Source organism: Shinella sp. S4-D37, from assembly GCF_040812195.1.
Classification (GTDB): domain Bacteria; phylum Pseudomonadota; class Alphaproteobacteria; order Rhizobiales; family Rhizobiaceae; genus Shinella.
Map to the genome: position 1 here is coordinate 221,994 of NZ_JBFNXL010000001.1, position 57,671 is coordinate 279,664.

Annotated in this window: 32 protein-coding genes (2 of these 32 cut by a window edge); 18 read left to right on the plus strand and 14 right to left on the minus strand. The window is 66.5% G+C overall.

The features are described from left to right. The 5 genes in view from AB3G45_RS01145 to AB3G45_RS01165 are tightly spaced (at most 27 nt apart) and all read left to right on the plus strand, a layout consistent with a single transcriptional unit that may run on beyond the window. Positions 1–136, plus strand: the final stretch of a protein-coding gene (locus AB3G45_RS01145) for a tagatose 1,6-diphosphate aldolase (RefSeq protein ID WP_367828818.1). The gene continues 911 nt to the left of window position 1, outside the view; only the last 136 of its 1,047 coding nucleotides appear in the window; its start codon lies off the left edge, out of view; the stop codon is at positions 134–136. 27 nt (positions 137–163) lie between these two features. Next, positions 164–1,642, plus strand: coding sequence for an NAD-dependent succinate-semialdehyde dehydrogenase (locus AB3G45_RS01150; RefSeq protein ID WP_367828819.1), 1,479 nt, complete (start codon positions 164–166; stop codon positions 1,640–1,642). Positions 1,643–1,650: 8 nt separating this feature from the next. After that, positions 1,651–2,385 carry an SDR family NAD(P)-dependent oxidoreductase gene (locus AB3G45_RS01155; protein ID WP_367828961.1) on the plus strand — a complete coding sequence of 245 codons (735 nt, stop codon included), beginning with the start codon at positions 1,651–1,653 and terminating at the stop codon, positions 2,383–2,385. A gap of 7 nt (positions 2,386–2,392) precedes the next feature. After that, positions 2,393–3,562: a mandelate racemase/muconate lactonizing enzyme family protein gene (locus tag AB3G45_RS01160; protein WP_367828820.1), complete on the plus strand. Its 1,170-nt coding sequence runs from the start codon at positions 2,393–2,395 to the stop codon at positions 3,560–3,562. After that, complete coding sequence (locus AB3G45_RS01165; protein WP_367828821.1) at positions 3,559–4,326, plus strand: TSUP family transporter; 768 nt, start codon at positions 3,559–3,561, stop codon at positions 4,324–4,326. The genes AB3G45_RS01160 and AB3G45_RS01165 overlap by 4 nt, the downstream gene beginning before the upstream one ends. A 311-nt stretch (positions 4,327–4,637) precedes the next feature. Here AB3G45_RS01165 and AB3G45_RS01170 read toward each other — a convergent pair whose 3' ends face one another. The 7 genes from AB3G45_RS01170 to AB3G45_RS01200 are packed head-to-tail and all read right to left on the minus strand — an operon-like array spanning position 4,638 to position 23,115. Next, the gene (locus AB3G45_RS01170) at positions 4,638–8,183 is read right to left on the minus strand and encodes an amino acid adenylation domain-containing protein (protein WP_367828822.1); all 3,546 of its coding nucleotides are present in this window, start codon (positions 8,181–8,183) and stop codon (positions 4,638–4,640) included. A 3-nt stretch (positions 8,184–8,186) separates the two neighbouring features. Continuing rightward, positions 8,187–8,534: an isochorismate lyase gene (locus AB3G45_RS01175; protein ID WP_367828823.1), complete on the minus strand. Its 348-nt coding sequence runs from the start codon at positions 8,532–8,534 to the stop codon at positions 8,187–8,189. Positions 8,535–8,537: 3 nt separating this feature from the next. Then, entirely contained in the window at positions 8,538–10,190 is a 1,653-nt protein-coding gene (locus AB3G45_RS01180) for a (2,3-dihydroxybenzoyl)adenylate synthase (RefSeq protein WP_367828824.1), read from the minus strand. A 3-nt stretch (positions 10,191–10,193) separates the two neighbouring features. Continuing rightward, a complete protein-coding gene (locus tag AB3G45_RS01185) occupies positions 10,194–11,405 on the minus strand; it encodes an isochorismate synthase MenF (RefSeq protein WP_367828825.1) in 1,212 nt (403 codons plus the stop codon). Then, positions 11,405–14,704, minus strand: coding sequence for an amino acid adenylation domain-containing protein (locus tag AB3G45_RS01190; protein WP_367828826.1), 3,300 nt, complete (start codon positions 14,702–14,704; stop codon positions 11,405–11,407). Before AB3G45_RS01190 ends, AB3G45_RS01185 begins: the two co-directional genes overlap by 1 nt. Further along, positions 14,701–18,720: an amino acid adenylation domain-containing protein gene (locus AB3G45_RS01195; protein ID WP_367828827.1), complete on the minus strand. Its 4,020-nt coding sequence runs from the start codon at positions 18,718–18,720 to the stop codon at positions 14,701–14,703. Before AB3G45_RS01195 ends, AB3G45_RS01190 begins: the two co-directional genes overlap by 4 nt. An 18-nt stretch (positions 18,721–18,738) precedes the next feature. Next, entirely contained in the window at positions 18,739–23,115 is a 4,377-nt protein-coding gene (locus tag AB3G45_RS01200; protein WP_367828828.1) for an SDR family NAD(P)-dependent oxidoreductase, read from the minus strand. Positions 23,116–23,335: 220 nt separating this feature from the next. Between AB3G45_RS01200 and AB3G45_RS01205 the strand changes: the two genes are divergently transcribed. Further along, positions 23,336–24,073 carry a 4'-phosphopantetheinyl transferase superfamily protein gene (locus AB3G45_RS01205; RefSeq protein ID WP_367828829.1) on the plus strand — a complete coding sequence of 246 codons (738 nt, stop codon included), beginning with the start codon at positions 23,336–23,338 and terminating at the stop codon, positions 24,071–24,073. On the opposite strand, the gene AB3G45_RS01210 is transcribed toward AB3G45_RS01205, so the two are convergent. The 6 genes from AB3G45_RS01210 to AB3G45_RS01235 are packed head-to-tail and all read right to left on the minus strand — an operon-like array spanning position 24,036 to position 40,872. Continuing rightward, positions 24,036–25,082 carry an OsmC family protein gene (locus AB3G45_RS01210; protein ID WP_367828830.1) on the minus strand — a complete coding sequence of 349 codons (1,047 nt, stop codon included), beginning with the start codon at positions 25,080–25,082 and terminating at the stop codon, positions 24,036–24,038. The two genes, AB3G45_RS01205 and AB3G45_RS01210, sit on opposite strands and share 38 nt — an antisense overlap. Next, positions 25,079–26,410, minus strand: a complete 1,332-nt coding sequence (locus AB3G45_RS01215) for a PLP-dependent aspartate aminotransferase family protein (protein ID WP_367828831.1) — start codon at positions 26,408–26,410, stop codon at positions 25,079–25,081. The genes AB3G45_RS01210 and AB3G45_RS01215 overlap by 4 nt, the downstream gene beginning before the upstream one ends. Beyond that, positions 26,391–27,656, minus strand: coding sequence for a hypothetical protein (locus tag AB3G45_RS01220; protein WP_367828832.1), 1,266 nt, complete (start codon positions 27,654–27,656; stop codon positions 26,391–26,393). The genes AB3G45_RS01215 and AB3G45_RS01220 overlap by 20 nt, the downstream gene beginning before the upstream one ends. A gap of 15 nt (positions 27,657–27,671) precedes the next feature. Continuing rightward, on the minus strand, positions 27,672–28,442 hold the full coding sequence (locus tag AB3G45_RS01225; RefSeq protein ID WP_367828833.1) for a thioesterase II family protein: 771 nt from the start codon (positions 28,440–28,442) through the stop codon (positions 27,672–27,674). Beyond that, the gene (locus AB3G45_RS01230) at positions 28,439–31,786 is read right to left on the minus strand and encodes an amino acid adenylation domain-containing protein (protein WP_367828834.1); all 3,348 of its coding nucleotides are present in this window, start codon (positions 31,784–31,786) and stop codon (positions 28,439–28,441) included. Before AB3G45_RS01230 ends, AB3G45_RS01225 begins: the two co-directional genes overlap by 4 nt. Beyond that, positions 31,786–40,872: an amino acid adenylation domain-containing protein gene (locus tag AB3G45_RS01235; protein ID WP_367828835.1), complete on the minus strand. Its 9,087-nt coding sequence runs from the start codon at positions 40,870–40,872 to the stop codon at positions 31,786–31,788. The genes AB3G45_RS01230 and AB3G45_RS01235 overlap by 1 nt, the downstream gene beginning before the upstream one ends. Before the next feature lie 361 nt (positions 40,873–41,233). On the opposite strand from AB3G45_RS01235, the gene AB3G45_RS01240 reads away from it, so the two are divergent. From AB3G45_RS01240 to AB3G45_RS01275, 8 genes are all read left to right on the plus strand, one after another. Further along, complete coding sequence (locus tag AB3G45_RS01240) at positions 41,234–43,003, plus strand: ABC transporter ATP-binding protein (protein ID WP_367828836.1); 1,770 nt, start codon at positions 41,234–41,236, stop codon at positions 43,001–43,003. After that, positions 43,000–44,805 carry an ABC transporter ATP-binding protein gene (locus AB3G45_RS01245; RefSeq protein WP_367828837.1) on the plus strand — a complete coding sequence of 602 codons (1,806 nt, stop codon included), beginning with the start codon at positions 43,000–43,002 and terminating at the stop codon, positions 44,803–44,805. Before AB3G45_RS01240 ends, AB3G45_RS01245 begins: the two co-directional genes overlap by 4 nt. Next, positions 44,802–45,518 carry a TetR/AcrR family transcriptional regulator gene (locus AB3G45_RS01250; RefSeq protein WP_367828838.1) on the plus strand — a complete coding sequence of 239 codons (717 nt, stop codon included), beginning with the start codon at positions 44,802–44,804 and terminating at the stop codon, positions 45,516–45,518. The genes AB3G45_RS01245 and AB3G45_RS01250 overlap by 4 nt, the downstream gene beginning before the upstream one ends. A gap of 201 nt (positions 45,519–45,719) precedes the next feature. Further along, positions 45,720–46,718 carry a helix-turn-helix transcriptional regulator gene (locus tag AB3G45_RS01255; RefSeq protein ID WP_367828839.1) on the plus strand — a complete coding sequence of 333 codons (999 nt, stop codon included), beginning with the start codon at positions 45,720–45,722 and terminating at the stop codon, positions 46,716–46,718. 147 nt (positions 46,719–46,865) lie between these two features. After that, on the plus strand, positions 46,866–49,154 hold the full coding sequence (locus AB3G45_RS01260; protein WP_367828840.1) for a TonB-dependent receptor: 2,289 nt from the start codon (positions 46,866–46,868) through the stop codon (positions 49,152–49,154). A 69-nt stretch (positions 49,155–49,223) separates the two neighbouring features. Then, entirely contained in the window at positions 49,224–50,456 is a 1,233-nt protein-coding gene (locus AB3G45_RS01265; RefSeq protein ID WP_367828841.1) for an MFS transporter, read from the plus strand. A gap of 80 nt (positions 50,457–50,536) precedes the next feature. Beyond that, positions 50,537–51,499 carry a helix-turn-helix transcriptional regulator gene (locus AB3G45_RS01270; protein ID WP_367828842.1) on the plus strand — a complete coding sequence of 321 codons (963 nt, stop codon included), beginning with the start codon at positions 50,537–50,539 and terminating at the stop codon, positions 51,497–51,499. Positions 51,500–51,528: 29 nt separating this feature from the next. After that, positions 51,529–51,951 carry an Rrf2 family transcriptional regulator gene (locus AB3G45_RS01275; protein WP_367828843.1) on the plus strand — a complete coding sequence of 141 codons (423 nt, stop codon included), beginning with the start codon at positions 51,529–51,531 and terminating at the stop codon, positions 51,949–51,951. 261 nt (positions 51,952–52,212) lie between these two features. Here the strand turns inward: AB3G45_RS01275 and AB3G45_RS01280 are convergent, their stop codons facing one another. Then, entirely contained in the window at positions 52,213–53,070 is an 858-nt protein-coding gene (locus AB3G45_RS01280; protein ID WP_367828844.1) for a helix-turn-helix domain-containing protein, read from the minus strand. A 102-nt stretch (positions 53,071–53,172) separates the two neighbouring features. On the opposite strand from AB3G45_RS01280, the gene AB3G45_RS01285 reads away from it, so the two are divergent. The 4 genes from AB3G45_RS01285 to AB3G45_RS01300 form a co-directional block, all read left to right on the plus strand. After that, on the plus strand, positions 53,173–54,489 hold the full coding sequence (locus tag AB3G45_RS01285) for an alpha-glucosidase/alpha-galactosidase (RefSeq protein ID WP_367828962.1): 1,317 nt from the start codon (positions 53,173–53,175) through the stop codon (positions 54,487–54,489). Positions 54,490–54,651: 162 nt separating this feature from the next. Continuing rightward, a complete protein-coding gene (locus AB3G45_RS01290) occupies positions 54,652–55,446 on the plus strand; it encodes a DeoR/GlpR family DNA-binding transcription regulator (RefSeq protein WP_367828845.1) in 795 nt (264 codons plus the stop codon). After that, positions 55,443–56,408 (plus strand): N-acetylglucosamine kinase, encoded by a 966-nt coding sequence (locus AB3G45_RS01295; protein ID WP_367828846.1) that lies wholly within the window; start codon positions 55,443–55,445, stop codon positions 56,406–56,408. The genes AB3G45_RS01290 and AB3G45_RS01295 overlap by 4 nt, the downstream gene beginning before the upstream one ends. A gap of 29 nt (positions 56,409–56,437) precedes the next feature. Continuing rightward, positions 56,438–57,671: the 5' portion of a sugar ABC transporter substrate-binding protein gene (locus AB3G45_RS01300; RefSeq protein WP_367828847.1), read on the plus strand. 23 nt of this gene lie beyond the right edge of the window; only the first 1,234 of its 1,257 coding nucleotides appear in the window; its start codon is at positions 56,438–56,440; its stop codon lies off the right edge, out of view.

Here is a 57,671-nt window from a genome sequence, read left to right on the forward strand (position 1 = left end):
GAAGGAAGGCGTGGCCGTGGTGGAACGCCTGAGCGCGCTCACCGCCGCCAAGGCCCCGCGCTGGACCCCGCCGGCGCCCGCCTTCCAGGAAATCCACACTGAAGGCGACTTCGCCAAGAGCTATGCCGCTGCCTGACACGGGCCATTGACGGAAGGAACGACCATGGACGATCGATCGACGCAGCCGGTGCCGGCCCTGAAGGACCGGTCCCTCCTGACCGACAAGGCCTATGTGGCCGGCCGCTGGCTGGGCGCGGCGGACGGCAGGACCATCACGGTCACGGATCCGTTCGACGGATCGGTCATCGCCCGTGTTCCGGATCTCGGCGTGGAGGTGGTTCGCCAGGCGATCGACGCGGCGGCCCTCGCGCAGGTCGAATGGGCACGGCGGTCCGCCAAGGAGCGGGCCGCCGTCCTGCGGCGCTGGTACGAGCTCATCGTCGAGAATGCGGACGACCTCGCCCAGATCCTCACCGCCGAGCAGGGCAAGCCTCTCGGCGAGGCGAGAGGCGAGATCATCTCCAATGCCGCCTATCTCGAATGGTTCGGGGAAGAGGCCAAGCGCATCGACGGCGACATCATTCCAGGCCCGAACCGCAACCAGCGCGTCATGGTGCTCAAGCAGCCCGTGGGCGTCTGCGCGGCCATCACGCCCTGGAACTTCCCGAACGGGATGATCACGCGCAAGGCAGGGCCCGCCCTTGCCGCCGGATGCTCCATGATCCTGAAGCCAGCCGCCCAGACGCCGCTCTCGGCCTTTGCGCTCGCCGTTCTGGCGGAGCGTGCCGGCGTGCCGGCGGGTGTCTTTTCCGTCGTCACCGGCGAAGCGCGGCCGATCGGCATGGAGTTCTGCCACAATCCGAAGGTCGCGAAGATCACCTTCACGGGCTCGACCGGCGTCGGGCGCTGGCTGATGAAGGAGGCGGCGGACGGTATCAAGCGCCTGTCGCTCGAACTTGGCGGCAATGCGCCCTTCATCGTGTTCGACGACGCCGATCTCGACGCGGCGGTCGAGGGGGCGATGATCTCCAAGTTCCGCAATGCCGGGCAGACCTGCGTGTGCGCCAACCGCATCTATGTCCAGGAGACCGTCGCGGAGGCGTTCACCGCCAGGCTCCTGGAAAAGGTCTCGGCGATCACGCTCGGCCGCGGCACGGAGGCCGGTGTCGGCCAGGGGCCGCTGATCGACGACAGGGCCGTCGCCAAGATGGAGGAGCATGTCAGCGACGCGCTCGCCAAGGGCGGCAGGATTCTCGCCGGCGGCAAACGCAGCGCGCTCGGCGGCACCTTCTTCGAGCCGACCGTCATGAGCGGCATCACGCAGGACATGAAAGTGGCGAAGGAGGAGACCTTCGCGCCGCTCGCCCCCATCATCACCTTCCGTGACGAGGACGAGGTCATCGCCATGGCGAACGACAGCGAATTCGGTCTCGCCTCCTATTTCTACGCGCGTGATCTCGGCCGCGTCTGGCGGGTCGCCGAAGCGCTGGAGGCGGGCATGGTCGGCGTCAACACCGGCATGCTGGCCAACGAGATGGCACCGTTCGGCGGCGTCAAGCAGTCGGGCCTGGGGCGAGAGGGCTCCTCCTACGGCATCGAGGGTTTCCTCGAACTGAAATATGTCGCCGTGGCAGGCATCTGATGGGCGAGATGATGGATCCTTTCGCCTTTCCGCCCGGCTTCCAGGTCGTCGTTGTCGGCGGCGCGGGGGATATCGGCTCGGCGATTGCCGCGCTGTTTCACGCCCGTGGCGCAAGGGTCGTGGCCACCGGTCACGACCGCGCCGCGCTCGAACGCTCCTCCCTGTCGAGCCTTCCGGCCGTCGATCTCGACGTTCTGGACGTCACCTCCGACGAGGCCGTGGCGACGTTCGCCGCCCGCTTCGAGCGGGTCGACGCGCTCGTCAATTGCGCGGGCATCCTCGCCCGTGACGAGGAGTTCCGTATAGAGACCTTCCAGCGCGTGCTCGACGTCAACCTGACCGGCACCTTCCGGACCTCCACGGCCTTTCGCCCGCATCTTGCCGCAAGCCGCGGCTCGATCGTCAACATCGCCTCCATGAACGCCTTCGCCGCCTTGCCCCGCCTTCCGGCCTATTGCGCCAGCAAGGGCGGTGTCGTCATGCTGACCAAGGCGCTCGCGCTCGCCTGGGCGGAGGAGGGGATCCGGGTCAACGCCGTCGCGCCCGGCTATATCGAGACGTCGATCAACAGCGAAGGGCGCAAGGACATCGCGCATCGCGACCGGATCGCCGCGCGCACGGCGCTGAAACGCTGGGGTCAGCCGGAGGAAGTGGCGGGCGCCGTGGTCTTTCTCACCATGCCGGCTGCACGCTATGCCACCGGTACGGTCTATGCCGTCGACGGCGGTTTCCTTGCGGGGTGAGGATGCCATGAGCAAGGCAGGTTCAACCCGTTTCCCTGTGATCAGGTCCGTCGAGGCGCATGTCTTCCGCGTGCCGCTCGAAAAGCCTGTCTCGACGTCCTTCGGCACGATGAGGGACCGGCCGGCCGTGCTGGTGCGGCTGGAGGATGATGCGGGCCTGGTCGGCTGGGGGGAGATCTGGTGCAACTGGCCGGCCTGCGGCGCGGAGCACCGCGCCCGCCTGCTCGTCTCGGATATCGCGCCGCGTATCCTCGACAGGCCGCTGCCCGACCCGGCGGATCTTTGGAAAGAATTGACCGCGGCAACGCACATACTCGTGCTGCAGACCGGGGAGGCCGGCCCCTATGCGCAGGTGATCGCCGGTTTCGACATGGCCTATTGGGACCTTGCCGCCCGCCGCCGCGGCGTGCCGCTGGCCGTGGCGCTGTCGCCCGATGCGGCGGGCGCGGTGCGCGCCTATGCCAGCGGCATTCATATCCGCGATGCCGAAACGGTCGTGGCGCAATCCCGCGCGGCCGGCTACCGCGACTTCAAGGTCAAGGTCGGTTTCGACGTCGATCGCGACCTGGCGCTGATCCGCGCGCTCGCCGGGAGCCTGCAGCCCGGGGAAACGCTGCATGCGGACGCCAACCAGGCGTTTTCCCCGGAAGCGGCGCGGGACTTCCTGTTGGCGACGGCCGATCTCGGGCTCGGCTGGGTGGAGGAGCCGGTGCGGGTCGACGCCGGCCCGGCCGTTTGGGGCGAGCTTGCGCGGCTGACCGCAACGCCGCTGGCCGGAGGGGAGAACCTTGCCGGCCTGCGGGCCTTCCGGTCGGCGATCGGCGCCGGCCACCTCTCCGTCATCCAGCCCGATGCGGCAAAATGGGGCGGACCGACAGGATGCCGCGCGGTGGCCCGGGCCGCAATGGCCGCCGGCCGGCGCTACTGCCCGCATTTCCTCGGCGCCGGCATCGGCCTTGCCGCCTCGGCGCACGTCCTGGCGGCCGCCGGCGGTGATGGGTTGCTCGAAATCGACGTCAACCCAAATCCGTTGCGCGACGCGGTCGCGCCCGCATGGCCCGTGGTAGAGAAGGGCGTCGTCGTGCTGCCGCAAGGGCCGGGCCTCGGAACGGTGCCGGATCTCGACCGGCTGGAATCCTTCCGCACCCTCGCCCTGGCGGCCGGCCCCGCGGCATGATCGGCACGAGCGAACTTGCCGTCTTTGCCGCGTTCGCCTTCGTGGCGGCCTATGTCCAGACCCTGACGGGTTTCGCCTTCGGCCTGTTGCTGATGGGCGTCCTGGCGCTGACCGGCCTTGTCCCGCTGCCGGAGGCCGCCATCGTCGTCAGCCTGCTGACGCTTGCCAATGCCATGATGGTGCTCGCAACAGGCTGGCGGGATATTGCCGCAAAGCCGTTTTTCTTGTCGCTTGCCAGCGCCCTGCCGATGGTCGTCGCTGGGTACGGGTTGCTCGCGGCTTCGTCGCTGTCGGTGCTGCGTCTCATTCTCGGTGCCGTCATCATCGTGTCGAGCCTCCAACTGATACGGAGACCGTCCTCGCTGGCGCGCCAGTCTGGTGCACCTGCCTTCGTGTTCTTCGGCGCGCTTGGTGGTTTGATGGGCGGGCTCTTTTCAACCGCGGGGCCGCCGCTGGTTTTCCAGTTCTATCGCCAGCCCCTACCGCACCGGGTCGTTCGCGAGACGCTCGTGGCGATCTTCTCGATCAATTCCCTCTTCCGCCTTGGCCTCGTGGCGGCAAACGGCGACTGGCAGCACCACGCGCTTGTCTGGGCACTTGCGGGATTGCCCGCCGTCTTGGTTTCAACCTATCTGGCACGCCGTTGGCCTCCTTGCCTTTCAAGGCAGATCCTGCGCCGCCTGGCCTTCGGGTTGCTGTTGCTTTCCGGCGTTTCCCTGATCGTGCCCGTGATCGCGGAGTTCATTCCGGTTGGAATGGAGTGAAGGCGTCATTCGTATGTGCTTACTATTGCCATGGTACCACATCTTCTCCCGATCTGAGGACACCAGCGGCTCCAGCCTGTTCGGCTGCAAGGCAAATGATACAGACTACCCCACGGTTCCCCGGTACACTGAAGCGCCTGCGCAAGCTGCGGCCTTCCGTGCTCTTCTGCTGCCCGAGCTTGGGACTGATGGCTGGAAATGCTCTAGCAGGCCATCTCAGCAATTGCTGTAGAGATGAAGTGTTGTCGAATCATAAGGGTACTGAGGAGCAGGCTGTCAGCCGGAGGCGGGGAATACCGATTGACCTGGTACTAACTCGGTTCTGATGGCGCGGCTGCAAGACGGTTCCGATACTTTCGCACACGCCGCACCCTGGCTTCCGCTTCGGATATCGAGCCGGATGGTGTGGGCAGAAAAATACCGGCCTGACCGGCGACCGTCGGGTGCTCGAAAATGCGGATCACCGAGACGCTCTGTCCGAAGACCTGGGAGAGGCGGCCGGCGAGGCGCGTCGCATTCAGGGAGTTGCCGCCGACCAGAAAGAAGCTGGTGTCGAGGGCTTCGATCGGTCGTCCGAGCAGGTCCTGCCAGATGCCGCAGATTTGCCTTTCGATCTCCGAAAGTGGCCGCGCGGGTGCAGTCCCCCTATGCGCAACTGTCGCGCGGGCACGTTGTTCGAGCGCCGAACGGTCGCGTTTGCCGTTGGCGGTCAGCGGTATCGCGTCGAGCACGGTGAAACTGGCGGGAACCAGCGCGGGGGAGAGGTGATCGCGGAGCCCGGCGCATAGCCGCTCTTCGTCATAGGCCGTCTCGTCGCCGAGGGTGAGGAAGGCGGCGAGGCTGTCGCCAGTCCCCTGGCTGCGCACGGCAACCACCGCGGCCTCACGCACGGCGGGATCGCCTGTGATCAGCGTCTCGATCTCGCCGAGTTCGACACGCAGGCCGTTGACCTTCACCTGGCCGTCGCGCCGGCCGAGGAATTCTACCGTGCCATCCGGCCGCCAACGGCCAAAATCGCCGGTGCGGTAGAGGCGTTCGCCGGTTCGCGGATGGCGGACGAAACGGGCGTTCGTCTTCTCCTCGTCCCGCCAGTAGCCGAGCGCGAGCCCAACACCTCCGATGAAGATTTCCCCGATGGCGAAATCCGGTCTATCGAAAAAAGTCTCATCGAGCACATGGATCGTCTGGTTAGCAAGCGGGCGACCATAGGGCACGCTCTTCCAATCCGGCTCCATGCGCTCGACGTCATAGGCGATCGACCAGATGGATGCTTCCGTGGCACCGCCAAGCGACACCAGTTTCGGCGGGTCCGGCAGGTCGAGGATCGCACGGCAGAGCGGCAAAGGCAGCCAATCACCGGAGAGCATAACGAGCCGCAGGCAGGAGAGCGCGGCAAGGGCATCGCGGTCGGCGAGCCGGTCGTGCAGCAGTTGCAGCAGCGCCGGCACGCTGTTCCAGAGGGTGACGCCGGCATTCTCGATGAGGCGCAGCCAGGCGTCGGGATCCGGTGCGGGACCGGTGGGCGGAATGACGATCGCGCCGCCGGCGGCGAGCATGCCGAAAATGTCGTAGACCGAGAGGTCGAAGCTGAGCGAGGAGACCATCAGGCAGCGGTCGGCGGCCGTGACGCCGTAGCGTGCGTTGATATCGAGCACGGTGTTGAGCGCCGCGCCGTGCCGGATGGCGACGCCCTTGGGTTTGCCCGTCGAGCCCGAGGTGAAGATGATATAGGCGAGGTCCACAGCGCTCGCTCGGGGCGGGACGGTCCTGCCGGTCTCCGCTTCTCGAAATAGCGTGTTGTCCACCGCGATCATGGTGCCCGGGAGGCCGGAATCGCCCGCACCGGTCGCCGTCAGCGCCAGTGTCGCACCGCTGTCCTCAAGCAGCATCTCGATTCTCTTACGCGGCAGGGCGGGATCGACGGGCATGTAAGCCGCACCCGCCTTCAGGATGCCGAGCACAGCCACCACCTGTCGCCAGCCTTTTGGCAGAAGCACGGCGACGGGAGAGCCGGGTTTTGCCCCGGCATCGGCAATCCGGTCCGCAAGATGGGCGCTGGCCTTGTCGAGTTCGCCATAAGTCAGGCTGCGTTCGTCATCGATAACCGCAATCGCATCCGGCCGCGCCTGCGCTTGGCGCAGGAAGGGATCGTGCAGCAAGACGGCGTCCGTGTCGGCATGCCAGGCCGTCGTGTTCACCGCCCTCCGCCGCGCCGCCTGTTCTTCCGGCAGGGAAAGGGTCGGGGTGCTCCAGGCGTCGTCATCGGCGGCAAGCACCTCCAACAGAGCCAGATGGCGGTCGGCGATCGTGGTGATCAGGCCGCCGGGATAGGCCGCATCGACATAGTCCCAGTTGAGCATGAGATTGCCGTCGTGCTCCAGCACCTGATGGTCGACCAGGGTCTGCGGCGTCTGAACGGCGGCGTGCACGATCTCGCCGAAGCCGGAGAAGGCGTCAAGATAGCTCTTTCCCGTCCCGAGCGCACTGGTGAAGACATAGGGCATCAGCGCCCGGCCGGGCGCATTGCGAGCAGCGGCCACCATGGACAGGGCTTCGACGCCACTGACGGCGCCGTTGTCGAGGGCGTGCCAGAGCTGTTCCTGCGTCATCTGGGCGAGAGACGCGAAGTTGGCCGGGGCGAGTGTGTCGACCTCGACCAGGGCCAGCGAAGTGAAGTCGCCGATCACGCTGCCATAGGAAGGGCCGGAGAGCGGACGGTTGAAGAGCGTCGTCGTCAGCGTGAAGGCACTGCTTTCGCTCCACAAGGCGAGCACACGCGCATAGGCGGCGAGTAGCGCTGCCGAGGGCGTGACGCCGCGGCGGCGGATTTTTTCCTGCAAGCCTTGCCATGCGGCCTGCGGCAGCATGCGCTGCTCGCGCGCGAAGCGCGGCGCGACGATCGCCTCGACGGGACGGGCAAGCGGCAAATCCGGGCCGAGCGGCAGATTTACGGCGCGATCCTGCCAATAGCGGCGTGCGCGCGCGGCTTCGGGGGATTGGGCAACTCCTTCGAGCGCAAGCGCGTGATCGCGGAACAACGCGGCGGGCGAAGATTGGGGGATGGCGGGATGCTCGTAGCGCGTGCGCCATTCCGCAAGCCAGATCTCCAGCGATTTCAGATCAAAGACGAGAATGTCGAAGCTGAGATGCAGGATGGTTTCCCGTGGTGAAAGACGGGTCGCGTGGACGCGATAGAGCGGCCAGCAATCCGCGGGCAGCACCTCCTGCTCCATGTCCGCTCGAAGCGCTGAGAGCTGTTGTGCCTGTTCTTCTGCGGCGAGGCCTTGCAAGTCCGTCCGCCCGATCGCCAGGCGTGGCACGTTTTCAAGCACGTGCTGCGTTCCATCCGGATCGATGACAGCGCGCAACATCGGGTGGGCGGCGATGGTGGCGTTGAGCGCGCTTTCCAGCCGTTCGATGTCGAGATCGCGTGTCACGGCTTCGATGTAGCCATGGGCGGCGACGCCGCCAAGTTCGAAATGTGGATCGCGGCCCAGCCAGTAGGCGCGCTGGATATCGGTAAGCGGGAACGGGCCGGTTTCGCCGATCGGGGCGGAGCGTTGCGTTGCGGCTTCGCATTCGGTGTCAGGCGGAGCCTCCGCCATCAGAGCGGCCCAGGCCTCGACGGTCGGTGTCGCGACCAGCGCGCTGAAGGAAAGCACGACGCCCTCCCCCGAAAGCCGGCTTTGCAGGCGCATCAGCGCGATGGAGGTGAGGCCGAGTTCGATGAGGTTTTCATCCGCGCTGAACTCGTTCGGTTCTGCGCCGAGTTCTTCCGCGACGAGCCGATGCAGGTCGAGTTGCGTGGTTTCGGCAGCCTTTTCATGCCGGCTGTGGGCTAGGACGCGCTCGGCCATGTTCTACTCTGCCTCGCGCCCGGGCGCGTTCTTCTGTTCCCAATGGTGGGTCTGCTGCTGGATGAACCATTGGATCATCTGGCTGAAGAGCGGCACGACGAAATCCGGGTTGAGCCCGTTTTCCTCTGCCCAGCGCCGACGTTCGGGTAGCATGGCCGCGACGCGCTCAGGTGCGGGAATGCTGGCAACATCGGGTTTGAAGCGGGCCGCCTCCAGCACATAGCCCATGCGCAGGCCGAGCAGGTCGATAAGCGTACGGTCGATCGTGTCGATCGCCTGGCGGACGTCGCCGAGATTTTGGCAGTTGGCGGGCGTTTCGGTCCGGATACCGAGGTCTTTCGCTAAGGGCACGCGTTACGCTCCGTTGTCGAGGCCGGCGGAAAGGTGAAGCTGCTTCAGCCGTTCGCGCAGGTCCTTCTTGCTCACCTTGCCGATCCCGGTTTCCGGAAACCGCGCGATGAAAACGAACTGGTCGGGCATCTTGAACGCGGCGAGGCCGCGCGCCTTCAAATGCCGGATAAGGGTGAGCGGCTTCAGCCCGCCGGTCTTGGCGATCACGAAGGCGCAGGTACGCTCACCGAGCGTTTCGTCCGGCAAGCCGACGACGGCGGCGTCATGCACCCCCGCATGCGCCAGCAGCAGGTTCTCCACCTCTTCGGGCGAGAGTTTTTCGCCGCCGCGGTTGATCTGATCCTTCTCGCGGCCGGAGAGTACGAGATGGCCTGACGGCGTCAGGCGCACGATATCGCCGGTCCGGTAAAACCCATCCGGCGTGAAGGCATTCTCGTTGTGTTCGGGAATTTTGTAGTAACCGCGGATCGTATAGGGCCCGCGCGTCAAAAGTTCGCCGGCTTCGCCGGGGGCGACATCGCTGCCATCGGCGTGGACCACGCGGATTTCGTCCGCCGGCGACATCGGCTTGCCCTGGGTGGTGACGATGGTCTCCTCGTCGTCGTCAAGGCCGGTATAGCAGATCAGGCCCTCCGCCATGCCGAAAACCTGTTGCAGGGTGCAGCCGAGGCGCGGTCGCACGCGTCGCGCGGCTTCTTCGCTGAGTTTTGCGCCGCCAACCTGCAAGGTTCTGAGGCTGGAAATGTTGGCATCGGTCGCCCCGGCGGCCTCCATCCAGAGAAGCGCGAGCGGCGGCACGAGCGAGGTGATCGTCACGCCATGCGCCGCGATGAGCGCGAAGGCCGTCTTCGGATCGGGATCGGGTGCGATGACGACCGTTCCGCCGCTGATGAAGGTTCCCATGATGCCGGGGCAGGCGAAGGGGAAATTGTGAGCGACGGGCAGCGCGCAGAGATAGACCGCGTCTTGCCCCATGCCGCTTGCGGCGGCGGCGGTGCGGATGTTGTAGAGATATTCGTTGTGTCGGCGCGGGATCAGTTTCGGCACGCCCGTCGTGCCGCCCGAAATCTGGAACACGGCGACGTCATCGGGCCGGGCGGCGTCTTCGACACTACCGTCCTCGAAGAGCCCGGAAAGCGGGGTGAAGGCGTCCGCTTCGCCGTCGACGATCACGTGGCGCAGCGCCGGCAGATTCGGCAGCAGCTCGCGGGCAAGCGCGCGGTAGTCGAAGCCGCTGGCGCGGTCGGCGATGAAGTAGGCGTGCGCCTCGGTGAAATCGAGGAAGCGGCCGACTTCGAGATTGCGGTGGGAGGGCAGTGCGAGCACCGGGACGACGCCGAGACGCAGCAGTGCGAAGACGACTTCTGCGAAGGCGACGCCGTTCGGCATCTGCACGACGGCGCGGTCGCCCTTTTCGAGGCCGAGGCGGCGAAGGCCAGCCGCCAGCGCGCCCGCGCGCCGCCGGACCTCTTCATAGCTGACATGCCGCTCGCCCTCGATCAGGGCGGTCTTGCCGGCGTGGCGCTCGGCGGCGCGATCGAGCATGCCGGAAAAGGTTTCTGCCTGCCAGAAACCCTCGCTGACATAGCGTGCACGAAACGCGTCCGGCCAGGCCGGCGCGTCCGCTGAAAGATTCTGGGCCGTTTCCTGGAGCATCGTCTACCTCTCTGCCCGCGCCTTGCCGTCGGCGGACGGTTCCAGGCCGAGCGCCTGGAGCATGGTCTTCAGCTTGGTTTCGGTCTCCCGGTACTCTGCGTCCGGGTCCGAGCCTTCAACGATGCCAGCGCCGGCGAAGAGCCGGACGCGCCGCCCGCGGATTTCGGCGCAGCGCAGCGTCACCGCCCATTCGCCGTCGCCGTTCTCGTCGCACCAGCCGACCATCCCGGCGTAAAGCCCGCGGTCGAAACCTTCGATATCTGCGATGGCTGCGAGCGCCTCGGCCGTCGGCGCGCCGCCCACGGCAGGCGTTGGGTGAAGCGCGAGCGCAAGGTCGAGCGCGGTGACGCCGGATGACGCGAGTTCGCCGGTGATGACAGTCGAGAGGTGGTTGACGGGACCGGCGGCGAGCACGCTCGGCGTCTCGGGCACGTCGAGTGTCTTGCAGAACGGGCGAAGCGCCTTGCCGACGGCGCGGCTGGTATAGGCGTGTTCCTGACGGTCCTTCGCGGAGGCGAGCAGGCGGGCGATGTTGCGGGCGTTGCGCAGGCGGTCCGGATCGGTGGCGATCGTGCCGGCGAGCGGATTGGCGAAAACCTTGCCGCCGGCCTTGCGCACCAGAAGTTCCGGGCTTGCACCTAGCAGCACGCCCGCCTCTTCCCCATTGCCGGCGTCGAGCGGCACGCCATAGACGAAACTCGCCGGATGGCGCTGCATCAGCGTTGTCAGCAGGTCGGCGAGGTCCGGTTCCGCGTCGAGCACCAGTTCGAGGCGACGGGCGAGCACCAGCTTCTTCAGCTCCGTTTGGCGAATGCGGGCAAGGCCGCGCGCCACCGCATCCCGATAACCGGAAGGCGAAGGCGTCTGGCGGACATCGATTATCGACGGTGCCGCGCCCGTTGTCGCGGACAGCGGAACGGGCCTGACCGGCCGCGTCAGGCTTTTGGGCACGTAGAGGCAGGCGGGCGATTGTGTATCGAAGGGGATCGCGCCGACGACGATGGGCGGAAACCCTTCGCCTCGGGCGGTCGCGAGCAGCCGTGCGACCGTCTCGCGCAGATCAATCCCCGTAGGCTGCGCGCTGAGCGCGACACCGTGACCGATCATTCTGGTGGTTGACGAAACATAGACGGTCCGGCCGTGCAGGCCGGTCGCGGGAAGCGTCTCGGCGAGGGCGGCGTCTGCAGTGATGCGAGCGGCGGTTGTGTGTTGCATCAGGCGGTCTCCGTGGCGGCGCTCCCGGAAAGCGGGGGGAGGCTAGTGATATGGGCTTCCAGCGCGGCGATCGTCGTGTGCACGAAGAGGTCGGTTACCGGCAGGTCGATGCCAAGCTCCCGGCGGAGTTGCGCATGTGCCTCGATGAGCCGGATCGAGGTGGCGCCGAGCTCGAAGAAATTGACATCGGCGGCAAGGCCTCTTCGCCCAATGACGGCTTCGAGGATTTTTCGCACAGGGCCGGCGGAGGTTGTGGTGGTTGAAGTTTTGCGGCTGGAGAAGGCAGGCAGAGCCTTTGCATCGATCTTGCCATTGGCGGAGAGCGGTAGCGCCGCATGGATGCCGAAGCGGGCGGGAACCATGTAGGCCGGCAACAGTGCCCGGCAATGATCCCGCAACGCCGCCTCGGCAGGCGCGGCGTCGGCGTGCGTTGCGACATGGGCGACGATCTGCCTTCCGCCGGCTGCCTCCTGTGCCAGCGCGACGGCGCGCACCACGTCCGGATGGCTTTCCAGCGCGTGGGTGATGTCGCCGAGTTCGATGCGGTGTCCGCCGACCTTGACCTGGCCGTCCTCGCGACCGAGGAACTCCATCGTGCCATCCTCCCAGAAGCAGCCGAGATCGCCCGTGCGGTAAAGCCGCTCGCCGGTGTCGGCTGCCGTGATGAAAGCGGCGGCGGTTTTGTCTTCGTCGCCCCAGTAACTATCAGCAAGGCCCCGCCCACCGATGTGCAACTGGCCCGCGACGCGATCCGGCCGGTCTGCGCCGTAGCGGTCGAGCACGCGAAAATACTGGTCTGCGAGAGGCCGGCCGTAGGGTACGGACTTCCAGTCCGGCGCGACGACGCCCGCCTCCTGCCAGTTCGACCAGATGGCGGCCTCGGTCGCGCCGCCCAGCGCGATCAGCCGCGTCTTGGGCGACGCGGCGGAAAGCCGGCCGGGCAGATCGAGCGGCACCCAATCGCCGCTGACGAGCGCGAGGCGGAGCGAAGCCGGCAATGTGGCTTCCATGCTGGCGGACCAGACGAGCAGCATGTCCAGCAGCATCGGCACGGAGTTCCAGATAGTGACGCTGTGACGCGTGAGCATGGCGCTCCAGTGCGCCGGGTCGCGCTCGGTTCCGGGGTCCGGCAACACGATGGCGGCTCCTTTGGAAAGCGGCGCGAAGATGTCGTAGACCGAAAGGTCGAAGCTCAGCGAGGACAGCGCGAAGATGCGGTCCTGCGGGCCCATGCCGAAGCGGTGGATCATATCGTCCAGCGTGTTGGCCACTGCGCCATGGGCCATGGTGACGCCCTTGGGCACACCGGTCGAGCCGGAGGTGAAGATCACATAGGCCGCTCGCGTACTATCGGCCGTAGCGCGGTCTTCCAGTGCCTGGGCTGGCGAAAGTTCCGGAACCGCGTCGTCGAGGCTGAGGACGATCGGGTCCGTCGTCTCTCCTTCATCGGCGTCGACAATCCGGGCGACGGGCGCAACCTGTTGCAGCATGGCGTCCGCCCGGGCGGACGGGAGGTCCGGGGCTACCGGCACATAGACCGCCCCCGCGTGATGGATCGCCAGCACGGCGACGACTTGGAGTGGCCCCTTGAGCAGTCGCACCGCGACGCGGTCGCCGGGGCCGACGCCGGCCGCGCGCAGCCGTCGGGCGAGATGTGCCGCGCGAGCGGCGAGTGCGCCGTAGGTCATGCCGCCACCGCTCCACAGCAGAGCATCGCGATCCCAATACGCTTCAAGCCCCTGCCAGAAGGGAGCGGAGATATCGCGACCTTCCTCCGGCGGCGCGGCCGGCGGGTAGTGGATGGCTGCCCGCACGGCGGCCTGGCCGGCGGGCAGTCGACGCGAGAGGGCGCGGCTCCACAGGTCCGGATCGTCCGCCAGTGCGACGATGGTTTCGGCATAGCGATCGAAGGCGGCCGTGACCGCGGCAAAATCGAGCGCGGCTTCGGCGATGTCCCAGTTGAAGCTGAGGCCGCCGCGCTCCTCATAAAGCTGGTGGTCGAGGGCGACCTGCGGCGTCTGGCTGATGCCGACGACCTGCCGCCACCGCCCGTCCTCGGTGTTGTCAGTCTCCTCGCCGATCAAGAGGCTAGTGAAGACGACGGGCATCAGGGAACCGGAGTAATCCTGCCGCCGGCGGGCGAGATCACGCAGGAGATCGACACCCGAGACCGCGCTGTGCTCCAACCGCTCCAGCAGCCGCTGCTGGGTTTTTTTCACCTGATCGGCGAGGGGGGTGTCCATATCGGCAAAGCCGAGCAGTGTCGTGTTGGTGAACTCGCCGAGCACATGGCGGATATCCGGGTGGATCGGCGGCCGGTTGAACAGCGTGACGTTCAGCGCCACATCCTCTGTGCGGCTCCAGAGCGAGAGCACATTTGCAAAGAGCGTGGCGAGCAGGCTGGTCGGTGTGACATTGCGAGCCTTGCACGCCGCCTTCAGGGCGGTCCAGCGGGTCTGGTCGAGATGGCCGGCGCGGCGGCGGAAGCGGCCCGGGCGACCGCCGGAGCGGCCGGCTGGCAGGGAGGGCGCGGGCGGCAGCAATTCCAGTTCCCCGTTCCAGTACGCCTGGGAGGCCTCCGCCCGGGCCGCATTCTCGCCGGACAGCACGCAGTCGCGGAAGCGGATGGCGGGTGGTGCGGGAAGCGTCTCACCGTCGATCAGCGCGAACCATTCCCGATGGAAAAGCTGGCTGCTCCAGGCGTCGAGCGCGATGAGATCGACGCAGGAAAGAAGCCGCAGACCGCGATCGGTCCACACCCAATGCAGCTCGAAGAGCGGCCAAGCGAAGGGATCGCGCACCCGTTCGCTGATTTCTTCGCGCAGAGCGGAAAGGCGCCGGTCCTGCTCTTTCGCCGGCAGGCCGCGCAGATCAGTGACGGGCACGGCGTAGTCAGGCACGCTTTCGAGCACGGTTTGCAGACCATCCGGCAGAAGGACGGTGCGCAGCATGTCGTGGCGCGCGATGACCGTCTTGAGGCAGGCGTCGGCATGGGCGAAGTCGACGGCATCATGCTCGAATTCAAGATAGCTGTTGGCCGAAACGCCGCCGAGGTCGAGCGCGCCTGTGCGGCCGACGAGATACGCCTGCTGGATCGGCGTCTGCGGGAAGGGCGCGAGGCGATCGGCATCTGTGCTGGTCGAAAGACGCTGTAACAGCGCCTGCTTCTGTTCGGCGACCTTCGCCTTCAAGGATGCGGTCATCGCGCCCGCGGGTGCACGAAAGCGCAACTGACCATCCTCGACCCAGAGGCGGATGCGGTGGCGTTCGAGTTCGTCGAGAAGCTGCGTGAGGCTCATAGCGCGCCCTCCATCATGTCCTGCGCATAGGTGGCCGTCGCGGAACGCCAGTTTTCGCGCGCCTGCGGCTCCAGCGCGCCTGCGGCCATGGCGTGCAGGCAGATCTGATCCGGGGAAAGGATGAAGCGGCGGTGCATTTCGTCGAGCGGCAGGTCGCCGATTTGGCAAAGGCCGAAGGGCTGGCCGATCGCCTGTTGCTCCAGCGCCTGGCACACCGCCCCGCATTCGAGCAGCCCGAAGCTGAGGCTCGCGGCGTCGTAGAGCGGCGCGATCGCATCCAGCGACAGCACGAAGCAGAGGACGAGGCGGCTTTTCGCCAGCGTCTCGCGACTCCCGGAGCTGAGCAGCGCAAGATCCGCAAAACCGTCCTTTGCCGTGCGGGGTGACAAGGCATGCGCCTGCGGGTCGTAGCGATAGCCGCCCGGCGCGAGATCCTCGACCCCGCCCGGCGGAACGGCGAGATAGGTTTCGACGGGATAGAGCCCGCCGGCCGAGGCGTAGAGCCGGCGCTCCTCGCCATCCCTGTAGTGTCGGCGGAGCGGGGCGAGCAGGGTGGAAAGCTCATCGGTGGTCAGCGGACGATCGATGAAATCGCGCCAACTCCGTCTAGCCGCCGCGGCGGGCGGCTCGGTTGGCCCGGACAGCACGACCGGCGCTTCGTCGGTGGAAGCCGGGCGAGGGCGGCTCTTGAAAAGGCGACGGGCGACCGGGTCGGTGAGAACCGGGTTTCGGGAAAGGTGGGCGCGCAAGGCCGCGGCCCCGGCGACGAGCTCGGCGGGCTGCTCGGCCCCTTGCGGCACCAGCGCCTGCACCAGGGCGACGAGGTCCGGCAGGCGCACGGCGCGGGCAAGGTCCGTCAGCGGCGGGCGCGCGCCGGCGAAAGCCTCGATGCGATTGGCGAGCGCGATCAGTTCGAGCGACGAGGCTCCGAGATGGACCAGATTGTCCTCAAGCGAAACGCTTGGGCGCTGGAGGATCGCGGCGACCATCTCCAGCACCGCCCGCTCGACCTCCGCGCCCGATGACGACGGATGCTGCGAAGAGGCGGCGGCAGGCTCTTGCGTCACGAGGGCGAGGAGCGCCTTGCGGTCGAGCTTGCCGTTCGGCGTAAGCGGCCAGGCGTCGATGGCCTTGAATGTCGACGGAACCATGTAGGCCGGCAACTCTCCGGCAAGGTGAGTGGCAAGCGCTGTTTCCTCGACTCCTGCACGAGCCGGCCGGAAGAAGGCGACGAACCGCGGCCGGCGCGGATCGCCGGCGGCGAGCACCTGCGCCTCCTCGACATCAGCGTGGCGTTGCAGGGCGCGCGCCACCTCGCCGGGCTCCACCCGAAAACCGTTGATCTTCACCTGCGTGTCGGCGCGCCCCTGGAAGATGATCGCGCCGTCCGCGCCAAAGGCGCCGAGATCGCCGGTCTTGTAGAGCGGAAGGCCCGTTCGCGGGTGGCGGAAGAACTGCATTTCCGTTTTTTCCGCGTCGTTGAAGTAGCCGAGCGCCAGCCCGTCGCCGGCAATGTAGAGATCGCCGGTGTGGCCGATCGGCGCGAGGGCGAGATCCTTGTCGAGTACGAAAACCTGCTGGCGGCCGAGCGCCCGACCGTAGGGGATGCTTGTCCAGCCCGGATCGACGCCCTCGATGGCATGGAAGATCGACCATATCGCCGCCTCCGTCGCGCCGCCGAGGCTGTACTGCTTGGCGTCCGGCCAGAGCCGGCGGGCGCGATCCGGCAGGTCCAGGCCGATCCAGTCGCCGCTGAGCATCACCGTCGTCAGTGCTGATGGCGGCGCAACGCCTCCGACTTCGTGATAATCGACATAGAGCGAAAACAGCCCCGGAACGCTGTTCCACAGTGTCACGCCGTGGCGCGTGGCGAGCGCGTGCCAATGGGCGGGGTTGTGCTGTTCGGTGGGATCGGGCAGGACGAGCGTTCCGCCGGCGCCGAGCACGCCGAAAATGTCGTAGACCGAGAGGTCAAAGTGAAGCTGCGAAAGGCCGAGCACGCAATCCGCGCCGGTAATGCCGAAACGCATGTTGATATCGGCGATCGTGTTCACGGCGGCGGCATGCGTGACCATTACGCCCTTGGGGTTTCCGGTCGAACCCGATGTGTAGATGATGTAGGCGACGTCGGCCGGCTCTGCACCGGGGAGGTCATGCAGCAGCGCGGGGTCGCCTTCACCCAGAAGGGAAAGGTCGATCGTTGCCGATGGTGCACAGGTGGCGAGCGCGTCCGGTGTCGCGCCGCGTTCCAGCATGGCGGCCGGTGCGAGGTCTTCGAGGATGCGGGCCTGCCGGGAGAGCGGCTGGGCCCTGTCGAGCGGCACATAGGTGGCGCCGACGAGCGAGACGGCAAGGCAGGCGGCGATCTGATCCGGCGATTTTTCAAGGCGGATTGCTACCGTCTTTCCACAGCCGACGCCGGCGGCGACGAGTGCGGTTGTGATCCCTGCCACCTGCCGGGCGAGCGCCGCATGGGTCAGCACGGTGCCCAATGTCGCGATGGCGGGCCGCTCCGTCGCCTCGGGCAGGGTGCGCAGCCAGAGATCGCCGAGCCGATTGCGCCGCCCGGTCTCCGCCACGATCGCCGGGGCCATTAGGGCGTCGGTCGGGTCGGCGCGTCCGCCCACCGTTTCCTCCAGCATGTCGGGATTGTCGGCGACGGCTTCGACGAGGGCGACAAAACGGTCGAAGAGCGGTCTTGCGACGGAGAGATCCAGTACGTTGACGGCGATATCCCAGTTGATCGCCAGTGCGCCCGACCATTCCATCGCCTGGTTGTCGAGCATGACCTGCGGTGTCTGGGAAAGAGCCAGCACCGGCTGGCCCGGCTGGGCGGCGGCGTCGGAAAAGAGGCGGGTGTCGTCCTGCGTCAGCGTGCTGGTGAAGACGACGGGCATCAGCGGGCGATCAAGATGGCCGCGCGCCAAGGCCATTTCGCGGGTGACGGCCGTGCCGCTGACGAGGCTGTGCTCCATGTCGCGCCAGAGCAGCGCCTGAAGCCGGGCGAAGCGGGCACGCCGGGTTTCTCTCGGGCGAAGATCGGCCTCGAACAGCAGGTTTGTAGTGAAGTCGCCGACCACGCGGTCGATGTCCGGGTGGATCGGTGGCCGGTTGAAGAGCGTCATGTTGAGGCAGAAATGCGGGTCGGCTGCGAAGGCGCAGAGCGCTTCGGCGAACAGCGAGAGCAGGACCGTCGAGGGTGTGACGCCGAGCGTTGCCGCGGTGGTCTTGACGCCTTCCCACCGCGCCTTGCCGATGGTGTGTGAGAGGCGGTCGTAGACCGGTGTGCCGGCCTCCTGCACAGGAGCGATCGACGGCAGTGCCGGCGCGTCCGGCAGGTCTGCGGCGCGCTCCTGCCAATAGCGGCGGGCGCGGGCGAGATCGGCGGTGTCGGGCTCGCTCAGCACGCAGTCGCGGAAAGTCACGTCCGGTTTGGCGAGGCGAAGATCGGGATTGCGATAGAAGCGGGCCACCTCATCAAGCAGGATCAGGATGCTCTGCTGGTCGGCGATGAGGAGATCGAAGCGCAGATGGATGCGTACCCGGTCCGCCGGGAGCAGGCTGAGTTCCACGTCGAGCATCGGCCAGCGATCCGCTGCCGGAAGGGCACGCGCGAGGCGCTGGCGGATGGTTTCGATGACAACTTCGCGCGCCCCATCTTCCTGGAGATCGCGTACGACGATGTCGAGCGTCGGAACGGGTTCGGCGATCTCCTGATGCGCCGCATCGAGGATACGGGCGCGCAGCATCGGGTGGCGCGCCATCACGCTGGCCCAGGCCGCCCGGTAGCGAGCGATGTCGAGCGTCTCGCAATCAAGCTCATAGTAGAACTGGCAGGCCGCGCCGCCGAGCGGTAGGGCTGGATCGCGGCCGAGCAGGTAACCGCGCTGGATTTCCGTCAGCGGAAAGGGCGTGTGGAGGTCTTCTCCACACGTCGGAGCCGGCGCTGCGCCCGCATCGACGCAGAGGAGCCGGCTCAGGAGCGCCGAATCGAAGGAGAGGGCTGTGCTGCTCATCGACATGAGGATTCCGTCTCAGGCTTTGGCGACCCGGCGCGCGAGCGCCTGCCGTTCGGCATCGGGAAGTGCGTGGATATGGAGATAGGCGAGGGCGACCTGGTCCGTGCCGACGACGGTTTCCAGCCGGCGCGACAGGAGGGCGGCCGTCCTGTTGGCGAGGAAATCCGGCAGGCCGAACTCGACCTGGAAAATGCGACGCAGTTTCGAAAGCAGGCGGACAGCGAGGATGGAATCGCCGCCGAGCTGCAAAAAGTCGTCCGAAGGTGCGACGCCAGAGAGACCAAGCGTCTGCGCGAACAACAAGCGTACCGCGCGCTCTTGCGGTGAGCCCGTATCCGCCGCGACGACGGCAGGTTCGGCAAACGTCGTGCTGCGCTTGAGGCGCTGTCGCGCGGCCTCGCTTGTCTCGCGCAGGCGGTCTTGAAGATCGCGAGGGGTGACGATCACATGCGGGAGCCCGCTCGCGATCACCTGCCAAAGCGCGGCGAGGCCTTCTTCGATGCCGATGGCGTTGGCGGTCGCATCGGTAAAGAGTGCCTGCTCGTTGGCAGCTCCGAAGGCGCCGTCCTGCCAATTGTCCCAGCCGATGGTGACGAGGCGCATGGCCGGAGCAGGGTGTTCTGCGAGGAAATCGAGGAACAGGTTGCCGCCCATATAGTCGCTATTGCCGTAGCCGGAGGTTTCGCCGGCGAGCGAGGAAAAGGCGACGAGGAAATCCGGCTTCATCGGGCCGAAGACATCGAGGAGGGCGCGTGTGGTTTCGACCTTGGCCACGCGGTTGCCGTCCGTCTCCGCGAGCGTCATGTCCGCGATCGTCTGGGAGATGTAGCGGCCGGCGAGGTTGAAGATTCCGTCGAGCCGTTCGCCCGCTGCATCGAGCCGCGCGACGACGGAGCGCAAGACATCGCGGTCGGCAGCGGAGCCCAGGACGAGCGTCAATCGCCCGCCGTTCCGCCGGCATTCGGCGAAATGCGGAGCGTCTTCGTCAAGGGAGCGGGCGATCACCGCGACATGGCGGCCGTCGGCGGCAAGCGCCTGGACGAGGCGACGGCCGAGCCCGCCATTGCCCCCGGCGACGAGATAGGTTCCGCCGGGGCGGATGGCGTCGGCGAGCGCCGCCGGCGGAAGCCGGACCTGTGAAACATCCCTCCGCCAGAAGCGGCCTCGGCGCAGGCCGAAGGCGTCGGCATGCAGACTGGCGTCTGCGGCCTGCGTCGTCTCCAGCCGATCGAGGTCGGCTTGGCCGGGGAACTGGTCGGCGTCCAGCCAGGTCGCGCGAAGGTCAGGCTGTTCGAAGGGGATCGCCCTGAGCACACCGAGGGCGAGCGCCTGTTCCGCATCGGGCGTTTCGTCGCCGCAGAGCATAGCCAGCGTGCGCGTGCACAGGACGAGATGGGACAGAAGACGGGAAGGCGCGAAGGCCTGTACAACGCGCACGAGGCTATCGTGACCATGCGTTCGAGCATCGGCTTTTTCGTCCATCAGCCAGCCGAAGAGGCAGGTTCCACTTTCGACGCCGCGTGCCTGCAAGGCATCGGTAAGCTTGGAAAAGTCTCCGGCATGTCCCGGACGCACCCGGAACCCGCCGTCCGGCAACGCGGCGTAGTGCTCGCCGGGATAGACGCGGATGTCGTCGGGGTTTGCCAGGCCCATCTTGCCTTCAGGCATGAAGAGGAGGCGCGGCCTGCGCTCGGGTGTCGATGACGGCTTCGGCAGAGCGAGCGTGCGCCATTGCGGGGCATGAAACCATTCGTCCGGCGGCAGGCGTCGCGGTCGCTTCGCCATCGTCTCCCGCCCAGGTTCGACCTTCGGCAGCAGATGAACCACGCGCTGGAACGGATAGACCGGCATCGGCGTGCGCTGCCAGGTGCGGTTGAGTAGCAGGAGATCGGGATCGACGTCGTGACCTTCCATCCAGAGCTGGCCGAGTGCCGACAAGAGGTCTTCCGCCTGCGAGGTGTTCGAAGCAAGCGTCGGCAGGGCGCGAAGGCCCGCGGCAGCGCCCGTGACGGCTGCGGCGCAGCTTATCCCGGGGCCGAGCTCCAGGCAGGTCGCGCCCGGCCACAGACGGGCGAGAGTGGCGACGTCTTCGGAGAAGCGAACGGTCTGGCGGAGGTGCCGGACCCAATAATCCGCCGTCGCAATGTCGGTTGCTACAGCGACGTCGCCGCTGGCATTGCTGAGCACGGGGATTTTGGGCGCGGTGAAGGCTACCGTCCGGCAGGCTACCGCGAAATCCTCAAGGATCGGCTCCATGAGGTGCGAATGGAAGCCGTGCGAGACCGCGAGCAGGCGCGTTGCGATCCCCTTTGCGGCGAGATTTTCCGCAAGGGTTTTCAGGGCTTCGGCCGCGCCGGAGACGACGCAGCGGTCACGGCGGTTGACGACGGCGAGCGACACGTTATCCCCGAGATAGGGGGCGAGCGCGTCCATGTCAGCGTGAATCGACAGCATGGCGGCCGGCGGCAGGTTTGACATCAGCCGGGCGCGGGCGTGGACGAGCCGCAGGGCATCTTCCAGCGAGAAGACGCCGGCAAGGCATGCGGCGACATATTCACCGATGCTGTGTCCGAGCAGCGCCGCGGGCGTGAGGCCAGCGGCCATCAGGCTGCGGGCTAGGGCGTATTCGGTCGCGAACAGGGAGAATTGCGTGATCAGCGTCGGCGTCAGCGCGCCGTCATCTGCGCCGAAGAGCAGCGGGCGGATATCCTGCCCCAGCATTGGCTCGATCAGGGCCGCGCAACGGTCCAGCGTCTCGCGGTAAACTGGCAGGGCCTCGTAGAACGGGCGACCCATGCCCGCGAATTGCGTGCCCTGGCCGGGAAACAGGAAGATCGATTGGCCGGGTGCGGTCGCCATGGTGTTGATGGCGGCGCCGGCTCGCAGCTTGTGGAGCGCTTCTGTTGGATTGCGGGCGGTCAGCGCCCCGCGATGCGGAAAATGCTTGCGGCCGAACAAGAGCGTTCCGGCCTGATCGGCAAGATTTGCGCTGCTGTCGACGGCCCAGGCGGTGGCAAGGGATTGCTCCATGGCCATAAGGTCACCAGGTGTGCGGGCCGACCAGCACAGAAGCGTCGGCGTTTCGCCGTTTGTCGCGGGCGCAGCGCGGCGCGGCGGGCTGGCGAGCAGCATGTGAACGTTCGTGCCGCCAAAGCCGAAGGAACTGACGGCGGCAACATGGCGCTCGGCAGATGGGAGCGGCGTCGGGCGATCGCAGATGGAGAAACGTGAGCCGGCTAACTCTAGCAGCGGATTGACGGTGGTGAAGTTGATTGTCGGCGGCACGAGGCCGGTGTGCACGACGCCGATGGCCTTGATGAGGCCGGCAAGGCCGGCCACCGTGTTGAGATGGCCGGTGTTGGCTTTGACGGAGCCGATGAGGCAGGGTGCGTCGCTGTCGCCGTAGACTGCGCGAATGGCCTCCATCTCGATCGGGTCGCCGATCCGCGTGCCGGTGCCATGAGCCTCGATATAGCTGACGTCGTCCGGGGAAAGCCCGCTAAGGCCGAGCGCTTCGGAAAGAACCTGTTTTTGGCCGGCGATACCCGGCGCGGTGAAATTGCCGCGCGCGCGCCCGTCATTGTTGGCGGCGCTGGCTTCGATGACCGCGTAGATGAAATCGCCGTCCCGTTCGGCCTCGCCGAGGCGTTTCAGGACGAGGGCGGCGACGCCGTTTCCGCCGACAATGCCGTTCGCGCCCGCGCTGAACGGCGCGATCTGGCCGGTCGGCGACATCGGCCCGCCGGGATCGGCGTGGTAGCCCTCTTCGATATCCATCGAGATGGAGACGGCCCCGGCAAGCGCCATGTCGATTTCGCGCGACAGCAGCGACTGGACGGCCTGGTGGACGGCGAGCAGCCCGCTGGAGCAGGCGCTCTGCACGACGACGGCCGGGCCCTTCAGGTCAAGCAGATAGGCGACGCGGGAGGCGAGAAAATCCTTATCGTTGCCGATCAGCATGGCGAAATAGTCGGCGGCGCTGTCGGCATAGGAGCGCAGGCCGACGTGGCGCAGCACATAATCGCCAAAACCTGCGGCGGCGAAGACGCCGGTCACGCGGTCGCCGTCCCCCGCGCCGTAACCGGCATCCTCCATGGCGTGCCAGGCGGTTTCGAGGAAGACGCGCTGTTGCGGGTCCATCAAAGCGGCTTCGGAAGGCGCGAAGCCGAAGAACGCGGCGTCGAAGCATTCCTTGTCCGCGAGCGCGAAGCGCGCGCCGACCACATCCGGCCGACCTACCGCGACCTGCGTGAGGCCCGACGCGCCGGCGGCGAGCATTTTCCAGAAGGCGCGGACGTCAGGTGCGCCGGGGAAGCGGCCGGCGAGGCCGATGACGGCGACCCGTTCGTCCATGCCTTCCGCCTGCATGCCGTCTGTCGACACGCCGGTCACGCGGGTGTTCCGCGCTTGGGCAGCGCCGGGGCGAGGATTTTTGGGAGGGCGGAGACAATCATCGGGCACACGTCTGCATTCCACGGTTAAGTGGATGATTCAATTTGCGAAATTGTGATCCGGCCTTGTTTCCGGAACGGGGGCATCCTAAGCTTGCCCGGCACTTTCTGTCCGACCAGATGCGGAGAAATAAGTGCCCTTGGCGGAGTGACTGGACGCAATGTTTGAGTGGTCGAAGGTGGCGGATGGAGAATGGCTGTGCGCGGGTCTCGCCATCGCCATGCCCGTTTCCGCCGTTCTGGCCGGCTTCGATCCGGACGCGGTGCTCGATCCGGCGGAACGATCGCAGGCGGGACGTTTCCTGAAACAGGAGGACACGGAGCGGTATCGCGCGGCGCATGGGCTCGTGCGGCTGCTGCTTGGCGCGGCGACGGGGCGGAATGCCGCCGACCTGTCCTTTTCGCGCCGGCCGGGCGGCAAGCCGTTCCTCCTTGATGCCGGATCGCTCGATTTCAACCTCTCCCATGGTGGCGGCTGGGTGGCCGTGGCGCTATGCCGGTCAGGCCGCATCGGCATCGATGTGGAGGCCGAGCGGCCGCAGCCTTTTTGGGCGGAGATCGCCGGCTCGTTCCTCGCGCCGGACGAAATCGCGTCGGCTGGCGCGATCGGTCACCTGAAAATCTGGACGGCGAAAGAGGCGGCCCTGAAGGCGCATGGCGCGGGTTTCGCCATTGCGCCGGAGAATGTGACGGTGACGGCGGAAGGGGTGGGTTTTACGGCACGGCTTCCCGCGGAGCGTTTTTCCGGCGTCTGGCGCCGGCTCGGCGACGGGCATGTGCTGGCCGTCGCCGCCGATGATTTGGTCCCCGAGGTCGCCGTTTGCGAAAACGCCAGCGACCTCGGGGCGGTTCTTGCGGAACTCAGCCGGTTCGCTCAAGCGACGCCGGCGTCGCGTTGACGAAACCCTGCCAGCAGGCGGAGGCGGCCTGCGCCTGCTTGAGGAAATCCTTCATTTCCTCTTCGCTGTTGTCGCTGACGGCGGCGATCTCGACGTGATTGTCCTGCAACTGCACGGCGGACTTGTCGAAGATGTTGAAGCAGCCGCGCATGTCGAGCCGGCAGCGCATGGAGGCATTGAGCTGGCGCAATGGCTTGCCCCGCTCGCGGCAGACGATGACGAGCTGCTGAGCGAGATCGGAGAGCACGGCGGCCAAGAGATATTCCTGCGGGTTGGGCGCCTCGTTCAGCCCCAGCGCAGGGGCCGGCTGATCGACCGAAAACCGGGCGGGCAGCGACCAGCGCTCGTCCTGGTACTGCCGGTCGCGCAGCGACACGTCGAACTGCGTGGCGTTGCGCCAGGCGATGTCGACGCCGAGATGGATGGGCGCGTTCGAGCCCGCCTGGGCGGTGGCCGACGCATGGCCGTCGCCGTTCGCCGTGGAGCCGTTCTTGCGAAAGGCGGAGGGGACGTGGCGATAGGTCAGGTCGATGCGGTTGGGCAGGGTGACGGTGATGTAGTTCGGCGAAAAGCGCGCGACGTTCATCATCATCTGCTTGTATTGCAGCCAGCTTCCGTCCGCCTCCAGCTTCACGGTCACGGCCGTGCCGGAGAGGGTTCCGCCGCTGCGCTGCGTCGCCGTCTCCACTTGCAGCTTGTCGATCGTCATGCCCTTGTAGGACGCGCCCTGCACCAGGATGTTGGCGACGCAGGCGCCGAGGCCGGTGGTGAAATAATCCGCCGGCGTCGGGGACGCCTCCGGGCTCGGATCGTCATGGTGGCTGACGCGGAAGGAGAAATCCCGGCCGAGCCGCTTGCTGCCGAAGCGCAGCGGCTTCGTGCGGATATCCATCGTCAGGCCGCCGAGCCATTCGAGGTCGACGCCGTAAAAAATCTCGCCTTCGCCCGGCACTTTCCGGATTTCGTGCACGAGTTCGCTGACGGCGGCGACGTTGATGCCGTTCTTCATTGTCTGATGTCTCCGATTGCGCCGAGTGCGCGGTCGAGGTCGACCTTGAGGTCTTCGATATCCTCGATGCCGACGGAAAGCCGCATCAGGCCGGGATTGATGCCGACCTCGCGCCGCTGCCGGTCGATGAGGCTGCTGTGGCTGGTGTTGAACGGCATGCTGATGAGGGATTCGACGCCACCGAGGCTGGTCGCCGCATGGACGAGTTTCAGGTTCTCCATCAGCTTGAGGCCGGCCTTGTCGCCGCCCTTCACCTCGAAGGAGACCATGCCGCCACTGCCGCGCGTCAGCGATTCAGCCGCCCAAGGGTAGGGATAGCCCGGCAAAGCCGGGTGGTAGACGCGCGCGACGGCGGGATGGCGGGCGAGCCATTCGGCCAGCGTCAGGGCGTTTTCCGTATGCGCCTTCATGCGCAGTGCCAGCGTCTTCATGCCGCGCTCGAGGATCGCGCAATCCTGCGGGTTGAGGCTACCGCCGAGCTTCAGCATCTGCGCCCAGATCATGTCGAGATATTTGCGGCTGCCGGCGGCGGTGCCGGCGATGAGGTCGCTATGGCCGTTGAGATACTTCGTGCCGCTGTGGATCACCACATGCGCGCCGTCGTCGATCGGTGTCAGGCAGCAGGGCGAGAGGAAGGTATTGTCGAGCACGAGGAAGATGTTGCGCTCGGTGGCGAGCTTCGCCAGTGCCTTGACCGGGGCGAATTTCAGGAGCGGATTGGTCAGTGTCTCGAAGAATAGCACTTCCGTGTCGTCGCGCACCGCGGCCGTGATCGCGTCGATGTCCATCGGATCGACGAAGGTCACCTCGCGGCCGAACTGGTGCATATCCTCGCGCATCAGGTTGTAGCTGCCGCCGTAGAGGTCGCGTGCAGTGACGATGTGGCCGCCCTTGTTGGTGAGCGCGAGAAGCGTCGTGCTGATCGCCGCCATGCCGGAGGAGAAGACGATGGCGCTTTCGGCGTGTTCGAGCGCGGCCACCTTCTCCTGCACGGCCCATTGGTTCGGGTTGCCGTAGCGGGTGTAGATCGGGTAGTCGCGGATCATGCCCTGGTCGAAGGCTTCGTAGCTCTCCTTCTGGAAGAGGAAGGTGGTGGCGGCGAAGACCGGCGTGCCGACGGCCCCGGTGATGGGGTCGTTATAGGTGCCGGCGTGCACGGCGAGCGTGCCCGGCCCGTGGCGGGCGGGGTCGATGGTGGTCTGGTTGGTCATGCGCGGGCCGGCGTTGCGGGCGCGGGTGAGTTGGTCGGCCCATTCCGTCTTCGCCGAAACGCCGGTGGCTTCGCTGCGGAAGCGCCCGGCCCATTCCTTAAGAATACTCTTTGCCAAGAGGTTCTCCTGCCTGTTGTTGGAGTGTCGAGAGGATGCTGTCGCAGAGCGCGTCGCCGTCCGGACCCTGGAAGATGTTGATGCCGACGGCCGCGCCCCGGTAGGAAGCTTCGCCGATGTCCGAGCGGGCGCGACCGAAGCCGAGGCCGATGCCGAGGAGGCCCGGCAAGGCCCGCTTCTGCGTATCGCAAAGGTGTCCGGAGGCGTCGACGAGCGCCGCGCTGCCGTTGCGGCCGATGCGGATCGGCCGGCCCGCCGCAGTGGCGAGCAGAGGGATGTTCGGGCGGTAGCCCGTCGCCGCGATCACGATGTCGGCCTCGCGCAGCACCGCCTCGGCCTCCGCCGGATCGAGGCAATGGCGGAGCGTGATCGCCGGATGCCGCCCGGCGAGGATCTGTTCGTAGAGCGCCTTCGAGCGGGTGTAGAGGCCCTGGAAACGGAAGACGCGGCCGCTGGAGGGGCAGACGTCGGCGACGGGATCGAAGGTTTCGCCGGCCGCCTCGGCCAGCGCGGCGCTGCGGTGCATGCGGCGGATCGGCGTGCGGTGCAGCAGCGTCAGCGCCGCGTCGCGCTCGGGAAGGGCCTCGATCAGCTTGTGCAGCACGGAGAAGGCGCTGTGCGACGCGCCGACGACCACGATGCGCCGGGCGTTTTCCGGCAGAAGATTTTGAAGGTCGACGGGCCGCAGCGTTTCCTCCGAGTGGAGGAGTGGCACGCCGGCTTCGCCAGTGACGCGCCGGAGATCGGGGGCAAGGTGCGGCGTGCTGCCGGCGGCGAGCACGGCGATCCTGCTTTCGACGCAGGGGCCGTTGTCGAAATGCGCCTCCCAGCCCGATGACGATTGCGTGATTTCCCGGGCGGTATGGCCGCGGTGAATATGCAGGTTTGGCTGGCGCGCGGCAGCTGTAAGAAAGGTGCGGCGCAACTCAGCCGTCAACAGCGCGACCAACTGGAGCGGCACGGATTGCGTGCCACGGGCGCGGATCAGACGGGCGGGGCCGCTGTCGAGAACCGGTGCGAAGAGACCCTCGCCTGAAATGCCGTCGAGGAAGTCGCTGGCGTCTGAATTGGAGGGAATGTCGTAGTTGGCACCGGCGAGCAGCAACTCCTCATCGCCTGCCCGCCGCTCGTGGATGACGAGGCCGCGCGCCAGCAGTTCCGGCAGGAGCCCGCGCCGGTCGGCGCTGACGAGGAGGCTGATGCAGGCCGGGCCGAACCCGACGATCTGGCAGAAGGGGCGGGACATCGCGTTCTCCTCTCGCTAGGCGCGCCGCTGCGCGGCGGGCTGCGCCGCGGCGAGCGGGGCCAGCACGGCGGCGATGCGGTCGGCGATCGCCTGCACATGGTCGGCGTGGTGGAGGAAGAAATGGTCGCCCTCGACCAGCGTCTGGGAAAAATCGCCGGCGGCGACGGCACGCCATCGCCCGATGCCCTGGACCGGCACCTCCGGATCGCCCGTTCCGCCGAAGACATGCAGCGGGCAGGCGAGCGGGCGGGCGTCCCGTTCGGCGCGGATCGTCTCGCTGAGCCGGAAATCGCTGCGGATGATCGGCAGCAGCAGCGTCATCAGTTCCCGGTTGTCCAGCACCTCGCGGGGCGAACCGTTGAGCGCGCGCACCTCCTCCAGCAGGCCGGTATCGTCGAGATGGGCGCGCTTCGGCGCGGGGTCCTCGCAATCCGGGCTGTGCCGGCCGGAGGGGAAGAAGGCGAGCGGCGGCAGGCTCTCCATCAGGCCGAGCACGATGCGGTAGCCGAGCGCCGCGCCGAGGCTGTGGCCGAAGAGCGCATAGGGGCGCACAAGATGCGGTCTCATTTCGGCGAGCAACTGGTCGGCGAGACGGGCCGGGTCGCTTTCCAGCCGCTCGCCCATGCGCGTGCCGCGGCCGGGATATTCGACGGCGCGCACCGAAATCCAGTCCGGGAAGAGGCGGTTCCAGTCGCGATAGATCGCCGTGCTGCCGCCGGCATAGGTGAGGCAGAAGAGATCGACGGCCGCGAGCGGCTTGGTGTCGGAAAAGGGAAGGCAGGTCATGAGGCGGCTCGTCGGGTTTCTTGGGGAAGGGCGTCTTCGGCAGCGGGGCTGCGGCTGGTGATCGCCGCCTGCAGGCCGCCGAGCGTCGGTTTGCGGAAAATCTCGGCAAGACCGATCTCCACGCCGAAACGCTCGCAGATCGCGCGGGCGAGATGGACGGCGAGCAGGGAGTTGCCGCCGCTCTGGAAAAAATTCTCATCCGGCGAAAGCGGCATACGGCCGGTGACCTCGGCCCAGAGGCTCGCAAGCGGGCCAAGTGCTTCCCCGAGAGACGGCTTTTCCATTGTGTCCGTGTGCGTGAGGCCGGCAGCGACGAGCGCAGCGGCGGCCTTGCGGTCGCGCTTGCCGTTGGCGCTGAGCGGCAGGGCGCCGAGATGGACGAAACGGTCGGGCACCATGTAGCGCGGCAGGCGCTCGGCGAGCCAGGCGGCGAGCGGGATCGACGGATTGGCTGCGCCGGTGTGGCAGGCGACGAGCATGGGTGCGCCGTCCGGCCCCGGCACGGCAAGGGCGAGAGCCAGGTCCACGTCGGGATGGCGCGTCAGATGCGCCTCGATATCGCCCGCCTCGATACGGTGGCCGCGGATCTTCATCTGGAAATCCTTGCGGCCGAGGAATTCGATCGCGCCGCAGGGCATGATCCGGCCGAGATCGCCGGTGCGGTAAAGCCGCCGTCCGCTGGTGTGGCGGATGAAGCTCGCAGCGGTCTTCGCCACGTCGTTCAGGTAGCCTTCGGCAAGCCCGAAACCCTCGATGTGGATTTCGCCGGTGACGCCGGCCGGGCAGGGGCGGCCGCGCGCGTCGAGCACATGCAACTGCTGGCCGGCCAATGCGAAACCGTAGGGCACGGAGGTCCAATGGCTTTCGATCGTTTCGACCGGATAGAAATTCGACCAGATCGCGGCTTCCGTCGCGCCGCCGAGGCTCCAAAGGCCCGTTTCGGGATAGTCCGCACGCAGACGACGGGCGAGCGGCAGGGGAATCCAGTCGCCGCTGAGCATGATGGTTTTCAGCTGCGACAATTCCTGCGCGGTTTGGCGGCGCGCGGCGCTGAGTGCCATTTCAATGAGGGCCGGCACGGAGTTCCAGACGGTGACGCCGGCGCGGGCGCACAGCGCGAGCGTCGCCTGCGGGTCGGGGAATTCGCCGTCCGCCGGAACGACGATGGCCCCGCCCGCGGCGAGCGTGCCCCAGATGTCGTAGACCGAGAGATCGAAGCTCAGGGCGGAAAGCGCGAGCACGCGATCCTCCGCCGTGATGACGAAGCGCCTGTTGATGTCGAGGATCGTGTTGCGTGCTGCGGCGTGGCTGATCACCACGCCCTTCGGCGCGCCGGTCGAGCCTGACGTGTAGATGACATAGGCTCGATCCGAGGGCTCCCAACGGGGCGGGATGACCGCTTCGCCCGCATGCGCCGTGATATCATCGGCCGTCATGGCGCGCACATCCGCCGGCAGGTCATGCGTGTCGTCGGCGATCAGCCAGCGGCAGCCGCTGTGGGCAAGGATGGTGTCGCGCCGTTCAACGGGCAGTCGGCTGTCGAGCGGCAGCCAGACGAGTCCGGCGAGGCTGACGCCGACGACGGCGACGATCTGGGCGGGGTCTTTCGGCAGCGCGATCCCGACGATGTCGCCCGCCTGTGCGCCTCGGGCAAGGAGCGCGGCGGCGACCGCTTCGGCCTTCCGGCGCAGGTCGGCATAGGTGATGGTCGCACCCTTCGCGTCGATGATCGCGATAGCCGACGGGCTCGCCTGCGCTGTTGCGAGGAAGAGGTCGGGCAGCGTGCCGGCGCGGTCTTCCGGATGGTCTTCGGCGAGGGCTTGCAGGGTAGGCGCTTCTGCTTCCGCCGGATCGTCGCGGAGCCATGCGGCGGGATCGCCGACGAGCGCCATGAGCGCCGCCTCGTAGCGGGCGAAGATCGTTTCCGGAAGGCCTTCGGCGAAGACACCGGCGACGTAATCCCAATAATAGATCAGGCCCTCGTGGTTTTCGATGACCTGATGGTCCATGGAGACTTGCGGCGTGCGCAGGTGGCTGCCGACAAGTTCGAAGCGGCTCGTGTGCTCGTCCGGCAGGACAGGGCGGCCGCTGCTGATGCCACTGGTGAAGACGAAGGGGGCGGCGGGTGTCTCGGCATTGGCGGAAAGCTGCAGCCGGCGGATCAGCGAGACGCCGCTGACGCTCGCATGAGCGAGGCGTTCGGCCATCAGTGCCTGAAGCCGCCGCGCCTGGTCGGCGAAGCTGCCCGTTCCCACGCAATCGATCAGCGTCGTGTTCGAGCAATTGCCGGTCATCAACGAAAGCTCGGGGTGCTGGAAGGGCCGGTGGTTCGCCAGCACGTTGAGGGTGAAATCCGGGTTCGTCGCGAAAGGCCGTAGCACTGCGGCATAGAGCGCCAGCATGGCGGCGTTGGCCGTGACGCCCTCAACGGCCGCCCGGCTCTTGAGACGCTGCCAGCGTTCCGCGTCGAGCTTGCCGGCAAGGCGGCGGAAATCCGACCAGAGCGGCGTTTCGCCCGTCGCCGGCAGGGCCGGCGGGCCGGGCAGCGTCGGCAGGGTTTTTTCCCAGTAGGCGATGCTTTCGGCGGACGTCGCGTCCTTCAGGGCAAGCGCATAGTCGCGGTGGCTGAGGCTCGGCGGCGGTTCCTCCCCGGCGATGTCGTCGAAGAGATAGCGCAGCAGGTCGCGGAAAATCATGGCAAGCGACGGTCCGTCGATCGCGATCAGGCGGAAGGCGATGAGGAGGCGGTCGCTGTCTTCGAGCCGGACGAGCGTGGCCGCGAGCGGCGGGCCCTTTTCCAGCGGCGGCAGCGTTTCCGGATAGGCTTTGCAGAGCGCGCCGAGCCGCGATGCCGCCTCGTCCGGCGCGAGCGCGCGAAAATCGACCACCGAAAGCCGGCAGGGGTTCGCGCCGGGCGGCGGGATCACCTGCTCGCCGGTCGGCAGGAAGCGGGCGGTCAGCGCCTCATGGCGGCGTTGCAGGCGCTGGAGGGCCGTCTGCACGGTCTCGGGCTCGATCGCTTCGAAACGGCAATGGTGGAAGAAGCAGGGAATGGCCGATTGCGCATAGCCGCCGTGCTCGCCCACCCAATAGGCTTGCTGGAGGTCGGTCATCGGATAGGGCTCGTGCCGCGCGTCCGGCCGCGCGACGAGCAGGGGCGCGGCCTGCGTCAACTCGCCGATCAGCGCCGCCTTGTGGTGGCCGAGCGCCGAGCGCAGCGTCGCGGTCATCGAGCCCTGCGGCGCGGCATAGTGCAATTCGCCCTCCGCCACCCACAGCCGGATGCGGCTTTCCTGCATGCGGCGCTTGAGTTCGCCGAGCGTCATCGGTTCCGCGCCGGTCATCAGATCACCCCGCTTTCGAAGGTTTCGTCCTCGATGGCCTCCGCCACCGGAAGATCGGCGACGAGCCGCGCCTGATCCTTCAAAAGCGGCGCGCGCAGCAGCGAAGCGAGATCCGGCGCGGCGCCGAAGCGGTGCTGGATGAGGCTCGAAAGCCGCGTCATCAGCAGGGAATCGCCGCCGAGCACGAAGAAGTTCGCCGAGGCCGAGACGATCTCCTGGCCCAGCACCTCGCCCCAGAGCGCGGCAAGCGCGGTTTGCAGCCCTTCGGCAAGGGGATCGTCGGCCTGCTCGACCTCGCGCACCGTACTTTCGACGGCGGCGCTGAGGCGCGACCGGTCGACCTTGCCGTTGGCCGTCAGCGGCATGGCGGAAAGCTGATGCCATTGTTGCGGGGCCATGTAGTCTGGCAGGCGCGTTTGCAGCCAGGCGTCGAGCGCCTCGCGGGAGAGGACGGTTGCCGTATCGCCGTTCTGCGCGAGGATGACATGATAGTTCATCCGCTCGACCGGATTGCCCGGCTTCGGCAGTGCTGTGCGGCGCGCAAAGCCGGCCCGTTCAAGCACGGCCTGCCAGGCGTGCGCGCCCAGCATCGGCAGATGGGTCTCCAGCCGCTCGTCCTCGTAGTGGCTGAGACCTTCCACGAAGCCGAGGCTGACGAGTTGGAAGCGCGGATTGCGCGTGCCTTCCACGAGCAGGAGATGGCCGGAAGGTTTCAGCAGCGAGCGGATGAACCGGCTGCTGCGGTTCACGTCCATCGCGTCGTGCAGCACATTCGCGCCGACGATGAGGTCGTAGGCGGCCGGCTCCAGTCCCTGGAGCGCCGGGTCCTCGTTGATGTCGTAGAGGCCGAAGCGCATCTGCGGCCAGTCGGCGAAGACATTCTGCGCGTTTTCGAGGAAGTAGCGCGAGAGATCGGTGAAGGCGTAGGTGAAGTTTTCGTGCGGCAGGGCCTTCAGGATGTCGTGCGTGACGGAGCCGATACCGGCCCCGAATTCCAGGATACGGATGGGGCGGGCCGGATCGTGGCCTTCGAAGAGGCCGCGCACGGTTTCGCCGGCCACCGTGTTGAAGTGTTTCGAGACCGGATTCTCGCGATACCAGCTTTCGACGAAATCGGTGCGCCCGCCCTCGAACATCAGTTCGAGCGGATTGAGCGTGCCGTCGAGCAGGGCGCGCGGATTGGCGATGCAGCGCTCGTAGAGCGACCAGATGCGGCGATCGTAGTCCGCTCCCGCTGCCGCGCGGGCGGCGATGCCGGCCTGCAATTCGGCGCGGCCATCGGCCTTGGCGATGCGCGGCGTGGCGCGGTAGACGTCCCCGGCGCGGTCGAGATAGCCGTCCGCCTCCAGAACGTCGAGCCAGCTTCGGAAGAGTTTTGCGTGGTTTTCCGTCACACTGAGGGCGGACGAGATTTCGTCCTCCCGCGCCGTGTCGCCGGCCTTGCGGAAATAGCCGGCCTCCTGCATCGCGCCGAGCATGACCCAGGTGCTCAACTGCTCCATGGCGGCGAAGTGCGCGCCGTAGCGGTCGAGGTCGAAATCGTCGGGCAGGTCGTTGCAGGCCCAGTCGCCGACGGTGAGCGCGCGGTGCCAGCCGTTGTCGCCGTTCGTTTCGGCATGTCGCGCGGGCGCGTCGGCGGTCAGGGTGAAATAGGCATGCAACTGCTTCAGCTGCGCGCCGCCATAGACCACGGCCGCTTCCGCCACATGGGGATGTTCGCCGAGCACGGCCTCGATCTCGCTCGGCTCGATGCGCATGCCGTTGATCTTCAGCTGGTTGTCGATGCGGCCGACGATCTCGATCTCTCCGTCCGCGCCGAGACGACCGAGATCGCCGGTGTGGAACAGCCGTTCGCGGCTCGGCGCATGCAGGCGGTAGCGCTCGGCCGTGCGTGCCTCGTCGCGCCAGTAGCCGAGCGACATGGCAAGGCCCCCGGTGCAGATCTCGCCGACGACGCCGGTCGGGCACTCCTGCCCGGCCGGATTGAGAATGCGGCAGGTCTGGTTCTCCAGCGGTCGACCATAGGGGATTTTCGTCCACGCCGGGTCGAGCGCGGCGAGGTGGTAATAGGCCGAGACAATCGCGGTCTCCGTCGGCCCGCCGATGCTGTGGATCTGGCAATCCGGCCACAGCGCCTTCAGGCGGCGCACCAGCTCAAGGGGAATCCAGTCGCCGCCCATCGTGACATGGCGCGGGGCGGGCAGATCCGCTCCCTTCAACGCCTGCGCGTCGAGCAGCATGGAGACGAAGGCCGGCACGGCGTTGATGATGGTCGGACGGTGGCGCTCTACGAGGTCCAGCCAGTGCATGGCGTCCTTCGAGCGCTCGCGGTCCGGCAGGATCACGGCCCCGCCGGTCGCCATCATGGCGTAGACGTCGAAGACCGACATGTCGTGATGGAAGGCCGAGAGCGAGAGCGTGCGGTCGGCCTCGGTGACGCCGAGGCGGCGGATGAGCGCGGCGATGGTGTTCAGCGGGCCGCGATGGTCGAGCATCGCGCCCTTCGGCTGGCCGGTCGTGCCCGAGGTGTAGATGATGTAGGCGAGGTCCGCTTCCGTCTGCCGTGGCGCCGGGGCCGTTTCCGGCAGTCCGTCGAGGGTAAGGCCCGAAAGGTCGATCCGGCGGAATTCGGGCGGCAAGGCAGGGCCGGCACCGCTCGTCAGCACGGCGAAGGGCGAGAGGTCACGCAGGATGGCGGTGAGCCGCTCGTTCTCGTAGTCGCCGTTGACCGGGACGTAGCACGCGCCCGCGGCCTGGATCGCAAGCGCGGCGAGCACCGCATCCGGCTGGCGCGCCATGACAACGGCGACGGGCTCGGACGGCTTGACGCCAAGCGCGATCAGGTGGTGCGCGAGGCGGTTTACGTCGGCGCGAAGCGCGGCATAGGTTCGGTCGCCCTGCGGGCTGAGGATGGCGACATTGTCCGGCCGCTCTTCGGCGCTGCGCTGGAGAAGTGACGGCATGAGCGCGCCTTCGGGCCGTTCGCCGGCAACCGTGAGCCCGGCGGCGAGGCTGCGGTCTTCCGTGGGGCGGAGATCCGGCACCAGCGTTTCCCAGAGACCATTTTCCTCGGCGAGGCGCTGGAGGAAATCCGTATGGGCGCGGAACATGCCTTCGATCAGGCGTGGCTCGAAGAGGTCGTCGGCGATGAACCAGCGCGTCACCAGCGCCCCGCCATATTCCGTCGCCTGATAGTCGAGCCAGACCTGCGGCGTCTGGTTGATCTGGAACACCTGGCGGCTGGTCAGCGGCCAGTCGGCGCGGGTGGGGTCGTCGAAATCCATGCCGATCATGCTGGTGAAGACCACGGGCATGTCGACGCTGTCGGCGCCCGTCCGGCGATGGCGGCCGAGTTCGCGCATCAGGCGGATGCCGTTGAACTCCCGGTGGGCGAGGGCCTGCCAGAGATCGTTCTGCGTGCGGCGGGCGGCGGAAAGGAAGGTTTCGCTCGCCCGCGCGGCGACAGGCAGCAGCATCAGCGAGGTGAAATCGCCGCAGATGTCCATGACCTGCGGATGCACGGCCTTGCGGTTGAAATAGGTGATGTTGAGGGTGAAGTCCGGGGCCTTGCTGTAGGTCGACAGCACATGGGTGAAGGCGGTGAGCAGCGCCCCGCTCGCCGTCAGGCCGAGCTTGGCGGCCTGCGCCTGGAACCGCTCCCAATGGGCGGAGGACAGGCGATGGTCGAGCGTGCGGAAGGTCGGACGCGTCACCTCGGCCGGCGTGCGGCGGAGCGGTAGGTCGGGTGCGGCCGGGAAGGTGTCGAGTTTTTCCAGCCAGAATGTTTTCGCGCGCTCCCATTGCGGGCCGCGGCGGGCGGCCTCCTCGGCAAGCACATAATCGCGGAAGGAGAGGGTGAGGTCGGGCAGCCCGGCGTCGGGATCGGCGAGCAACGTGGCAAGCTCACCGAAGACCACGCGAAAACTCTGAATGTCGAAGACGAGAAGATCCATGTCGAGATGGATGCGCGACAGGCCGCCGGGCAGATGGCTCACCGTCAGCTCGAAGAGCGGCCAGGCCTGCGGGTCGAAGACCTGGTAGGACATGCGCGCGCGGAGCGCGCCGAGCTTTTCGTCGCGCTCGGCCTCGGCGAGGCGGGTGAGGTCGCGTTCCCTGATGGCGTAGTGCGGAGCGGTTTCGAGAATGCGCTGGCGGCCGGCGGGCGTGATGACGCAGCGCATCATCTCATGGCGGCGGATCAGCCGGTTCCAGGCCGTCTCCAGCGCGGAGACGTCGAGGTCGTCGAGGTCGATCTCGATATATTCGTGGCAAGAGACGCTGCCGAGCTGCATGCCGCCGCTGCGGCCGATCCAGAAGGCCTGCTGCAGGTCGGTGAGCGGGAACGGCTCGAAGCGCTCCTGCGGGCGCGCGACGATCTCGATCTCGCCCTTGCCGAGCGGCTTGGAGAAATCGATGTCGTCGCCTTCGGCGAGGAGGCCGGCGATGTGTTTCGACAGCGCGTCGATCGTGCCGTGCTCGTAGCCGGCGGTCGGCGGCAGTGTCAGGGCGAACTGGCCGTTTATGACGTGCACGAGTTCGAGGAAGATGAGGGAATCGACACCCTGTTCGGTCAAGGGCTTGGCGGCGTCCAGCGCGTCGCTGGCGAATTTCAGCCGCTTGCCGATGACCTGGCGCAGATAGTGGGCGATGCGCGTAGTGCGCTCGACCGGGGAAAGGCCGCCGAGCGCGAGGTCGACCACGGTTTCCTCTTCTCGCGCAATCCCGGCGGCAAGCAGCGGGCGAAGCAGGCCGCGCGTCGCGGGCATGCCGCCCGTCGCGGCGGCGAGGGCGGTGGGATCGACCGAGATGGGTACGAGGCCGCTCATGCCGTCCTTCAGGAGGCGGTTCATCACGGCAAAGCCGGTCTCGGCGGGGATCGGGCGGAGGCTTGTCTTGCCGAGCTGCTCCAGCTTGTCGGCGCGCCGGTCCATGGCGAACTGGCCCCAGGCGATGGAGAGCGCCGGCACGCCCTTGGCGCGAAGATGGGCGGCGAAGGAATCCTGCCAGGCATTGGCTGTGTTGTAGGCCGCGCCCGGCATGGCGAGCAGCGAGGCGGCCGAGCTGAACAGGCAGAACAGCGCCAGCGGCTGGTCTGCCACGGCCTCGTAGAGCGCAAGGCTGCCCGCCACCTTCACGGCGATGGCTGCGGCGAAGCGTTCCGCGGTCTCGTCGGCCAGCAACTGGCTGGTTCCGGCATGGGCGGTGTGGAACACCTGGCCGACCGGCCGGGGAAGCGCGGAAATGCCACCGCGCAGGGCCTCGACATCGGTGAGGCCGGCTTCGACCATGGTGACGGTGACGCCAGCGGCCGAAAGGGCCGCAAGGCAGGCGTCCTGCGCGGCGTCCGGCGCGCGGTGGAGGACGATTGCGAGATGGCGGCACCCCTGATCGGCGAGCCACAGAGCCAGTTCCCGGCCGACCGCGCCGAAACCGGCGATCAGCGTCGACCGGTTTTGCGGCCAGGCGAGCGGCACGGTGTCGCGGATCGCCGGGTTGCTCTCCAGCGCCGGCTCGTAGAGTTTTCCGCCCCGCAGCGCGAGCGCCGCGCCAAGATCGTGCAGGTGTTCGAGATGGGCCGCCAGCGTCTCGATGTCCGTGGCATCGCCGATGTCGAGGCAGGCGATCGGCAGGTGTGGCTGTTCGTTGCGCAGGCTGCGCCAGAGCTGCATGACCGCCCAGTCCGGCCCGAAGGCCGTGGCGTCGAACGGGTCGCAGGCATGCGAGACGAGGGTGGCGATGCGGCAGACCGGGTGGGCGAGGCCGTAGCGCAGCCATTCGAGCGCGCGCGTCACCGCCGTTCGGAGTTGGGCATGGCCATCGGCGAACGCGCCGGCGGGGCCGACTCCGCGGCAATCCACCACCTGGGCGAAATTGCCGTCGACCGGCGCATCGCGAAGGATGACGTTGTGGCCGATCCAGCGGCCGATGGCGGCGATGTCGCTTGCCACCGCGTTGTCGCCGACGATCAGCCAGTCCTCGGCGGCCGCGATCGACGAGCGGCTGAGCTTTTGCTGGTAAAGGCGCGCAAGCTCCTGCCAGCGCCAGCGCCAGAGCTGGACGGGTTGGTCTTCCTCCGTGCTTTTCGGCGTGACGAGGTCGAGACGGGCGAGGCAGCGCAGCCCATCGGTGAGATAGGCGGAGTCCTCTACGTCCCTGACGTCCGTCGCGGCCTGCCAGCGGGGCGAGAGCCAGCCGTACGAAATCGCCTTGCCGGCGCTCGCGGCGGCTGTCAGCCACGCGGCGAGCGGCAGCGAGGCGGCGTCCGGCAGATCGGGCTCGGAGGCGGGCTCATAGGTGGCGTCGATCGTCGCATCTTCGAGCGAGAGGTTGACCGCGCCGCGGCCGAGAAAACCGCGGCTGTCTGTTGCGTGCAGGGGACGGGCTGTCAGCGGCAGCGGGCGTGCGAAGGAAAGGTGGAAGCCGCTGTCGCGTCCTGCGAGCGGTTGCCAAAGGGGCGAAAGCAGCGGCGCGAGGCCGGACGTCGGGCCGCTGCGCGCTTCCACCACAGCGTTGCCATCCGGCCAGCACCGGCTCCTGGCGAGGCGGATGGCGGGCATTTCGACGAACGCCGCGCCGGACGCACGATAAAGAGACTCTACCGGTTCGTCATAGCCGAGCCGGTAGAGTGCCGCAACGACGGCGGCGAGGTCCGCTTCGTTCCTGTCGACGACGGTCCCGACGGTCTGGGTCAACTCCATGCTGCGGAGCAGCCGCGAGAAGCTGCCGTCGGGGCCGATTTCCAGCACATGGTCGATCTCGAATTCGGCAAGCCGCTGGGCCGCGCCGTAAAAATTCACGGGCTCGCGCAGCTGCCGATACCAATAGGCGGCGTCGAGTTCTTCGGGCTCGACGGCATAGGCCGTCAGCGTCGAAAGCATGATGCTGCTTTCGTCACCGTCCTGCGGCGTCGGGCAGGCTGCGTTGAAGTCGGCGCGGATCGCCTCCATGGTCCGCGAGTGGAAGGCCCGGTTCACGGCGAGGCGGTGATGGGCGATTTCTTGGCGTGCGAGATCGGCAGCGAGCGTCGTCACGGCGCGCTCCGGGCCGCTCAGGCTGTAGCGCCCGGGGCCGTTGATGGCGGCGAGGCTGATCTCGGCATGGCTTTTCAGCAAGGTTTCAAGTTGCTCTGCGGGCAGGAAGAGGGCGATCATCGCGCCGGGTTCCGTGCCGTTTTCCATCAGCCGGGCGCGCGCCGCAACGAGGCGGATGGCAGCATCGAGCGGCAAAAGCCCGGCCGTCACCGCGGCCGCGAACTCCCCGACCGAGTGGCCGAAGACGAGATCGGGCGCAAGGTCCCAGCCGCGCAGCATCTCGGCGAAGGCGTATTGCCAGCTGAAGAGGGCCGGCTGCGTATAGAGCGTGCGGTCGAGGTCGCTCGCCCGTCCGGGATCGAAGAGCACGCGGTCGAGATCGGAAATCCCGTTCGCGGCGAAGCCGGTGAGGCAGGTTTCGATGGCGTCGCGGAACAGCGCGCTCTCGCGATGGAGCGCCGCGCCCATGCCCGCATATTGGCTGCCCTGGCCGCTGAACATCCAGGCGGTGCGGCCCCCGCCGGACTTAGCAGGCTTTGCTCCCCGAAGCGCATCCGCAAGCTCTTCCGCCGTCCGGCCGGTCACGGCGATGCGATGGCCGAAATGCTGCCGGCGCAGCGCGGCGGTCGCGCATTGCGCGGTGAGGCGGCCATCGTCAAGCCGATCGACGATGGGGGGAAGGCTTTCCTCCAGCGTCTCCGTGCCGTGGCCCGACCAGACGAGCACCTGCCGCGGCGGGGCGATCCCGGCCGATGCCTTGCGTGCCGGAGCGGCCGCGACGATCATGTGGCAATTGGTGCCGCCGATGCCGAAGGAACTGACCGCCGAGATGCGCCGGTCGAAACGCTCCGGCCATTCCGCCGTTTCGACGGCCAGATCGAAGGGGGAGGCGGCAAAGTCGATACGGGGATTTTCCGGCTTGCAATGGAGGCTTGCGGGAATGCGGGCCTCGCGCACCGAAAGCACTGCCTTGATAAGGCTTGCAACGCCCGCGGCAGTATCGAGATGGCCGAGATTGCCCTTCACCGAGCCGAGGGTCGTGTTCTGCCGGCCAGCGCCGGCGGCGCGATAAATCTCCGAGATCGCTCCGATCTCGACGGGATCGCCGAGCGGCGTGCCGGTGCCGTGCGCCTCCAGCATGCCGATGTCGGCGGGGGAAACGCCGCTTCGGGCGAGCGCCGCGCGGATCGCACGCTGCTGTCCGTCCCGGCCGGGCGCGGTATAGCCGATCTTGGCGCTGCCGTCGTTGGAGACGGCCGAGCCGAGGATGACGGCATGGATCGTGTCGCCGTCCCGCTCCGCGTCCGCCAGCCGCTTGAGGGCGACGAGGCCGAGGCCATTGCCGGCAACGATGCCCGTGCTGGCCGCGCTGAAGGGCCGGCAATGGCCGTCCTCGGAGAAGATCATGCCGGACTGGCGGAAATAACCCGCGCCCTGCGGGAAGGAGATGGCGACGCCGCCGGCGAGCGCCGCGTCGCAGGTGTGCGCCAAAAGGCTTTCCACCGCCTGGTGCACGGCGACGAGCGAGCTGGAGCAGGCGGTCTGCACCGTCATCGCTGGACCGGTCAGGTTCAGCTTGTAGGCGGCGCGGGTGACGAGGTAGTCCTTGTCGTTGCCCATCAGCTGCTGGAAGCTTTCCGTGCGGGTGATCTCCTCCGCCCGGATCGGCGGCAGGAGCGGCTGGTAGGTGCTCTGGCGGCAGCCGGCGAAGGCGCCGACCTTGAGGCCGCTGCGCGTCAGGTTGGCGCTGTCCATCAACCGCCGGCATTCCTCCAGGAACAGTCGGTGCTGCGGATCCATCAGCTCGGCCTCGCGCGGCGAATAGCCGAAGAAGGCGAAATCGAAGCAGTCGGCATCCGCGACCACCGTGCCGGCGTTCACATAGTCCGGCCGTGCGGCAAGCGCCGGGTCGACACCCTGGTGCTTCATCTCCTCGCGCGAGAGCGGGCGGATCGCCTCATGTCCCTCGACGAGGTTCTTCCAGAAGGTCTCGACGTCGGGCGCATCCGGAAACCGGCAGGTCATTCCGATGATCGCAACGGGCTCAACAGTCACGGCGTTCTCCGCAGTCCGGCACTCGTTCACGCGCCGCCGGCCGGCGGTCGCGGGTCTGTTGTCCCTTAAACAATGAAGCGCCGGGTATGGACCGCTCCGCAGAGGAGCGAATTAGGCCGGATGCGGAGTTTAGCTGCGGGGTGCACCTGCGGGGCTTTTCGATTTACGGCCTTGAAAGCGTTGAGGAAAACAAGCCTTACGAGCAGGGCCATGGATAATTTGAAACAGCGTGTTGCAAAATGTTGCCGAGCCGTTTAGTGCTGCCGTCAGCCTGTGTGCCCGGGAGTGCTTGATGGAGTGTGACGAAACGCAAACGGCGCGGAGCGGACGGACCTGTCGGCCGGCCGGCGCGCAAGAACGGGTGGACTACCTTTCGAGCTTCCGCCTGCTGCTCAACCATGCCGGCAGCGCGCGGCGCGCCATCGCCCTGTCGATGCTTCTCGCCACGCTCGCCGCCGCCTTCGAGTTCGTCCCGCTCTATATCGTCTGGCGAGTCGTCGTTTCGGCGATCGAGGCTACCGCGTCGCTTTCTTCCGCCCTGTCGTCGGCGGGGCTTGCCGCCGGGGCCGTCCTGCTCGGCCATGCGGCGCAGGCGGCTGCGGTCGCCGAGGGCCATGCCGCCGCCTTCGGCGTCATCCGCAACCTGCGCCTCGCCGTCGCCACCCACCTTTCTCGCCTGCCGGTCGGCTGGCTCTCCACCCGTACCGGCGGCGAGGCGAAGGCGCTGGTCATCGACGAACCGGAGCGTCTGGAGATGATCGCGGCGCACGGCATTCCGGAGGGCACGGGGGCGGTCGTCACATGGCTTGCGGTCTCGGCCTGGCTCTTTTCCGTCGACTGGCGCATGGCGCTCGCGTCGGTGTTCCTGACGCCGTTCTCCTTCCTGCTGATCAGCATCGCCATGCTGCGCTCCGCGCGCAAGGTGCCGGCGTTCCAGGCGGCGAGCGCACGCATGAACGCCGCCGTGGTGGAATATGTCGCCGGCATGCCGGTGGTGAAGATCTTCAACCGCAGCAGCGAGAGCCTCGCCGGGGCAACCGCCGCCGTGCGTGATTATGTGCGCATCGAAACGGAGATCACGCGGGCCTATGTGCCGCTCGGCGGGGCGTTCAACGCGCTCGTCCTTGCCAATATCACGCTGATCCTGCCGGCGGGCCTCTGGCTCATGGCGGCCAGCACGCTGGATGTCGCGACCTTCGTCTTCTTCGTCATCCTCGGCGCGGGTTACAGCCTGCCCCTCATGAAACTCTTCGCGCTATTCCAGCACCTCGCGCAGATTTCCGTCGCCTCGCGGGCGGTGGAGGACCTCCTGGCGACGGCGGGCCAGCCGGAGGCGGCATGTCGCGTGGCGTTTTCCGGCCGCGACGTCGTCTTCGAGAACGTCTCCTTTGCCTATGGCGAGCGCATCGTGCTGCGAGATGTGTCCTTCACCGCGCGCGCCGGCGCGGTCACGGCGCTGGTCGGCCCGTCCGGTTCGGGCAAGAGCACGGCGGCGGCGCTCGTCGCGCGGTTCAACGATGTCGCCGCTGGACGCATCACGCTGGGCGGCGTCGATCTGCGTGATATCCCGACGGCGCAGCTGATGGACGAGATCGCCTTCGTCTTCCAGGACGTCTTCCTGCTCTCCGATACGATCGCCGCCAACATAGCGATCGCCCGACCGGGCGCGAGCCGGCAGGAGGTGCGGGCGGCGGCGCGGGCAGCCCAGGCGGACAGCTTCATCTCGGCCCTGCCGCAGGGCTATGACACAGCTGTCGGCAGCAACGGCGTGCAACTTTCCGGCGGCGAACGCCAGCGCATCGCCATCGCCCGCGCCATCCTGAAGGATGCGCCGATCATCGTGCTCGACGAGGCGACGGCCTTCGCCGATCCGGACAGCGAGGCGGCCATTCAGGCGGGGATCGGCGCGCTCACCCGGGGCCGCACGCTGATCGTCGTCGCCCATCGGCTGCACACCATCGCGGCGGCGTCGCAGATTGTTGTCCTGTCGGAGGGCCGGGTGGTCGAGCGCGGCGACCATGACGCCCTGTTGCGCCGGCGCGGCCTCTATGCCGACCTGTGGGCGGATTGGGAGGCTGTGCGTTCGGCCTCCTTCACCATGGAAAACAGGATGCCGGAGGTGGCACAATGAACGTCCACGCGCATGACGTTTCCGCCACGGTCGGCTCCGATATTCGCAGCCTCGTCCGTCTCTTCGGCCTGACCGGCCCGCATAGGGGCATGGTGCTGCGGGGAACGTTTTTCCGCTTCCTGCAATCGGCCGCGCTCGGCCTTTCCTTCGCCGTCGCCGTATGGGTCGTCACCGATCTCGCCGAGGGCCGCGCCGTCACCGCCGCATGGGCCGCGCAGGCGAGCGCACTGATGTTTTGCGCCCTTGCAGGCCAGGTTCTGTTCGGCCTGCTGGCGACCCGCGACTGCTGGATCGCCAGTCATCTCGTCGCGGGGAACCTGCGAATGGCCATGCTGGAGCGGCTTCGCCTGTTGCCGATGGGATTTCATCTCTGCCGCCACAAGGGCGACACGGTGACGGCGCTGACCGGCGATATGCAGATGCTGGAGGTCTTTCTGGCCGATGGTCTGCCGAAGATCGCCCAGGCGATCGGCCTGCCATTCGCCGTCTTCTGCTTTCTCCTCGCGACCGATTGGCCCGCAGCGCTGATCGCGCTCGCGCCGATCCTTCTCGCCGTCCCGGTCTTCCTCTGGTCGAGCCGGCGTCTGGCGGGGCTTGCGGCGGATCGGCAAGGCGCCCAGGCGGAGGCCGCGGCGCGGATGATCGACTATGTCGAGGGCATGAAGGTCATCCGGGCCTTCAACCGGCTCGCCGACGGCTGGACGGGTTTTAGCGCCGCGCTCGACCGGTTCCATGCGGTTTCGGTGCGCATGATCGCGGCGCTCGTCGTGCCCATGGTCGGCTTTGCCGCTATCGTGATGCTCGGCATTCCCCTGCTCATTGCGGTTGCGGGCTATCGCCATGTCGTGGGTGAGATTCCGGCTGGCACGCTGGTCTGCGTGCTCGGCCTGCTAATGACGCTCTACGCGCCGATCGTCTCCATGCTCAACGTCATGGAGACGGCGCGCACGGCGGAGGCGTCGCTGGCGCGCATGGACGATATTTTTCACGCACCCCTCCTGCCGGAGCCGAAGACACCGGCGCGGCCGAACGGCTTTGCCATCTCCTTCGAAGGGGTTGGCTTCGCCTATGTGCCGGGACGGCCGGTGCTGCGGAACGTCAGCTTTGCGGTCCCCGAGCGCAGCGTCGTCGCCGTCGTCGGTCCGTCCGGCTCGGGCAAGAGCACGCTGCTCAACCTGTTGTCCCGCTTCTGGGAGGTTGGCGAGGGACGAATCACGCTCGGCGGCGTCGATCTTCGCGCGATGCCGTTCGAGGATCTTGCCGCGCACATCGCGGTGGTCTTCCAGGACGTCTACCTGTTTTCCGGAACGATCTGCGACAATATCGCGGAAGGCCGGCCGGGGGCGGACCGGCGGGCCATCGAGGCGGCCGCGCGCGAAGCGCAGGCGCACGATTTCATCATGGCGCTGCCGGATGGCTACGAGACGCGCGTCGGCGAGGGCGGGGCAATGCTGTCCGGCGGCGAGCGGCAGCGGATCTCCATCGCCCGCGCCATCCTGAAGGATGCGCCGGTCGTGCTGCTCGACGAGGCGACGGCGGCTATCGATCCGAGCAACGAGCGGGCGATCCAGACCGCCCTTTTCCGCCTTGCGCGGGACCGCACCCTGATCGTCGTCGCCCACCGCCACTCGACCATTCGCAACGCCGATCATATCGTCGTGCTCGATGGCGGGGTGGTCGCCGAACAGGGCACGCATGACGGCCTGCTGGCGCGGGACGGGCTCTATGCCCACCTCTGGGGCTTGCGCAACCGGGCGGCACGCTGGCAGATCGGCGACGACGAGACGGAGGCAAGGACATGAGCACGACGGGACGCAAGCGCGCGCCGCGCGGCGGCGTGGAGGGAGAGGCCCGTCCCGGTCGCCCGGCACTCATTTCGCGCGAGGCGATCGCGGCTGCGGCACTGGAGATCGGCCTCGACGGGGCGACGCTAGTGCGGATCGCCGCACGTCTCGGCGTCGACCATTCCTCGCTCTATCGCCACGCCAGGAGCCGGGACGACATCCTGCTCGCGGCGGCCGACCTTGCGATCGGCCGGCTCGACTGGCGATCCGAGACGCAGGACTGGCAGGATTATCTCAGGACTATGGCGGAGGCCGTGTGGGACCTCTACGAAACCCATCCGGGCCTCGCACAGGTGCTGCGGCGGCTGGGCAACACCCCCCAGTCCGGCATAGAGGCCTTCGCAGAGGCGGTGCGCCGGCTTGAGGCCTTCGGTTTTTCGACGTCCGATGCCGCCCTCGTCGTCGACATGATCATCGACATGACGACGGAAAGCGTCTCCGCCTGGCAGAGCCTCCAGCAGACGCGCGAGGAGGGCGACACGCTCGGCGAGAAGGTCGCAGGCGCATGGAGCGAGGCGGGCAGGATCGACGCTTCGATCGCCACGGCGCTCAACACCATGGCGGAGGTCCTGCGCAGCCATCCGCGACAATGGTGGCGGCGTAAGCTGGAGGTGCTCCTTGCCGGAGCCGCGACGCTGCGCCCGCCAGACGTGCACGGCGGAAACGGCTGACGGCGAAGTGCCAGACACGGCCCGATCTTCCCGGCCGGCCATATATCTGGAGTTTTTTTGTCATGTTTATTGCTAAATGCAAATTCATGACATAGTGTCTGCGACATGGCGGCGCATCAACCGCCGGAGCGGCCGTGGTCCGATCCGGCGGTTGCATTCGTCTATGCTCCATGCGGTTCCACCTTGAACGGGTTGTCGTAGATGACGGGATTGTCGGATCATTCTCAAGCGCATCGCCCTGCGGTTTCCGCGCGGGATTTCTCCAAGGCGTCGATGGTGTTCTGTGACGACTATGCGCTTTTGACGCAAAAGGCTGGTGGTGACGACGAAAGCCCGCTCTTCGAGGGCTGGCTGGGGCTGCGCGAACTGAGCACGGGCATCAATCTCAGCACCGCGCAGATGACGGCGCTGAGCGATAGCGACCATTCGGCGATCTTTCCGCGCTCGCTTTCCATCGTGCTGTCGCTGGAGGGGCGGCCCTCCGAGTTCAATCCGGGCAACGGCTGCCAGACCATGGTGTTACAACCGGGCGAGGCCGCGTTCTTCTCCTTCGCCGACGATGTGCGTACCACCGGTCGCTACAGCCGCGGCCATCGCTGCAAGTCCATGCTGATCCAGCTTCGGCCCGAGGTGATCGCCGAGGCCAATCTCGCCGATTTCGTCGATGCGCGCACGCGCAACAGCGAGATCGTTCCCTTCGGCACGGGCGTGCGCATGAGTGCGCTCTGCGGCCAGCTCTTCAATCCGCAACTGTGCGGCACGGTGGGCTGCCTGCTCGTCGAAAGCTACACGCTGGAGGTCGTCGCCCTCGCCATCCAGGCCGCTGGCCGGGAAGGCCCCGACGAGCACTCGCATGTCAGGGGCAATGACCGCATGCGCATGGCGCGCATCCGCGACCTGATGATGTCGGAGCCTGGGGCCGAGCACAGCCTCACCTCGCTCGCCCGCGAGGCCTGCGTCAGCGTTTCCAGCCTGAAGATCAAGTTCCGCGAGGTCTACGGCCAGTCCGTCATCGCCTTCCTCCATGACGTGCGCATGGAGAAGGCGCGCGACGGGCTGGAACGCGACGGCTGGACCGTGACCCAGGCGGCGCACTTCGCCGGTTACCGCCATGGCAGTAATTTCTCGACCGCCTTCCAGCGCTATTTCGGTTATTCGCCCGGACAATTGACGCGCGGCGAGATTTATCCGCACGCATAAGGAAACTGCCCGCCGGCATAAACCCGCCCTATGGCGATGCCGGAGCCGAGACAATAATCTTTCTTTGATTTCAAACCGCGAAGCGAAGCCGACCGTGGGTCTTTTGGTCCGCGCCGGTGAACTTCGCCCATTCGACTGGAGTATCGAATGCCGCCCGCACAGACCGAACCGCGTCGCACCTTCCTCACCCGCACCCATGCGGCGACCGGCGTCAAACGGATCGGCGCGCCGACCCGGCGGGCGCGACTTCTGGCCGGTGTCGCCTTCACGGTGACGATGGCGGCGGCGGGCTCGGCGCTGGCGCAGGATGTGCGCGAGGAGGACAAGACCGACCGCGTGACGACGAGCCAGACCCAGGCCGCCGATGGTTCGACCACGCTGGAGGCGATCACCGTCGAAGCCCGCCGCTACGCCGAAAACCCGCTCGACGTGCCCGTCAGCGTCTCCGTGGTGACGGATCAGAAGCTGACGAACGAGCGGATCAACGACGTGCAGGACCTTTCCGACCGCGTCGTCGGCCTGCAGATCCCCAATTACGGCGATGACCCGCGCACCGCCCAGCCGATCGTGCGCGGCGTCGGCACGCTCTCGACGTTGCTGTCGCCCGACAACTCGACCGCCCCGACCATCATCGACGGCGTGCCCATGCCGGCCTTCGCGGCAAGCGGGCAGATGCTCGATGTCGGCCAGATCGACGTGCTGCGCGGGCCGCAGGGCACGCTCTTCGGCCGCAACTCGACGGGCGGCGCGATCAACATCACGAGCATGGTTCCCGATGCGGAGACGATCCGCCAGATCACCGCGGAAGTCGGCACCGAGGGCTACCGCAAGGGCGAGTTCATCCTCGGCGGCGCGATCAACGAGGAGCTCTTCGGCCGCTTTGCCGTGCGCTACCAGGGCCGTGGAGCCTACGTCAAAAACGATCATCCCGGCGAGAAGGATATCGGTGGCTTCGATGTCGGTGCGATCAAGAGCACCTTGCTATGGACGCCGGGCGATACGACGGAGGTTAAGCTCACGCTCGGCTACGAGAAATACGACGGCGACACCGGCTATCCGTACCTCCTGCGCGACAGCCATGCCTATCAGGAGACGCCCGAGTTCAGGCGCGACCTCGGCTACGTCACGCTGAACACCTCGCACGATTTCGAGACGTTCGCGCTGAAGACCACGACGGGCTTCACCTATTACGACATCTACAACTGGACGGACAATTCGGACGGTTACATCAACAGCGCCACCTTCGGTGCGTTCGGTATGGTCATCCCGCCGGAATTCTACACCAATGACGGCGAATTCAACGTCACGGACCAGCGCGAAAGCCAGTTCTACCAGGAAGTCCGCCTGCAATCGCTCGACGATTCGGAGACGAAGTGGGTGGTCGGCGGCGTCTTCTCCTATAACGATTTCCACGAAGATGCCTTCGGAACCTCGACCATGTCGGCCTCGATCAACGGCACGCGCGACGTCAACCTCACCTCGACCTCCTCGGCGATCTTCTTCGACGTGGCGCAGCCCTTCGCGGAGCGCTTCGAGATTGGCGGCGGCCTGCGCTACACCCATGAGCGCAAGAAGATCGATGCCCTCTACACGGGCACCGGCTTCCCGGGCACGGTGGCGAGCTTCGCCCAGGACAGCGCGCGCAACTTCGACATGTTCTCCGGCCGCGTCTCGCTCAGCTACAAGCTCAACGACGAGAACCTGATCTACGGCAGCGTCAGCCGCGGCAACAAGGCGGGCGGCTTCCCGCGCTTTACCGGCAATGCCGCGATCGGCCTGCCGGAAGAGGGCTATGACGCCACCTCGATCTGGACCTATGAAGTGGGCTGGAAGGGCGACCTCATCGACAGCGGCACGAGCTTCGCCGTCGCCGGCTTCTACAACGACGTGACGGACGAGGCGATCTTCGGCTTCGACCCGGCGACCATGACCTTCCCGATCGAGAACTTCGACCTGAAGACCTATGGCGTCGAGGCGGAGGTGCGCAAGGAATTCGACAACGGTTTCGGCATCTTCGCCGGCGTCACGCTCACGCATTCGGAGATCACCGGCATCCCGGCAGGCGGCGTCCTGCAGGCCAAGGTCGGCAACGAGGTGCCGAACGTGCCGCTCTGGTCGGCCAATCTCGGCCTCACCTATCAGGGCGAGGCGGACTTCCTCAACATGTCGGGTGATCCGATGCTCACCGGCTATCTCGGCTACCGTTTCGTCGGCAAGCGCGCGGGCGACACCGGCAACAATTTCGATCTCGACGCCCAGCACATCGTCGATGCGCGGGTGGGCCTGAAGATCGACCAGACGGAATTCTACGTGTTCGGCGAAAACCTCATCGGCGACCGGCTGGAGCAGCAGGGTGCGCATATGACGGCGAACATCAACTCCGTCCTGGTCTCGCGCGGCCGCACGATCGGCCTTGGCATCACGACCAGGTTTTGATCGCCACCTTGAAGAAATGACAGCCCGGGCCAACGCCCGGGCCGGTGAAAACGAAAGACGAGGACCGATATGAAACCCGCGAACTGGATCCTGATCGCCAGCCTCTACGTCACGCAGTTCCTGCCGGTCTCCTTCTTCTTCATGGGCCTGCCGGCGATCTTGCGCGAACAGGGCCGCACGCTGGAAGAGATCGGCGCGCTCTACCTGCTCGGCTTCGTTTGGGTGTTCAAGATTGTCTGGGCGCCGCTCGTCGACCGTATCTCCTTCGGCCGGCTTGGCCATTATCGCGGCTGGCTGCTTGCGATGCAGGCGGCGATGATCGCCATGCTCGTTCTCATCGGCCAGATCGACGGCCTTGCCAATTTCCCGCTGCTGGTCGTGCTCGGGCTCGTGCTTACCGTCTTCTCGGCGACGCAGGATATCGCGACGGACGCCGTCACCTGCCGTCTCCTGCCGGCGGAGCTGCGCGGCCTCGGCAACAGCGTGCAGGTGGCCGGCGGCCTCGTCGGCATCGTGCTCGGCGGCGGGCTGACGCTCGCGCTCTACCCGACGATCGGCTGGACCGGCTGCTTCCTCCTGATGGCCGGCGTGCTCGCCGCCTGCTTCGTGCAGATCCTCTTTTTCCGGGAACCACAGGTTCCGGCCTCCCGCGCGGTCGCCGGTTACGGCCGCATCTGGCGCGTCTGGGCGCGGCCGGGCATGGCGGGCTGGGCGGCGCTGATGGTCATCGTGCCGCTCGGCATCGGCATGATCTTCGCCATGCTGAGCCCCATGCTGGTCGATATCGGCTGGTCGCTGGAGGCCGTCGGCTTCACGCTCAACATCGTCGGCTCGCTGGTCGGCCTTCTCGCCGTCTTCGGCGCGGGTCTGCTCATCCGCCGGTTCGGACGCAAGCGCATGCTGGTGGCCGCGGCCTTCGCGCAGGCGGCGATCATCCTTTCGGTCCTGCCGCTTGCCGGCGGCGCGCGCGAGCCGCTGCTGATCGTGCCCGGCCTGGTGCTCGTCTTCCTCATCTACAATCCGATCGCCACCGTGATGCTGACCATCATGATGGACCGGGCGGCTGCGGGCAGCGAGGGAACCGATTTCACGGCGCAATACAGCCTCTACAGCTTCATGGGTTTCCTGTCCGGTGCCGTCGCGCTCCAGGTCGCAGGCGCGGTGGGCTATCAAATGCTGGTGCTGATTGCCGCGGGCCTTGCCGTGCTCGCGGGGCTGCTCGCCATCAAACTCTATCGCGAAGACCGAGCTGTCGCAGGCGGCGCGGCGGTGGGCACGCCGGCCTACGGCGCCTCCTGCTAGCGGATGTACGAGCCAGCAATGCCGATGCCCCTGCCTGCGGGAAGACACTGTCCCTAGTTCCAGACTGCGTGAGGTGTCCCATGATGCAGACCAGACAGTGCGAAGACATCAAGGTTTTCGACAGCGCCGATTGCGAACACGCCTTCGGCATCCGCACCGAGACCGTACATCTCGACCATGGCATCACTCTTACCATGGCCAGCGGCACGGTCGGCGAGGAGTGCGATCTGCCGCTCGTCCTGCCGCGGCGTGGGGCGGCGATGGTTTTTGTCGCCACCGGCGTCCTGACCCTGCCCGGATGGGCGGGACAAGCGGGTGTCACTTTCGGAAGCGGCGAGGCGGCGCTCGTCTCAAACGGTTTCTTCGCCGACCTGGCGATGGCGCGGCCGGGTGAGGCATTCTCCGTCGTCATTGTCGGCCTGCCGCATGCCTATATGAGCCGCGTCTTCAGCGCGGCCTGCCCCGAAGTGCTTCGCGCCTTTCTCATCGGCGACGGCGAACGCGGGCTCAGCCGCGAAATCCTGCCGTCGGCTTCCATACAGGCCGTACTGTACCAGATGGCGATCGCCCAGGTCAGCGAACCGCTCCGCTCGGTCTTTCTCACCAGCAAGACCTACGAGCTGATCGCGCTCGGCCTCGAGCGGCTGTGCATCGCCCACTGCGATTGTGTGCTTTCGCCCGGCGATATCGAGCGGCTGAAGCGGGCGCGCGACATCCTCAGCGAAAACCTCTCCGATCCGCCTTCGCTGCTGGCGCTCGCCCACGAGGTCGGCATCAACGATTTCAAGCTGAAGAAAGGTTTCAAGGTTCTCTTCGATACGACCCCCTTCGGCTATCTCAAGGAGCGGCGCATGACCGCTGCGCGCAATGCCCTGATCGCGGGCGAACAGTCGGTGACGACGGTGGCGAACCAGGTTGGCTATACCAATCTCGGCCATTTCGCCGCCGCCTTCCGCAAGCAGTTCGGCACGACGCCGAAAGCGGTGAAGAAGACGTCCAACACCCGGATCGATCGGCTTGGCCAGACGCAGAACTGCGTTTAGCCTTGATGTCTGATCGCAGGAGGAGCGAATTGCGTCTGACACGGCAAACGGAAATCGCAATCAGTATTCTGACCTCCTGTGCGCGGCGCCGGCGGCAGATCGATACGCAGCTTGCGGCAAGCGAGGCGGAGACGTCGAAGGACCGAGCGGCGCAGGTCGTGATGCTCCTGTCGCGGGCCGGCTGGATCGGAACACGCCGTGGACGCGCCGGGGGCCTGATGCTTCTCGTACCGCCGGAACGCATTCTGCTTGGCGATGTCGTGCGCCTGATGCAGCCACGCGCCTTCGCGCATCCCTCGCCGGACATGGGCGAGTATTCTTCGGCGTTGGGAACGATCCTGCGCGACGTGTCCGATTCCATGCTTGATCTTCTGGACTGCCACGCGATCGCCGACCTGGTCGGCGGTCATGGCAAGCCGCGTATGCGGGGAGCAGCGTTGCGGGTGCTTTGATGTCGCACGAACGGTCCTGCTGACCCGGACGTAGCGATCTCCATCGGCGGGTGGAGCGAACAGCGCGCCGCGCGCGGAATGAAGGTGCCGACGTTTAATCATAGCGCTTGTAGCTCACATTCTGAGTGCGCGACAAAGCGGCCACAGTTCCCATTTCCGTACCGAAATTCATCGACAAGTCAGCGCAGAGAATTTCATGTCGGAATCTATCGTGCTGCCGAGGAGCGCTGAGAGTACGAGGCGCTTCATTGCCTTGCCTCATCAAAAGCCTTCGACGGAGCGGGCCGCGAGCCGAAACTTCCGGGGCGTCGTGCCGACGCGGCGCATGAATACGTCATAGAACCGGGTATTGGAGCCAAAGCCGCAGTCATGGGCGATTCCCACGATCGCATCGTCGGTTTCCGTAAGCCGCTGCATCGCACGTGCGAGACGGTACCGGGTCAGGTATTCCATCACGGAAATTCCGAGCACGTCCCGAAATGCACGGTTTATCGTCGTCGGATGGATACCGGCGAGCTTGGAGAGCGATGCCAGCGTCAGCCTCTCGGCAAAGCGCGCATTGATCAAGTCCGTCAATAGCTGCGTGTGCCTGACAGCCGGAGTGACGGGTATCCCCGCCTCGCTCGCCACCTCGTCCTTTTCCTCCTGATCGAGAACGATACGGCGCACGGCCAGCTTGACCTCATCGAACACCAACCGACGGCGCAATTCGCCGCCCGATTCCCATTCGTCGACCCACCGGGAGGCAATGCATGCACTTGCAGGGTCCTGTGCGCCCTGCATCACAAATGCGCCCTGCATGATCGCCTGACGGGAGGCCTTGCCGATCGGCAAGGCCAGAAAGTCGGCCAGAGGAAGATAGACGCAGATCAGAGGCGCATCCGGCGTCACGAAGATCGTCTGATGCGGGATAGCGGCCCAGAACAGGCCGAAGCGCCCGGCCTTCACATGCTCCTGCCGTCCGTTGAAGAGATAGGTCATGTCGCCGTCGAGGAGGAGGTTGACCTCGATGTGGTCATGCCAGTGCGCAGTCCTCATCGTGTCGGCGAGGTGGCGCTCGATCAGAAAGGTGCGCGGGGAATCCGTCCATTCCCCGGTCTCGTCGAATTCCCTGTTCATCCGGTCCAACGCTTCGATTCGGGATTGAATATACAAATAGCAGGAAGAAATTCTGGATTAAATGGGCGATATCCTGAGCGAGCAGAACAGCCGGAGATCGATATGCCGAAGATTTGCCTCGTTGGTGCGGGGAGCACCGTGTTTGCGCAGAACATTCTTGGAGATGTGCTGTCCACGCCATCCGGCCATGACTATGTCATCAGCCTGTTCGACATCGACGCCGAACGCCTCAGAACATCGGAAATCGTCACCCGGCGGATCTGCGATGCGCTGAACCTCGCGGCTGTACGGATCGAGGCGACGCTCGACCGGCGCACTGCCCTTCGCGGGGCGGATTTCGTCATTCTGATGATGCAGGTCGGCGGCTACAAACCGGCGACCGTCACGGATTTCGAGGTGCCGAAGAAATACGGCTTGCGCCAGACCATTGCCGACACGCTCGGCATCGGCGGAATTTTTCGCGGGCTGCGGACCATTCCGATCCTCGAGGCGATCTGCCGCGACATGGAGGAGGTTTGCCCCGGCGCGCTGCTCATGCAGTATGTCAACCCGATGGCGATCAACTGCTGGGCCATCAAGGAACTGGCCCCGAGCATTCGTACGGTGGGGCTCTGCCACAGCGTTCAGCACACGGCCGCGCATCTGGCAACATGCCTTGGCGAGGACATTGCCGGCATCAACTACCTGTCCGCCGGCATCAACCATGTCGCCTTCTTCCTCAAGTACGAGAAAATCCATGCCGATGGCAGGCGGGAGGACCTCTATCCCCGCCTGAAGGCGCTCGCCGCCGAGGGCCGCGTACCGGATGACGACCGCGTCCGCTTCGATGCCCTGAAAAGGCTCGGCCATTTCGTCACGGAATCCAGCGAGCACTTCTCCGAATATACGTCCTGGTACATCAAGGGGCGCCAACCGGAGCTCATCGACGCGCTGAACATTCCGCTCGACGAATATATCCGCCGCTGCGAAGAGCAGATCGCCGGCTGGCACACGTTGCGCCAGAATCTCGAGGGCAACAAGCCGGTCGAGGTGTGCCGAAGCAACGAATATGCGGCCGGCATCATCCATGCGGCGACCACCGGTGCGCCGGCTTTGATCTATGGGAACGTGCCCAACAACGGGCTTATCGAGAATCTCCCGCCTGAATGCGTCGTTGAAGTGCCCTGCCATGTCGACAGAAACGGCATCCAACCGATCCGGATGGGCCGGATCCCGACACAACTGGCCTGCGTGATGACGCTCAGCACGTCCGTTCAGGAACTCACGGTGGAAGCTGCACTGACGAAAAGCCGCGACCGTATCTATCAGGCCGCACTTCTCGATCCCCACACATCGGCGGAGCTTTCACCCGACCAGATCTGGTCCCTAGTCGACGACCTGATCGAACAGCACGGGGACCTTCTGCCCGAATATCGCTGACGCCAAGCCCTCAGGCTCGAACGACAAGGCGTCCTCCTCCGGGAAGGGCGCCTTTTTGTTTCACCTGCACATGCCAAAACATCATAAAACGTCACGAACATGATTGACAATGATTTTATATGATGGAAATTTGACGCAGGATGTTGCGAAGGAAGCGCTGCGATGAGCCCCAATGGCGGGATAAAGACTGATCGGCTGGATGCGATCCGCAGCCATCTCTACGCGAACGGCTTTTCCACGATCCAGAATCTGGCGGACGCGGTCGGTGCCTCGCTTGCAACCGTCCGGCGCGACCTCCAGGTGCTCGAACAGGACGGCGTCATCGACCGCGTCCATGGCGGGGCACGTATCGCCGAGGGCTCGTCGGTCGAGCTCGCCTTTCAGGAACGCGAGAAGCGCCAGCTTTCCGCCAAGCGCGCGATTGCCAATGCAGCCTATGGGCTGCTCTCGCCGCGCACGGCGATCTTCCTCGATGCGGGCACAACCGTGTTGCAGCTCGCACGGCTCATCCGCATCAATCCGATGCCGCTGCGCATCTTCACGAACGGGCTGATCGTTGCGCAGGAATTCCTGAATATCCCCAGCCTCGAAGTCACTCTTCTGGGGGGGCAACTTCGCAGCGAGAACGCGTCCATCGTCGGCCCCCAGGCGGAAGTCATGCTTGAAGGGCTCTGGTTCGATCAGCTCTTCCTCGGTGCAAGTGCGGTCAGCCCGGACGGCGCGATCTACAGCGTCGACAGCGCGGAGGCGAGCCTCAATCGACGCATGCTGACCCGCTCGGCCAACCGCTATGTGCTTGCGGATTCTTCCAAGTTCGGCACGACGGCGACCTACAAGGTCTCGCCGCTCGCCGATACACGGCTCATCACCGATACGGGCCTGACCGCGCAATGGCGCAGCCAACTCGAAGAGGCCGGCGTGGACGCAGCCTTTGCGCAGCTTGGTGCACAGGAATGAGCGACGCGCTGGTCCTTGGCATCGATGGCGGCGGAAGCACGATCCGTGTGGCCCTTGCAAACAGGAACGGCGAGATTCTGCGTACGAGCTTCGGCGAAGGCGTCAACCCCATGGACAACCCGAACTGGCGGGCCGAGCTCGACCGGCACCTGATGCCGTTCCGCCATGAGCCGAAGCTCGCATCGGTTGCGGCGGCCTTGCCGGCCTATGGCGAGGTCGCTTACCTCTCCCGCCTCCAGGAAGCGGCGATCGCGGACATGTTTCCCGCCATGCGCGCGACCATCCTCAACGATGTCGATGCCGCCCATCTCGGTGCCTTCGGCGGCCGGGCCGGGATATTGATCCTGTCCGGAACGGGCTCGATGGCCTGGGCAAGGAATGCGGCCGGACATCCCGCCCGTTCGGGCGGCTGGGGGGATGTCGTCGGCGATGAGGGCAGCAGCTACTGGATCGGCCGCCTCGCCCTCAGTCTCGTCAGCCAGAGCCTCGATGGACGTGCGCCGAAGACATCACTGGCGAATATCGTCTTCGAGCATTTGAATCTCGACCTTTCCGATCCGATGAACAGCCTTGGCGGATGGGTCAATTCGCTCGCCAAGCCCCGGTCGGGTATTGCCGCCCTCTCGGCGCTGGTGGATCGCGCGGCCCGGGCGGGCGATGCTCCCGCCCGGGACTTGCTGCAACGCGCCGCGGATGCGCTTGCATGCCATCACGCTGCGGTCGCCGGGCACTGCGGCAAGGATGCCGATTGGACCTATGCGGGGGGAACCTTCGCAAGCGTGCTGCTGCTCGAATTCCTGGAGCAGCGCATCGGCAAGCCCGCAAAGGTGCCCAGGCTTTCCCCCATCGGCGGCGCGCTTCTGGCCGCCGCCCGAAATCTCGGCTGGCCGCTCGACGACGGCTGGCTCGAGCCTGCCGCCGCGTCCGCCGGAGCGGCGAGCGCACAACCGACAACCAGATGAAGATTCCAACGACAAAAAAGGATGGGAACATGCGTAAGATCATAATGTCATTGCTGGCCTCCGGCGCACTCATCATGGCGCTGCCGGCTTTTGCCGACGACGCGAAGCCGCTCGCCGGCAGCACGATCACGGTGCTGATGCCGTCGCCGCAGGGCGCCGATATCGCGGAAGAATTCGAGGCGGAAACCGGCATCAAGGTCGATTTGCAGACGCTCTCCTGGGACGACATCCGCCCGAAGCTCGTGACAGCGCTCGTCGCGGGCACGGCGCCGGCCGACGTCACCGAGTTCGACTGGTCGTGGACGGGCCAGTTCGCGGCTGCCGACTGGTATCTGCCGCTCAACGACGTGATTGATGCGGAGACCGTTGCCGATATCGGCGTCGCGAAGATTTTCACGGTCGACGGCAAGCTGCTTGGAATACCCTATACGAACGACTTCCGGGTGATGCTCGTCAACAAGAAGCATTTTGCCGATGCCGGCGTTACGGAAATGCCGAAAACCCTCGACGACCTCGTCGCCGCCGCAAAGAGGATCAAGGAGAAAGGCATCTCGACCTACCCCGTCGGGCTGCCGCTCTCGGCGACGGAAGGGGCTTCGACCAGCTGGTATCTCCTGACCAAGGCCTTCGGCGGAGAGCTGTTCGACAACGACTTCAACCCGCTTTTCACCGACCCGGACTCTGCCGGCTACAAGGCGCTGGCCTTCGAACTGATGCTGCTGAAGGAAGGGTTGGTCGATCCGGCCTCCACCGGTCTCAAGGACAGCCAGATCAACGAAAGCATGTTCTCCCAGGGCCTCACCAGCATCATGATCTCGGGTGAGCCCGGCCGTCTGGGCCAGATGAATGATCCCAAGCAGTCGAAGGTGGCAGGTGAGGTCGAGGCGATCCTGGTTCCCACGGAGAGCGGCGAGACTCGCAGCTTCGGTCTTCCCGAAGCGCTCGCCATTCCGAAGGTCTCCGCCAATCAGGAAGCGGCGATCGCCTTCGTGAAATGGTTCACGAGCCGGGAATTCCAGAAAAAGAACATGGTGAACGGCTTCCTGCCGACCCGCACCTCCGCGCTCGCCGAACTCAATTCCGAAGGCAAGCTCCACAGCGGCGATGCGCTCGTCGCGCAGTCGAAGACCGTCGAAGCCCTCTTCCCGCAGGGCACTCCCCCCTGGTATCCGCAATTCTCCAGCGGCGTGAACACGGCGATCAATAGCACCGCCAAGGGTGAGATGACTGTCGAGCAGGCCGTCGAAAGCATCGCCGAGGCCG

What these genes read in the sequence shown, in the direction of transcription:
- AB3G45_RS01150 (WP_367828819.1), top strand. Translation starts at nt 164, where the DNA reads ATGGACGATCGATCGACGCAGCCGGTGCCGGCCCTGAAGGACCGGTCC.
- AB3G45_RS01155 (WP_367828961.1), top strand. Translation starts at nt 1,651, where the DNA reads ATGATGGATCCTTTCGCCTTTCCGCCCGGCTTCCAGGTCGTCGTTGTC.
- AB3G45_RS01160 (WP_367828820.1), top strand. Translation starts at nt 2,393, where the DNA reads ATGAGCAAGGCAGGTTCAACCCGTTTCCCTGTGATCAGGTCCGTCGAG.
- AB3G45_RS01165 (WP_367828821.1), top strand. Translation starts at nt 3,559, where the DNA reads ATGATCGGCACGAGCGAACTTGCCGTCTTTGCCGCGTTCGCCTTCGTG.
- AB3G45_RS01170 (WP_367828822.1), bottom strand. Translation starts at nt 8,183, where the DNA reads ATGGCCGAGCGCGTCCTAGCCCACAGCCGGCATGAAAAGGCTGCCGAA.
- AB3G45_RS01180 (WP_367828824.1), bottom strand. Translation starts at nt 10,190, where the DNA reads ATGCTCCAGGAAACGGCCCAGAATCTTTCAGCGGACGCGCCGGCCTGG.
- AB3G45_RS01185 (WP_367828825.1), bottom strand. Translation starts at nt 11,405, where the DNA reads ATGCAACACACAACCGCCGCTCGCATCACTGCAGACGCCGCCCTCGCC.
- AB3G45_RS01190 (WP_367828826.1), bottom strand. Translation starts at nt 14,704, where the DNA reads ATGAGCCTCACGCAGCTTCTCGACGAACTCGAACGCCACCGCATCCGC.
- AB3G45_RS01195 (WP_367828827.1), bottom strand. Translation starts at nt 18,720, where the DNA reads ATGAGCAGCACAGCCCTCTCCTTCGATTCGGCGCTCCTGAGCCGGCTC.
- AB3G45_RS01205 (WP_367828829.1), top strand. Translation starts at nt 23,336, where the DNA reads ATGTTTGAGTGGTCGAAGGTGGCGGATGGAGAATGGCTGTGCGCGGGT.
- AB3G45_RS01210 (WP_367828830.1), bottom strand. Translation starts at nt 25,082, where the DNA reads ATGAAGAACGGCATCAACGTCGCCGCCGTCAGCGAACTCGTGCACGAA.
- AB3G45_RS01220 (WP_367828832.1), bottom strand. Translation starts at nt 27,656, where the DNA reads ATGTCCCGCCCCTTCTGCCAGATCGTCGGGTTCGGCCCGGCCTGCATC.
- AB3G45_RS01225 (WP_367828833.1), bottom strand. Translation starts at nt 28,442, where the DNA reads ATGACCTGCCTTCCCTTTTCCGACACCAAGCCGCTCGCGGCCGTCGAT.
- AB3G45_RS01230 (WP_367828834.1), bottom strand. Translation starts at nt 31,786, where the DNA reads ATGACCGGCGCGGAACCGATGACGCTCGGCGAACTCAAGCGCCGCATG.
- AB3G45_RS01245 (WP_367828837.1), top strand. Translation starts at nt 43,000, where the DNA reads ATGAACGTCCACGCGCATGACGTTTCCGCCACGGTCGGCTCCGATATT.
- AB3G45_RS01250 (WP_367828838.1), top strand. Translation starts at nt 44,802, where the DNA reads ATGAGCACGACGGGACGCAAGCGCGCGCCGCGCGGCGGCGTGGAGGGA.
- AB3G45_RS01255 (WP_367828839.1), top strand. Translation starts at nt 45,720, where the DNA reads ATGACGGGATTGTCGGATCATTCTCAAGCGCATCGCCCTGCGGTTTCC.
- AB3G45_RS01260 (WP_367828840.1), top strand. Translation starts at nt 46,866, where the DNA reads ATGCCGCCCGCACAGACCGAACCGCGTCGCACCTTCCTCACCCGCACC.
- AB3G45_RS01265 (WP_367828841.1), top strand. Translation starts at nt 49,224, where the DNA reads ATGAAACCCGCGAACTGGATCCTGATCGCCAGCCTCTACGTCACGCAG.
- AB3G45_RS01270 (WP_367828842.1), top strand. Translation starts at nt 50,537, where the DNA reads ATGATGCAGACCAGACAGTGCGAAGACATCAAGGTTTTCGACAGCGCC.
- AB3G45_RS01280 (WP_367828844.1), bottom strand. Translation starts at nt 53,070, where the DNA reads ATGAACAGGGAATTCGACGAGACCGGGGAATGGACGGATTCCCCGCGC.
- AB3G45_RS01285 (WP_367828962.1), top strand. Translation starts at nt 53,173, where the DNA reads ATGCCGAAGATTTGCCTCGTTGGTGCGGGGAGCACCGTGTTTGCGCAG.
- AB3G45_RS01290 (WP_367828845.1), top strand. Translation starts at nt 54,652, where the DNA reads ATGAGCCCCAATGGCGGGATAAAGACTGATCGGCTGGATGCGATCCGC.
- AB3G45_RS01295 (WP_367828846.1), top strand. Translation starts at nt 55,443, where the DNA reads ATGAGCGACGCGCTGGTCCTTGGCATCGATGGCGGCGGAAGCACGATC.